The 54979-nt window shown below is 61.6% G+C and carries 64 protein-coding genes and 1 tRNA gene (1 of these 65 cut by a window edge); 9 read left to right on the forward strand and 56 right to left on the reverse strand.

From position 1 onward, the window contains the following. The first annotated feature begins 442 nt into the window (after positions 1-442). The gene (locus Q0602_RS10840) at positions 443-1573 is read left to right on the forward strand and encodes a hypothetical protein (RefSeq protein WP_298842817.1); all 1131 of its coding nucleotides are present in this window, start codon (positions 443-445) and stop codon (positions 1571-1573) included. Here Q0602_RS10840 and Q0602_RS10845 read toward each other — a convergent pair whose 3' ends face one another. From Q0602_RS10845 to Q0602_RS10890, 10 genes are all read right to left on the reverse strand, one after another. Beyond that, positions 1574-6211 (reverse strand): hypothetical protein, encoded by a 4638-nt coding sequence (locus Q0602_RS10845; protein ID WP_298842819.1) that lies wholly within the window; start codon positions 6209-6211, stop codon positions 1574-1576. Positions 6212-6312: 101 nt separating this feature from the next. After that, complete coding sequence (locus Q0602_RS10850; protein WP_298842821.1) at positions 6313-7773, reverse strand: hypothetical protein; 1461 nt, start codon at positions 7771-7773, stop codon at positions 6313-6315. Positions 7774-7821: 48 nt separating this feature from the next. Beyond that, positions 7822-8277 carry a hypothetical protein gene (locus Q0602_RS10855; RefSeq protein ID WP_298842823.1) on the reverse strand — a complete coding sequence of 152 codons (456 nt, stop codon included), beginning with the start codon at positions 8275-8277 and terminating at the stop codon, positions 7822-7824. Continuing rightward, positions 8274-9107 (reverse strand): hypothetical protein, encoded by an 834-nt coding sequence (locus Q0602_RS10860; protein ID WP_298842826.1) that lies wholly within the window; start codon positions 9105-9107, stop codon positions 8274-8276. Before Q0602_RS10860 ends, Q0602_RS10855 begins: the two co-directional genes overlap by 4 nt. Further along, the gene (locus Q0602_RS10865; protein ID WP_298842828.1) at positions 9104-10192 is read right to left on the reverse strand and encodes a hypothetical protein; all 1089 of its coding nucleotides are present in this window, start codon (positions 10190-10192) and stop codon (positions 9104-9106) included. Before Q0602_RS10865 ends, Q0602_RS10860 begins: the two co-directional genes overlap by 4 nt. A gap of 8 nt (positions 10193-10200) precedes the next feature. Then, positions 10201-10815, reverse strand: coding sequence for an isochorismatase family protein (locus Q0602_RS10870; protein ID WP_298842831.1), 615 nt, complete (start codon positions 10813-10815; stop codon positions 10201-10203). 29 nt (positions 10816-10844) lie between these two features. Then, a complete protein-coding gene (locus Q0602_RS10875) occupies positions 10845-11288 on the reverse strand; it encodes a hypothetical protein (RefSeq protein ID WP_298842834.1) in 444 nt (147 codons plus the stop codon). Positions 11289-11297: 9 nt separating this feature from the next. Then, positions 11298-12653 (reverse strand): nicotinate phosphoribosyltransferase, encoded by a 1356-nt coding sequence (locus Q0602_RS10880; RefSeq protein WP_298842837.1) that lies wholly within the window; start codon positions 12651-12653, stop codon positions 11298-11300. A 27-nt stretch (positions 12654-12680) separates the two neighbouring features. After that, positions 12681-13499 (reverse strand): hypothetical protein, encoded by an 819-nt coding sequence (locus Q0602_RS10885; protein ID WP_298842841.1) that lies wholly within the window; start codon positions 13497-13499, stop codon positions 12681-12683. A 119-nt stretch (positions 13500-13618) separates the two neighbouring features. Next, a complete protein-coding gene (locus Q0602_RS10890; RefSeq protein WP_298842844.1) occupies positions 13619-14092 on the reverse strand; it encodes a hypothetical protein in 474 nt (157 codons plus the stop codon). A 179-nt stretch (positions 14093-14271) separates the two neighbouring features. On the opposite strand from Q0602_RS10890, the gene Q0602_RS10895 reads away from it, so the two are divergent. After that, complete coding sequence (locus tag Q0602_RS10895; protein WP_298842848.1) at positions 14272-14451, forward strand: YdcH family protein; 180 nt, start codon at positions 14272-14274, stop codon at positions 14449-14451. On the opposite strand, the gene Q0602_RS10900 is transcribed toward Q0602_RS10895, so the two are convergent. From Q0602_RS10900 to Q0602_RS10915, 4 genes are all read right to left on the reverse strand, one after another. After that, positions 14452-14985 carry a hypothetical protein gene (locus tag Q0602_RS10900; protein WP_298842850.1) on the reverse strand — a complete coding sequence of 178 codons (534 nt, stop codon included), beginning with the start codon at positions 14983-14985 and terminating at the stop codon, positions 14452-14454. It lies immediately after the preceding gene. Between the two features lie 131 nt (positions 14986-15116). Next, positions 15117-15521, reverse strand: coding sequence for a surface-adhesin E family protein (locus Q0602_RS10905; protein ID WP_298842853.1), 405 nt, complete (start codon positions 15519-15521; stop codon positions 15117-15119). 43 nt (positions 15522-15564) lie between these two features. Further along, positions 15565-15960, reverse strand: a complete 396-nt coding sequence (locus tag Q0602_RS10910) for a hypothetical protein (protein WP_298842856.1) — start codon at positions 15958-15960, stop codon at positions 15565-15567. Between the two features lie 96 nt (positions 15961-16056). Continuing rightward, entirely contained in the window at positions 16057-16257 is a 201-nt protein-coding gene (locus Q0602_RS10915; protein ID WP_298842859.1) for a hypothetical protein, read from the reverse strand. A gap of 172 nt (positions 16258-16429) precedes the next feature. On the opposite strand from Q0602_RS10915, the gene Q0602_RS10920 reads away from it, so the two are divergent. Next, on the forward strand, positions 16430-17035 hold the full coding sequence (locus Q0602_RS10920; protein ID WP_298842861.1) for a hypothetical protein: 606 nt from the start codon (positions 16430-16432) through the stop codon (positions 17033-17035). Between the two features lie 20 nt (positions 17036-17055). Continuing rightward, on the forward strand, positions 17056-17826 hold the full coding sequence (locus Q0602_RS10925; protein ID WP_298842864.1) for a hypothetical protein: 771 nt from the start codon (positions 17056-17058) through the stop codon (positions 17824-17826). Between the two features lie 52 nt (positions 17827-17878). On the opposite strand, the gene Q0602_RS10930 is transcribed toward Q0602_RS10925, so the two are convergent. The 12 genes from Q0602_RS10930 to Q0602_RS10985 form a co-directional block, all read right to left on the reverse strand. Then, positions 17879-18478, reverse strand: coding sequence for a hypothetical protein (locus Q0602_RS10930; protein WP_298842867.1), 600 nt, complete (start codon positions 18476-18478; stop codon positions 17879-17881). A 44-nt stretch (positions 18479-18522) separates the two neighbouring features. After that, positions 18523-18894, reverse strand: coding sequence for a hypothetical protein (locus Q0602_RS10935; RefSeq protein WP_298842870.1), 372 nt, complete (start codon positions 18892-18894; stop codon positions 18523-18525). A 50-nt stretch (positions 18895-18944) separates the two neighbouring features. Further along, positions 18945-19595 (reverse strand): hypothetical protein, encoded by a 651-nt coding sequence (locus tag Q0602_RS10940; protein ID WP_298842873.1) that lies wholly within the window; start codon positions 19593-19595, stop codon positions 18945-18947. Between the two features lies 1 nt (position 19596). After that, complete coding sequence (locus tag Q0602_RS10945; protein ID WP_298842876.1) at positions 19597-20898, reverse strand: TROVE domain-containing protein; 1302 nt, start codon at positions 20896-20898, stop codon at positions 19597-19599. Positions 20899-21261: 363 nt separating this feature from the next. Further along, positions 21262-21750: a hypothetical protein gene (locus Q0602_RS10950; RefSeq protein WP_298842879.1), complete on the reverse strand. Its 489-nt coding sequence runs from the start codon at positions 21748-21750 to the stop codon at positions 21262-21264. After that, on the reverse strand, positions 21740-22198 hold the full coding sequence (locus tag Q0602_RS10955; RefSeq protein ID WP_298842882.1) for a hypothetical protein: 459 nt from the start codon (positions 22196-22198) through the stop codon (positions 21740-21742). The genes Q0602_RS10950 and Q0602_RS10955 overlap by 11 nt, the downstream gene beginning before the upstream one ends. Continuing rightward, positions 22195-22713 carry a CYTH domain-containing protein gene (locus Q0602_RS10960; RefSeq protein ID WP_298842884.1) on the reverse strand — a complete coding sequence of 173 codons (519 nt, stop codon included), beginning with the start codon at positions 22711-22713 and terminating at the stop codon, positions 22195-22197. Before Q0602_RS10960 ends, Q0602_RS10955 begins: the two co-directional genes overlap by 4 nt. A gap of 47 nt (positions 22714-22760) precedes the next feature. Next, entirely contained in the window at positions 22761-22964 is a 204-nt protein-coding gene (locus Q0602_RS10965) for a hypothetical protein (RefSeq protein ID WP_298842886.1), read from the reverse strand. After that, the gene (locus Q0602_RS10970; RefSeq protein ID WP_298842889.1) at positions 22957-23511 is read right to left on the reverse strand and encodes a hypothetical protein; all 555 of its coding nucleotides are present in this window, start codon (positions 23509-23511) and stop codon (positions 22957-22959) included. The genes Q0602_RS10965 and Q0602_RS10970 overlap by 8 nt, the downstream gene beginning before the upstream one ends. After that, the gene (locus Q0602_RS10975; RefSeq protein ID WP_298842892.1) at positions 23508-23900 is read right to left on the reverse strand and encodes a hypothetical protein; all 393 of its coding nucleotides are present in this window, start codon (positions 23898-23900) and stop codon (positions 23508-23510) included. Before Q0602_RS10975 ends, Q0602_RS10970 begins: the two co-directional genes overlap by 4 nt. A 4-nt stretch (positions 23901-23904) precedes the next feature. Next, positions 23905-24144 (reverse strand): hypothetical protein, encoded by a 240-nt coding sequence (locus Q0602_RS10980; protein ID WP_298842894.1) that lies wholly within the window; start codon positions 24142-24144, stop codon positions 23905-23907. A 116-nt stretch (positions 24145-24260) separates the two neighbouring features. Next, the gene (locus tag Q0602_RS10985; protein ID WP_298842896.1) at positions 24261-25487 is read right to left on the reverse strand and encodes a transposase; all 1227 of its coding nucleotides are present in this window, start codon (positions 25485-25487) and stop codon (positions 24261-24263) included. 206 nt (positions 25488-25693) lie between these two features. Here Q0602_RS10985 and recA point away from each other — a divergent pair, with 206 nt between their 5' ends. Together recA and Q0602_RS10995 are read left to right on the forward strand one after the other, a co-directional pair. Next, entirely contained in the window at positions 25694-26761 is a 1068-nt protein-coding gene (gene recA, locus Q0602_RS10990) for a recombinase RecA (protein WP_298842899.1), read from the forward strand. Beyond that, a complete protein-coding gene (locus Q0602_RS10995) occupies positions 26748-27131 on the forward strand; it encodes a hypothetical protein (RefSeq protein ID WP_298842901.1) in 384 nt (127 codons plus the stop codon). The genes recA and Q0602_RS10995 overlap by 14 nt, the downstream gene beginning before the upstream one ends. 6 nt (positions 27132-27137) lie before the next feature. On the opposite strand, the gene Q0602_RS11000 is transcribed toward Q0602_RS10995, so the two are convergent. The 10 genes from Q0602_RS11000 to Q0602_RS11045 form a co-directional block, all read right to left on the reverse strand. Next, on the reverse strand, positions 27138-28451 hold the full coding sequence (locus tag Q0602_RS11000) for a hypothetical protein (RefSeq protein WP_298842904.1): 1314 nt from the start codon (positions 28449-28451) through the stop codon (positions 27138-27140). Further along, positions 28448-29401 (reverse strand): hypothetical protein, encoded by a 954-nt coding sequence (locus tag Q0602_RS11005; protein ID WP_298842907.1) that lies wholly within the window; start codon positions 29399-29401, stop codon positions 28448-28450. Before Q0602_RS11005 ends, Q0602_RS11000 begins: the two co-directional genes overlap by 4 nt. Positions 29402-29410: 9 nt before the next feature. Next, on the reverse strand, positions 29411-30109 hold the full coding sequence (ung, locus tag Q0602_RS11010) for a uracil-DNA glycosylase (RefSeq protein ID WP_298842909.1): 699 nt from the start codon (positions 30107-30109) through the stop codon (positions 29411-29413). After that, positions 30106-30666 carry a hypothetical protein gene (locus tag Q0602_RS11015; protein WP_298842912.1) on the reverse strand — a complete coding sequence of 187 codons (561 nt, stop codon included), beginning with the start codon at positions 30664-30666 and terminating at the stop codon, positions 30106-30108. Before Q0602_RS11015 ends, ung begins: the two co-directional genes overlap by 4 nt. Further along, on the reverse strand, positions 30663-31268 hold the full coding sequence (locus tag Q0602_RS11020; protein ID WP_298842915.1) for a hypothetical protein: 606 nt from the start codon (positions 31266-31268) through the stop codon (positions 30663-30665). Before Q0602_RS11020 ends, Q0602_RS11015 begins: the two co-directional genes overlap by 4 nt. 185 nt (positions 31269-31453) lie before the next feature. Continuing rightward, positions 31454-31576 (reverse strand): hypothetical protein, encoded by a 123-nt coding sequence (locus tag Q0602_RS11025; protein WP_298842919.1) that lies wholly within the window; start codon positions 31574-31576, stop codon positions 31454-31456. Positions 31577-31644: 68 nt separating this feature from the next. After that, positions 31645-33630: a DNA topoisomerase gene (locus Q0602_RS11030; protein ID WP_298842922.1), complete on the reverse strand. Its 1986-nt coding sequence runs from the start codon at positions 33628-33630 to the stop codon at positions 31645-31647. A gap of 42 nt (positions 33631-33672) precedes the next feature. Then, positions 33673-34176 carry a hypothetical protein gene (locus tag Q0602_RS11035; RefSeq protein WP_298842925.1) on the reverse strand — a complete coding sequence of 168 codons (504 nt, stop codon included), beginning with the start codon at positions 34174-34176 and terminating at the stop codon, positions 33673-33675. A gap of 45 nt (positions 34177-34221) precedes the next feature. Further along, positions 34222-34665, reverse strand: a complete 444-nt coding sequence (locus Q0602_RS11040; protein WP_298842928.1) for a hypothetical protein — start codon at positions 34663-34665, stop codon at positions 34222-34224. Between the two features lie 5 nt (positions 34666-34670). Beyond that, the gene (locus tag Q0602_RS11045) at positions 34671-35087 is read right to left on the reverse strand and encodes a hypothetical protein (RefSeq protein WP_298842931.1); all 417 of its coding nucleotides are present in this window, start codon (positions 35085-35087) and stop codon (positions 34671-34673) included. Between the two features lie 163 nt (positions 35088-35250). Between Q0602_RS11045 and Q0602_RS11050 the strand changes: the two genes are divergently transcribed. Further along, the gene (locus tag Q0602_RS11050) at positions 35251-36009 is read left to right on the forward strand and encodes a hypothetical protein (protein WP_298842934.1); all 759 of its coding nucleotides are present in this window, start codon (positions 35251-35253) and stop codon (positions 36007-36009) included. Here the strand turns inward: Q0602_RS11050 and Q0602_RS11055 are convergent. The 14 genes from Q0602_RS11055 to Q0602_RS11120 all read right to left on the reverse strand — a co-directional run bounded on the left by Q0602_RS11055 (position 36006) and on the right by Q0602_RS11120 (position 47180). Continuing rightward, positions 36006-36611 carry a hypothetical protein gene (locus Q0602_RS11055; RefSeq protein ID WP_298842937.1) on the reverse strand — a complete coding sequence of 202 codons (606 nt, stop codon included), beginning with the start codon at positions 36609-36611 and terminating at the stop codon, positions 36006-36008. The genes Q0602_RS11050 and Q0602_RS11055 overlap by 4 nt on opposite strands. Before the next feature lie 22 nt (positions 36612-36633). Continuing rightward, positions 36634-37266, reverse strand: a complete 633-nt coding sequence (locus Q0602_RS11060) for a hypothetical protein (protein ID WP_298842940.1) — start codon at positions 37264-37266, stop codon at positions 36634-36636. A 51-nt stretch (positions 37267-37317) separates the two neighbouring features. Beyond that, complete coding sequence (locus tag Q0602_RS11065; protein WP_298842943.1) at positions 37318-37782, reverse strand: hypothetical protein; 465 nt, start codon at positions 37780-37782, stop codon at positions 37318-37320. Further along, positions 37779-38270: a hypothetical protein gene (locus Q0602_RS11070; RefSeq protein WP_298842945.1), complete on the reverse strand. Its 492-nt coding sequence runs from the start codon at positions 38268-38270 to the stop codon at positions 37779-37781. The genes Q0602_RS11065 and Q0602_RS11070 overlap by 4 nt, the downstream gene beginning before the upstream one ends. 13 nt (positions 38271-38283) lie before the next feature. Further along, positions 38284-38769 (reverse strand): DUF2726 domain-containing protein, encoded by a 486-nt coding sequence (locus Q0602_RS11075; protein ID WP_367276964.1) that lies wholly within the window; start codon positions 38767-38769, stop codon positions 38284-38286. A gap of 2 nt (positions 38770-38771) precedes the next feature. Continuing rightward, a complete protein-coding gene (locus tag Q0602_RS11080) occupies positions 38772-39635 on the reverse strand; it encodes a hypothetical protein (protein WP_298842953.1) in 864 nt (287 codons plus the stop codon). After that, complete coding sequence (locus tag Q0602_RS11085) at positions 39632-39916, reverse strand: DUF2312 domain-containing protein (RefSeq protein ID WP_298842956.1); 285 nt, start codon at positions 39914-39916, stop codon at positions 39632-39634. The genes Q0602_RS11080 and Q0602_RS11085 overlap by 4 nt, the downstream gene beginning before the upstream one ends. 71 nt (positions 39917-39987) lie before the next feature. After that, positions 39988-40063 (reverse strand) — tRNA-Thr (locus tag Q0602_RS11090). Between the two features lie 40 nt (positions 40064-40103). Then, the gene (locus tag Q0602_RS11095) at positions 40104-42113 is read right to left on the reverse strand and encodes a transglycosylase domain-containing protein (RefSeq protein WP_298842959.1); all 2010 of its coding nucleotides are present in this window, start codon (positions 42111-42113) and stop codon (positions 40104-40106) included. Positions 42114-42119: 6 nt separating this feature from the next. Next, positions 42120-43907, reverse strand: a complete 1788-nt coding sequence (locus Q0602_RS11100) for a flotillin domain-containing protein (RefSeq protein WP_298842962.1) — start codon at positions 43905-43907, stop codon at positions 42120-42122. Positions 43908-43951: 44 nt separating this feature from the next. After that, on the reverse strand, positions 43952-44602 hold the full coding sequence (locus Q0602_RS11105) for an OB-fold-containig protein (RefSeq protein WP_298842965.1): 651 nt from the start codon (positions 44600-44602) through the stop codon (positions 43952-43954). A gap of 55 nt (positions 44603-44657) precedes the next feature. Then, the gene (locus tag Q0602_RS11110) at positions 44658-44849 is read right to left on the reverse strand and encodes a hypothetical protein (RefSeq protein ID WP_298842968.1); all 192 of its coding nucleotides are present in this window, start codon (positions 44847-44849) and stop codon (positions 44658-44660) included. Continuing rightward, positions 44849-45997, reverse strand: a complete 1149-nt coding sequence (locus Q0602_RS11115) for a hypothetical protein (protein WP_298842973.1) — start codon at positions 45995-45997, stop codon at positions 44849-44851. Before Q0602_RS11115 ends, Q0602_RS11110 begins: the two co-directional genes overlap by 1 nt. 25 nt (positions 45998-46022) lie before the next feature. Next, positions 46023-47180 (reverse strand): DNA cytosine methyltransferase, encoded by a 1158-nt coding sequence (locus Q0602_RS11120; protein ID WP_298842976.1) that lies wholly within the window; start codon positions 47178-47180, stop codon positions 46023-46025. Positions 47181-47236: 56 nt separating this feature from the next. Between Q0602_RS11120 and Q0602_RS11125 the strand changes: the two genes are divergently transcribed. Both Q0602_RS11125 and Q0602_RS11130 read left to right on the forward strand, forming a co-directional pair. Then, positions 47237-48385: a transposase gene (locus Q0602_RS11125; protein WP_298843443.1), complete on the forward strand. Its 1149-nt coding sequence runs from the start codon at positions 47237-47239 to the stop codon at positions 48383-48385. An 85-nt stretch (positions 48386-48470) separates the two neighbouring features. Further along, the gene (locus Q0602_RS11130) at positions 48471-49004 is read left to right on the forward strand and encodes a L,D-transpeptidase (RefSeq protein WP_298842981.1); all 534 of its coding nucleotides are present in this window, start codon (positions 48471-48473) and stop codon (positions 49002-49004) included. 192 nt (positions 49005-49196) lie between these two features. On the opposite strand, the gene Q0602_RS11135 is transcribed toward Q0602_RS11130, so the two are convergent. The 6 genes from Q0602_RS11135 to Q0602_RS11160 form a co-directional block, all read right to left on the reverse strand. Further along, on the reverse strand, positions 49197-49715 hold the full coding sequence (locus Q0602_RS11135) for an HNH endonuclease (RefSeq protein WP_298842984.1): 519 nt from the start codon (positions 49713-49715) through the stop codon (positions 49197-49199). A gap of 84 nt (positions 49716-49799) precedes the next feature. Continuing rightward, positions 49800-50549 (reverse strand): sigma-70 family RNA polymerase sigma factor, encoded by a 750-nt coding sequence (locus tag Q0602_RS11140; RefSeq protein ID WP_298842987.1) that lies wholly within the window; start codon positions 50547-50549, stop codon positions 49800-49802. 2 nt (positions 50550-50551) lie between these two features. After that, complete coding sequence (locus Q0602_RS11145; protein ID WP_298842990.1) at positions 50552-51163, reverse strand: ribonuclease HII; 612 nt, start codon at positions 51161-51163, stop codon at positions 50552-50554. 64 nt (positions 51164-51227) lie between these two features. Further along, complete coding sequence (locus tag Q0602_RS11150) at positions 51228-52244, reverse strand: serine hydrolase (protein ID WP_298842993.1); 1017 nt, start codon at positions 52242-52244, stop codon at positions 51228-51230. 67 nt (positions 52245-52311) lie between these two features. Then, entirely contained in the window at positions 52312-54114 is a 1803-nt protein-coding gene (locus Q0602_RS11155; RefSeq protein WP_298842996.1) for a DEAD/DEAH box helicase, read from the reverse strand. Positions 54115-54329: 215 nt separating this feature from the next. Continuing rightward, positions 54330-54979, reverse strand: the 3' portion of a protein-coding gene (locus Q0602_RS11160) for a hypothetical protein (RefSeq protein ID WP_298842998.1). 292 nt of this gene lie beyond the right edge of the window; only the last 650 of its 942 coding nucleotides appear in the window; its start codon lies beyond the right edge, outside the window; it ends in the stop codon at positions 54330-54332.

The following is a 54979-nucleotide window of genomic DNA, read 5'->3' on the forward strand; positions in this document are numbered from 1 at the left end:
AGAGCTCGAGCGCCGCCTCCATCTGGGCGCCCTCTCCGACGAGGCGGCCGGCCTCCGCTTCGATGCGGCCGTTGCCGAAGGCGTCGCCGCCGTAATACACGACGAACAGAACCGCGGCGGCTGCGAGCAGCACCCCGAGGATGACAAGGAGGATGGTGGTCATTTCAAGGGTTTCTCAGCTCATACTTTCTGCCTTTTTTAGGATGAAAGGATTGCTTGCGAAAGCCGGTTTCGTTGTGTTTCCGGTTTCCTAGGCGGAAATGTTCGCTCATGCTGAGGCATACAATCATCGGAGTAATGCTTGCCTGTCGTATTTTGCGGGAGTGATGGACCAGTCGAGATTCAGTATTGAATTTCGGTCCGTTTTGACCTTAAAAAGAGGCATTACTCGCATACGGTCCGTGGGGACGGAGGCCGTATGAGGGAGGATAGGGGATTCCCGATGTTCGGAATGCTTGATGAGCGGCATGTGGAGAAGGCGGCGCAGGCGATCGCGGGAGCGCGGCGTGGCGGATACGAACCGGGCGACAGGGCCGATCTCGTGGCGGCCGGGGCTGCTCTTGCCTTGGGCAACGGATCCCCCCGGATGATGGCCGAGAGCCACGACACGAAGGCGGACAGGTATCTGGATGCAGGAACCCTGCCATGGAGGAAGCTGCAGATCGGAATGGCGCGCTACATGCAGATGGGTGCGGATCCCGGAGGCGATGCCGTCCGCCTCGTCGTCGCCGATGTCGCGCAGCAGGTATCCGCGATGAAGATCGTGGCGGCGGTCGGTAACAGCGGATTCGAGCAGGGGCTCAACGATGCCCAGAGGTCGCTGGTCGCTCGCGCCAGGGATGACGGAGCCTTCTGCAGGCAGATGGCGTCCATCAAGTCGGGCGATTACCATGAACTCACGGAAGAGATGTCAGGTGCCGTATCCGATGCTCTGATGATGCCACTGTCGCCTTCCCTGGAAAGCTCGGTAATCACCGGCACGAAGGCGGTGGCCTTGATCGTATCGAGGGAAGTGGACCCCGGTCGCAGGATTGCGGAGGAACGCGCGATAATGGAAGCCATACCGACGAAGGAGCATCTCGATGCGGTGCTGTCCTTCCATGGGGAAGGCAGATCGACCGGCTCCGCGAACATGGATGCAGCACTCGGCATCCTGGCAGAACGGGGGGAGGGCATGGATTTGGGTGACATGGATCAGTCGATGCACTTGGCTCAGGCCAGGATGCTCTCGAAGGCGAATTCGCTGCCGGAGGTAGCTCCATCGGATCTCGCTTCGTGGGCTGTCTCTGATGCGAGGATCATGAGCGCCGCGATGGATCAGATGATGTCCTCGTCCCGCCCCTCACCGGAGCTCGAGGCCATATGTTCCGGTCGCTATGTGGATCTGCCCTCGGAGAAGGCGAGAAGCATATCGTCGATGATAGTCGCATCGAGGATGACACCCGCCATGGAGCGTGTTTCCATGGAGATGGCCGCAGCAAGGCATCTACAGGCGGGAATGGAGGCGTCTCGTCAGGCCCGGAAGCAGGACCCGTCCATGATCGCGGCGATGCAGAGCCAGCTGGGACGCTGATCACGAATCGCGCGTGTGCGCATGCCGCGGCATCGATCCGATGAGGACGCGAGCCCTGTCGGCGTCCCAGCTGTAATAGATCCGCAGCAGACGGCTATGGTCGTTGTGCAGTGATTCGTTCCCACGCAGATGACGTTCGACCACCCATGTCTCGCCCTCGTGGGTGAACTGGTAGTCCCCCTCACGGGCTGCGCGGCCCATCCTGGTCTGCTTCTTGTCTTCGAGACGCAGTCTCTGGAGACCCTCCTGCCATTCCTCCCTGGCGCCCTCCTCGCCGGCGCGCATGTCGACATAGGGGCCGTCGAGGAGCTTCAGTGTCTCGCACAGGCGTTCCATGTCGCGATAGTCGACGTTCCTCATGTTGCGCCATGCCTTCGTGGTTATGACGACGTTGGGAAGGGTGTTCTGATCTATCCAGTTGCCCAGGCCGCTCAGATCGGCCGGGTAGTCCGTCTGCTTCTTGCCGTTGGCCGTGCGCCTGCGATCATTGAGTGCCTGACGGAGGGTGTCGACCTCCATCACCGCCGCCCGCCGCTCTGCATCGGCCTCGTCGAGCAGCTGGACCGAACTCTCCCGCTCGATCCGCAGTTCCTCCCGGAGGGAATGGATCAGCTTGTCCTTCTCGTCGTTCGTCTGCGCCGGTGCAGCGGAGGCCATCTCCGAGAGCATCGCCTTGAGGTCCTGCTTAAGGGTGTCCAGACCCAGTGCGGCAAGGCGTTCATCGATTGTCCGTCCGACGATCCCGCTTATGACGGTCTCGTCGATCGCGGGGGTCGGGTCGGAGGAGGCCGGTGATCTCTCGTCGCCGAGGTCGGGCCCGCTTTCGGCTTGTTGACCCCCGTTCGCAGGCGGCTGCCCTTTCTCCTCCGCGGGAGGCGGCGCTTCCTGCGGAGGAAGATCCGGAGGCGGAACATCCTTCTCCTGTTCTGGTTTTTCCGTCTCTTCCTTCGTGTCGTCGGTATGATCTATCTCGATCGGGATTCCACTGGCACCGCGATCCTCGTCCCTCTCCTCTTCCTGGGCATGGGGTTCGGCCGGATCCGTCTGTTGCATCGGCTTCGGGGCCGGGGAATGGTCCTGCTTCTCCGACGGGAGAGTGAGGATGGCAGGAGTCGCCGTCCGTTCCGGTCTTACGGCTTCCGGGATGTCGTATCTGGTGACCGTGCCGCCGGTTGCCCTGCTGATCAGGGCGGCGAGGGTCCTGTCGGCCATCGTGTCGGGCATGATCCGTGGATGCCGCGATGCGGTGTCGCGATCAGGGTCGAATCCCGGCTGGAAGAGTCTCACGGCTCCGCCGAAGGTGCGGTATTCCTGTCCGAGCCTGTCCGTGAGCTCGTAGGTCATGTCGTGAGCGAGGGTCTTTACGGTGAGTGCTCCCAGACCCTGCTGGGATATCTCGACCGGATCGCGCAGATATTCCCCGCGCTCGTCCTGCGTCATGAGCAGGATCGGGAGTGTGCGGTCCTCCGACTGCAACTCCCGTATCAGTTCGAGGACCTCCCCCTTCGTCTTGACGTAGGTGGGTCGCACTCTCAGTAGACCGTCCGGGCCTTCGGTGGGTGTCGCTGCGGCTATTCGTCGCACGATCGTGGGGAGCCGCGGTTTGACCCCTGTGGCGAGCGTCGTCTGGACGATGATGTCGACGCAGTTCGGGTCGGCTTCCGGCGTGAGGACGCTCACGGACCACAGGCTTTCCACTCCACGGTCCTGCGAAGAGTGCTCGATGGTCCAGTCACCCTGTTCACGCAGGTCGGCGATCAGGTTGTCGCCGTGCCTTTCGATCTGTTCCTCGAACCATTCCGATACGGTCCGCAGCGCTATCGCCATGTTCGACGGACGCATCCGGACCTGGGCGATGACACGCTTGGGACCCTGTCGGAATCCCGATGTCTCCCGCATGGTCCGACGTTCCATTGCGGGAAGGAGAGTCGAGATCGGCTCTTTGTCCGACGGGGCGTCCGTCCGGAGCGCCTCCCACAGAGCGCCCCTCAGATACCAGGCGAGTTCGCTCTCGTCGTCGTCTCCCCTGATCTGCCCGCGGACCCAGGTCGCGAAGGAGAGGGAATCGGATCCGTCATCCTGCAGGACGAGCGCCGAGAATCCGTCCAGATGGATGCGGTAGTAGACGCAGAAGGCCCGCCCCTTGGCAGCCTCTCCACCGGGGACGAGATTCTCGTGGGCATTGTCCAGGAATGCCGTATCGCGGAGGATGACCGCGCCTTCCGTGTCGATCAGGGGCTGCAGATCGACATCATCACGGATCCGGGGCGAATCTATCTTGGTGAACGTCGCGTCGTCACAGCGCGATATGGAGCAGGCATATCGCCTCCATGCCTTCATGATCGTCGATGGAGCGGCATCGTCGTGCCTGATGATCCGTGCGAAGTTCGCCGCGACCGCATTGTCCTGGCTCTGGAGCGAGAGGACCCGGATGTCGTCCGGATCGATGTCCGGCCCGTCCTTCTCCAGTGTCAGGTTGTGCCATGAGTGGAATGTGCTCATGACGGGCGTCGTCGCCTTGGCCGAGATCTCCTCGAAGCTCGGCTGCAGATCCTCTATGACGTTACCGGAGCGCGCCCCTTCCTGATCGGCCTCGGTGTCCGCCGATATCCTGTTCCGATACCGTTCGTAATCGATCTCCCATTGCCAGGCATCCATCTCGTCGACGGGGCCGAGAATCACGTCGCACAACGCTGCGTATGCCATGTCGGCATAGTCCTCGGGGTCATCCGTGCTGGACGGGGTATCGGCCTCGCGGACGTGTCCTTCCGACATGTCCAGAACGACCTTGCGGTATCCGATGAGGCACCCTTCGTAGGCGAAGCCTTCTATGTGGAGTTCGTTGTCTTCGCGCAGGAAGCGAAGGAGGACGCGGCACGGACCGGCATGCTCGTGTCCGTTGCCGGGCTCGACACCGGGGAAAGCGATGTGTCTGGCGATCTCGTGGCAGTCCGATATCTCCACGAGCCGGACCTGTCCGTCATCGGGCGCGATGTCGGGGGCGATCACCCGCATGGTGGATATGCGGCTCAGGAGATGAGCCTGGATCCCGCATCTGTTCTGGGCCTGTCGCGCCTTCTCCTGGGCATCGTCGAGGCCGCATATGCGATCAGATATGCCGACAGAAAGACGCTTGCGGAGGGATTCGTCCCCCTCCCGTGGCATGGTGACGACCTTCACCCGTCGCACGATGAGTCCGGCGAAGGCGGATGCCATCGCATTCTTCCAGTTCCGTGTGCCCGGCTCCGGCGCGTCCCTCAGTGAGCGTCGCAGAAGCTCTTCGGCATCTTTCAGGACCTGCGATCCGCTGTTGACGCGCTCGCCGGATCCGGTGTCGGGAAGTATCGTCGAAGGGTCGTCTCTCTCCTTCTGCTTTGCCTCGGGTCGGCCTTCTTCCCGTGCACGATCGGAATCAGAGGCCGAGGTGAGCTGGATTATCGTCCTCGCCTTCCGCTTCTTCTTGCGGGGGTCGACCTTGCGTTGAGGAGGATTCTTCCGCTCGGCGGATTCGTCCGTGGATACGGTCTTCTCGCCGGATGTCTCTACTGTCCGGTCAGCATCCGTCTCGTCGTTTGGGCGTTGCCACTGGCCATCGTCGTCCCGTTCGAAATGACGGATGCTGCGGTATCCCTGCGCGGCGAGCTTCTGCTCGGCCTTCCGGTATCCGGTCTTCTTGGTGAGCGCCTTGGCAACGAGTCCGTCAGCTGCTCCCGAAGCGTATCGCGGCATCGAGACGGCATCCGGGTCGTTGACGGTGGCTAGGATACCCGCGATCAGCTTCGCCCATTCGCCGGCGTGTCCCGTCATGTTCTTCTCGACCTCATCGGACCGCTCGCGCATCTCTTTCAGGACCTGTTCCTGAGCGGCTGTGACGCTGGTCTTGATCTGGTCGAGATCCTGCGGATCGGTGAAACGCTTGTCCTCGCCGTATTCATGTTCCGTCTCATCGGCGCGCCAGCCCTCCTCCATGGAGGTGAACCAACTCTCGTAGGACTTCGCCCAATCGAGCAGGCAGTCCCTCACCGGCCTCTTGGGGTCAGCCAGGGATATCTTGTGCACGGGGTAGATGCCGTAGTCCTCGCCCTGAGGGTAGGTGCGCGACATCGGATAGATCAGAAGCGCCGGGCTCCGATCATCGATCTCCTCGTCGAAATCGGGATCATTCTCATCGGGGGCGGTCGGCACGATGAGGAAGCCGTCGATGGGATGCCCTTCGCTCGTCTTGCCCACTGGTTCCGGTAGGGAGGCGTAGAACGTCTTGTCGTCACCGCGGACCAGATCGCCCACGACCGGATCGGATGCATCGAGGAACCTCCGTTGCTCATCGGGACCGAAAGAGTAGCAGCGGCGACCGTCGACGAGATACGCGAAGAGCCCCATGGCGACCAGCCCTTCGGCTCCGACGCGGCGATAGGTGTCCAGCTTCTCGGTCACCTCCCTTGCCCCGTTGCTCACCCTCTTCGCGTTCTTAACGAGACCCATCGTGACGATCGTCTGCGGCGTTGTCTCGATGCATGCCCATTCGAGTTCGGTGGCGACGGATATGCGCTCGTCCTCGTCGTTAGCGTAATGGACGATGTCCCGGCCCCATTGGCTCTCGAGGAGCCATGCCTCTGGCGGTAGTGGTCCCTTGGTCAAGTCCGTCTCCTTGTGATCATGTGGGATGTATCATTGAAAAAGGGGGCCGCGACCGGAATCGCAGCCCCCTTCCTTTTTCCCTCTCAGGGAATCATTCGTGCTCAGCCCTCGTCGTCGGGGACATCCGGGAATGCATCGGGATCGAGCTCCTTGGCACGCCGGCGCAGCTCGTCGGTGTATTCGCCCACATCGGCGGGTCCTCCGATGGCATGGCGGGTCTCCTCCCTACCGGTGAAGACGCCGATGTGCTTGCGACTCGCAGCCGAGAAGTGCAGTCGTGCGATCGTGCGTCTGTTGTTGTCGTCGAGCAGCACGGCAAGATAGGCCTGTGCGGGTCGGCCGACGATGCGTTCGGCTGCGATCTCCGGACCGCAGATACGGCGGATGTGTTCGAGCGCCTGCTGCTCGGCGGGCGTGATCTGGCGCGTCTTGTCGTCGTCCTCGATTTCGTCCTCCTCGTCTCCGGTGAAGACCTTGGAAGCGAGCAGCGCCATGCGCTCGGACAGCATGGCGGGATCGCCGTGTCCTTCGCCCAGGATCATGCGGCGGACGTCCTCGACGAAGCCGGAGCCCGGCGCCATGATGACACGACGCATCGCTTCGAGGATATGCTCCTGCTGGCCGTGCATCTGGTGCGCCATGCTGGATATCTCTGCGGGGTCGAATGCATCCCGGTGGACATGCGAGAGCGGTGCGACGGATGCGCCGTCCTCGAGATGCACCTCGATGACGGCCTGCCAGCGGGTTCCTTCGCCGTCTTCGTTGGGAATTCGGATGCCCACGGTGACGCGGTCGCGGCGCGTCCGGAGGGAGACCTTGTCCCGGTGGTCGTCGGCGACTTCCGTATCGGCGAGCAGGACGACGAGTTCGCCGTTCGAACTCTTTGCGAGATAGCCGTCGTGCTGGCCGGAATCGTCTTCCAGGGGCTCTACCTGATCCGGGTCGAAGGTGTCATAGCCGAGTGCGTTCAGCAAGGGGAGGACCAGACCGGTCTTGAAGGCTTCGCGGCCCGAGTGACGCTCGGAGAGGTCACTCCAGCGACCGATGGTGCGCGATGCTGCGGCCTCCCATTTCGGATCCAGTTCGACCTTTTCGCGCGCCGCGACCGGAGCGGATTCGTGGTCTTCGGAGCCCGTCGGGTTCGTCACCCTTTCGTATTCCTCGTGCAACTCGTCCCCATCCTTGGCCGAGTGCGTTCCGGTCGGAGCGTCGTCCTGCCGGTGCCCGGCGTCGATCACGGCTTGGGACGCATCGGCTGCGATATCGTTTTCGCCTTTGTCTTCGTCGGTCTCGTCGAGGTCGAAGCGGGCGGGATCGAACCTGTTGGAATCTTCCTCGCTGGCCGTTGAGGCATCCGTCGTCGTGTCCGGAGACGCGATCTGCGGTGCGTCCGTCGTCGGATCGGCGGCAGCAGGTCCCGAAGGCGGTTCCATCATCCAGTCGTCATCCTCATCCTCGGAGGAAGCGCTTTCCCTGGCGCTCCAGTCGGGACGTCCGATGAGGGCATCGTCCTCGCGGGTATCATCGCCGCTGGACTGTCCTTCGTTTTCCTGATCGATCATGTCATTCCTTCCTTGGGGGTTCGACACGATTTTAGGATGGTTGACGACTCAGTCAAAGGGGTGGATCAGAATATCCGCATAGCTCACCATGGTTGCCTTCCGGACACGGCTCATGCCGATCTTCCAGGAGCCGGCGAAGGGTAGCGCAAGGAATGCCGTGAGGGGTCTTCCCTCCAGTCCACGAAGAGCCGTTTCGGGGATGCGCCCCGCATCGATGATCAAGTGGGGATGCGAAAGACTGCTGTGCATGTAGCTGACCGGCAACGAGCCTTCCAGTTTGATGCTGAGACCTCCGTCGTAGTGGGTGGTCCCCTGCGTGAACGTGAAATGAGGCATGCCGACAGGATGATCGGGATCGTTGACGGATTGGTGGCCCACGATCTCGGCGGGCCACTGCCGGCCGTCGTCCTGATAGCAGGCGAGGGAGGCGACCTGGCGGAAGAACCGGTCCTCGAACGGTGATGCGAGGAAACCTTCGGGATCCCTCGATATGATGTCGCTCATGCCTTGGCCATGTCCTTGGCGTACCGCTCCTTGTTCGCCCAGTAGAAGGGGCAGAAGAGTTCGGCTTCCTGGCGGAACGGTATGCCGTCCACGGGATCGCTCTCCGCCTGCTGCCGCAGCCAGCGCTCGAACCTGACCGTGACGGACTTGCGGGCGCCGTGGATGGTGCTCTGCTGCAGGTCCTCCATGTGGCGCTCGACTTCGGCATACCGGTTGGCCCAGACCACGCCGTATGCGGCGTTCTGGTCGGCGAAGCGCCTGATCCATATCTCCGCGATATCCATCTCGTGCTCGGGCTTGGAGAGCATGACATGGCGGCGCATGGTCCTGAATGTCTCGAGGGCCACGTTGCGGTTGCTGTCCCACAGCGTCTTCATCTCGTCGGTGAGGAAGCGGTCGGCATAGATGGCGTGATCGAAGGATGCCTCGCGCAGCCCGGGCATCTCGAAGTAGATGGCGATCTCCGAGAGGACGCTCGCTTCCAGTTCGTTGCGCTGCATCTTCTCCTCGAAGGCGGCGCGGCCGATCCCCTTCAGGTAGGGCATCGTCGCCGCGTGGGTCATCTCGTGGAGATAGTAGAGGTCGCTGACGACATCGTTGTCGTAGAAGGGTCGCAGCATGATGACGTTCCACCATGTGCTGAAGTGCGCGCGTTCGAGCTGCGGGTTGCTTTCCTCCGCGAAGAAGCGGGGCAGCCAGGCGAAGGCGTCGACCTGGTCGTAGATGAATCCCCTCTCGGCGTAGGAACGCCGGAAGGGTTCCGAGCGCCAGAGGCCGGCGACGAAGTCGTGGACGTCGTTGCGTGTCTCGAGGGTGACGAGATCCTTCATGCCGGCTCTCCTTCTCTCTCGGCGCCCCAGCGCGAGCGACGGTTGCTCGCCATGAGCATCTGGCACAGGCGGTTCGTGACGCACAGGCGGGTCCGCCCGGCCCGTTCGAGATATTCCGCCATCGGCCCGGCTTCCCTCCGGTTGCTCGTGGCGAGGAGGATGACGTCGGAAGGACGCAGGTCCATGCCGAGCTCCCGTCCGACTTCCCTGACCGCGGCTTGTTGCAGGTCTCCCATCAGCTTGGGGATGTCGAAGACCCCGTGATGCCGCATGAGGTCGGTTCCGAGGCGCAGCGAGGTCAGGTTCTTGAACCACTGGTTCCCGAACAGTCCTGCGTCCTGCTGACGCGCGAACACCCCGCCGATGCGGTCGTAGTAGCATCCGAAGGGCTTCGAGAGGCTGAAGACGACGTTGCGGATGGAGGCCGCATTGAGATCGAACCTCTCCTTGACTGAATCCCGCGGGACGGCGCCGACATAGGTGACGTCGGCCACCACGGATTCCTCGGGCATGGCTTCGACGAAGTCGTTGAAGCCGTTCCAGATGTTGCCGTCGATCGCGGAAGGCTGACTGACGAAGAACAGATCATCGTCATGGATCTGGACGGCGAGGTCCGCGATGTTCTCCGGGATGGCGTCCATGTCGCGGTCGTGCTCGACGAGTTCCAGTCCGGCGGCCTCGGCCATGGCCTTGTAGCCTTCGTATTCGCCGGAGAACACGTGGATGCGCGCCTTGCCGAGGCTTCGCGCGGCCAGGTCGTAGATCAGGTGACGGATCGGCTCGCTTGCGCCGGCAGTGGGATAGCTGAAGGGCCACGCGTCACGGTCCAGATCGACCACGCGCTTCGACCAGTCGCACCAGACGTCGAAGAATTCACGGTGATAGGCGTCCTGCTTGCCCGTCCATGCCTCGCGGAACTGCTCGAGGTATGCGAGGCGTTCCTCGCTGCCGGAATTCCCGAATACACGCGCTTTGGCGGCCTCTGTCCACGGCGTGACGAGAGCGTAGACGGTCTTGGATGCTCCGACCTTGGCGAGCGCGGCGTTCAGATCGTGATCCGGATTGTACTGGGTCGTGGTTGTCATGTCGTTCCTCACAGGATCTGGACCTGGCCGGGGAATTCCTCCTGGCAGGTCTGGTCGATATCCCGCACGATGCCCGCGGTGAGATCGCGGATGACCTCGACCTTGAAGCCGCGTTCGAGCAGGCCGGCGATGGCATCCTTGACGCAGAAGTCGGCGGCGACGCCGATCACGGTCACCGTGTCGACGCCCTTGGACTTGAGCTCACTGAAGAATTCATCGCGGTCGCGCGAGATAAGCAGGCGGGGGATGTTCCGGGGGTGCGCTGGATTCTCGTGGCTGACGACACGCAGGCCATCCTCCTTCCACATGTCGAAGACGCCCTTCTCCATCACGTAGGACGGGATCCGGGGAGGGACCAGGTTGGGCCCGACGACGAGCTCCCAGCCCGGTGTGCCCTTCTCGCAGTGCAGATTGAACTGCTCCGCCTCTTCGCTCTTCTCGAAGATTTCACGTACGTGGGTGTCGTAGGTGAACAGGGCTCCGGCGTATTCATCGGGATCGAGCGTGGTCATCATGTGGATCATCGGAGCGATGATGCGTTCAGCTCCGTCCACGGGCAGGAGGCCGTTGCGCATGATGAAGTCGACCTGCAGGTCGACGGGCAGCAGGAACTTGTTGGGCATGAGGATTCCTTTCGGTTCGGATGACTTGCTCAAAGGCCGAGGCGGCACAGGTCGGTGGTCGTGACGCCGAGGCGCAGGTACATCTTGGCGGCGACAATGTCCCTCTGGGCCTCGAGTGACTGGTCGGATGTGCGCAGCACGCCCTCGTGGACGAGCTGCCTGAAACGCTCGGAATCCGTGGTCACGGACTTCTCGTCCCATAGCGCTCGGTTGGCTGCGTGAAGGGCGCGTAGGCGTTCGATCTCCTCGGAGAGGCCGACGCTGTCGAAGATCCGGTTGATGCGCTCGCGCGCGAGGCTGTCGGTCCTGACGTGCCGTTGCTGGATGTAGGCCGAGTGCTTGCCGTGATTGAGCTTCACTCCGATGCTCCAGTCGTCGGGATGCCGTGTGAAGCTGGCGAGTTCCAGATCGCTGTCATCCGTGACGACATGGTGGCCCGCGTCGTCGGAGGTTATCCGTATCCTGTTTTCCATGTCGCCTCCCTAGACCCTCGTCCTCCGTTCGTCACCGATTCCCTCGGCGCCGAATGCGCGCAGATAGCGCTCGATCTCCTGCTTGGAGGGAGACGCGGCCTTGGCCGGGTTGTCGGAGAGCTTAACCGCCGGATGACCGTTCACGGAATGGACCTTGCACACGAGGCTGATGGGCTTCAGGGCGTCGGGGAGCCCTGGTATGCAGCCGATGAAGTCGTTGGTCGCCATGGTGCCCCAACCATACGTGTCGGTCACCCGGTCCTTCACCGCCTCGTGGATGGCGATCATGCTCTCGCCGTTGAGTTCGTAGCCGGGCACCGGGACGTCCAGTCCGTCCGAATAGAGCACGATCTTCTTCTTGGGATCCTGTGCGTGACGCTTCCAGTAGGCCACCAGTTCGTCGGTCGCCTCGTAGGGGTCCTTGGAGTCCGGGCGGAAGCCCTTCCAGATCATGGCGATCTCGGGAGGCGCGTTTTCGAGGAACTGGGTCGTTCCGTAGGTATCGGGAAGTGCCATGAGAAGATTACCGTCATAGTCATGCCGCCAATCGGATAGGACGTCGTACTGGCTATGACGCAAGGCTCCATCGGTGATGGGGTGCCTTGCTGCCGCGAGGGCGGCATAGACCATCGGGAGCTCGTGGGCGTTCGTTCCCTTAGCTTCGATCCCGAGTTCGCGGGCGAAGAAGGAGTTCGAGGTGCCGACCATCTGGTCGCCCAGCATTTCCATCATGGCCTCGATCACCCAGCGCTGCCAGGGGTGCGAATGGCGCCGGCGCGTACCGAATTCGGAGACGCGGATGCCGGGATGCCTCCGGATTTCTTCCAGCTTGGCGACGAACTTGGATTTCGCGCGGGCGTACATCACGTCGATCTCGAGCGGGCTGAGGCCGCGCATCACCTCACGGTTGCGCATCTCGTTGACGGTCGCGAGGACGTAGTCCTCCCAGTCCATGGTGTCGGGCCAGTCGCCTTCGGTCTCGAAGATGAACTGGTCCCCGCTCTTGTCGATGCTGAGTTCGTAGTCGGGCAGACGCGAGATCTTCAGGTGATTGAGGAAGTCCCGGTCGAACATGCCGGTCTTGCCGTAGAAAGTGTTGCCGCCGATCCAGTGGATGTCCTGTGGCTCGTAGCGCAGCTGCTTCACATGGTCGAGCTGCTCGCGCAGGGCCTCGATCGGGATGATTCGGGCGAGCGGTATGTCGGAGGTACGGTTCTTGAGAGCGAAGCGGACCTGGGCCTTGGGATGACGATTGAGGATCATCTTCCGCATCAGCAGCTTGTAGAAATCGTTGTCCAGGCGGTTGCGGATGATCGGGTCGATGTCGTAGTGCAGATGGTCGACAGCGCGCTTTGCGAAATCCATCGGCGTTCTCCTCTTGGTGTTTTCAGTTCAGGCTGCAATTGGCAGGGCAGCGGACGTGATGGGAACTATCTCCTGCGTCATCGTCATGCTGACGTGTGATTTTCCGCTCCTCCAGGCCCTTACGACGGTCTGATCTTCCCCGAAGAGGCCTCCTGACACGATGTCGTTCATCCTCCGTCCGCGCAGCGAGTTCAGTGTGGCATCGGGAATCGACAGACGCGCAGTGAAGGTCGGCTGTCGGCTCGAGACGTAGCGCGCCTCGCCGAGCAGGAAATCGAAGGCGAGCGGTTTCCTTCCGAGGCAGGATCCCTGGAAGTGCGGCATTCGTGGAAATGCCGAGCAGTAGGCGTCGAACATGTTCGGATAGAGCCTGAAGCCATGAGCACGCAGGCAATCGCGGTCCCAGTTGGTGACGCCGACCTTCAGATTGGTCATGATGTCGCCATGGAAGGCCCCGCGGACAACGGCCCGTCTGAGGCCGACGAGGAAATCGTCGATGCTGACGTTCGACCTCTCGAGCAGGAGGACGAAGGGCTTGTCGAGGCCGATCTGCACATGTTGATGCCCGTTGACTGTCAGCGCGATCAGCGCATCCACCGTCATCGCCTCCTTCCACTGCCGGTCCCATAGGCGGATCCTGCTTGCGATCCGTCTGATCTCCGGATCCTCCAGTCTTCTGGGGAGGAGATCGATGCACCCGGCGCACTGCCGGTATGCCTGGGACTGCGGAGTGAAGAGCGTCATCTGCATTGTGTCCCTGGTCTGAGGCACGAAGCGGAGGACCGCATCATCGGGAAGATCGATGGAGAGACGCTGCGCCCTGATCCTGAATTCTTCGGGTGTCACTGGCGTCGTCCTTCCAGAAAATTAACAGGGGAGAGGTCGCCCTCTCCCCGTTTTCCCCTCACCGGGGGAATTTCCAGAAAATGATCGCCTCTCTCAGGAGGAGGCGGGCATCCGCCGCATCAGAGTTCCGACGAAGGCATCACGCAGCAGGGATCGACACCGGAAAGCGAGGCGTCATCGCAGCTCTTGGGATCACCCTCGAAGCCCGCCCGCTTGCGTGCCGCGGAGCAGACCAGCTGCGCCCGCTCGTCACCGGCGCTGCCGAGGGTGGTCCTTGCGATCCCCTTCTCGTAGTCGATCTTCCACTCGGCGTCGTATTCGCTGCCGAACGGACGCTTGGGAATGGAATCCAGATAGTCGGCCTCGACGAGTTCGGCGAGAGCTCCGGTTCCGTCGGCCTGACCGGGGTTGCGCCCCTTTTCGACACGGAAGATCGTGTGCGCGGCATTGATCTGGGTCGCCTGGGAGACGATGGTGTTCGCCTCGGCCTCTGCCGTGGAGCCGTCGAACGCATCTCCACCATAGAAGACGATGAACAGCGCCGCGACGGCCGCGATCAGAACGCCTACGATTACGAGGATGATGGTTGTCACGTTACGTCTTCCCGAATGATGATTCGGGAGGGTTTTTAGAATGGACTTGGGGGTTCTGGCAAGGCCTGATCTGAGGAAGGGCGATTTACCGTCATTTCCGTGCATCCGGTCGGATTGTTCTGGACGGCCTCCGTGGTTCACTGCACACCAGACCGATCAGCCAAGGAGAAGGAACGGATATGGAAGCCAGCCCCCGCCACAGAGCGATGTCCGAGCGCCATGCGAGACTCGATCACGAGATCGCCAAGGACGGTGCCTCGCCCTTCTCGGACGACCTCGAGGTCGCACGGAAGAAGAAGATCAAGCTCTCGTTGAAGGACGGCATCGAAGGGATGAACCGGTCCGGAGGGGCGACCTGATCAGCGTGACGAGAGCGGAATCCTGACGATCTCGTAGAGGATGCCGGCGGACCTGACGAGGCCCTCGCCAGCGAGACCGGCGAGGGCTCTTGTCATCGCGACGTGATCCCTGATCTGCGTGCGCGTCTGGATCTCGTCGAAATAGAGGGATCCCGTCGAACTCGTGATGAGGGCGTGCATCACGGCCCTCTCGTCGGGGCTTTGCCTCGTGTGGACGATGCCCTCGTCGTTGGTGATGAACCTGCCGTCCTCCATGTCGTCCATGAGTCCGATCATCAGCATCTCGTCGGCGATGAACCTGACGACCTCGATGTGCAGTCCGTGCATCATCGACATGTCCCTCGGGGTCGCAGGATGCCTCCAGGCCTCGAGAAGGCGCATCTCGAGAGGACGGATGTGGCATCCGCCCACCCGGTGTGCCATGGGATGGGCGAGCGACCTGAATGTCCTGTCCTGACAGGCCTGACCCTGCTGGACACTGAAGCGCGACCATATCGCATCCATCTCGCACTGATCCAGGTCGGTCCTTTCCACGACGCCGTATCCGACGGGAGGATTCGTCGATCGGGAACGCAGGACTTGAGGACCGGGCTTCGTCATGGATGTCTTATAGGACATCGTTGCGATCATCCCTAAGGGATGTTTACCCTCGTCCTACGCGGTCATTATCGCCTTAGGTAGAGGGCGCAGACGATTCCCATCGTGATATGCTCGGTGCTGCCGAGTTCGGGAGTGAACGGCTTCAGATCGTCGAAGGGCACGATGGATACGCCCGTCCTGCGGCCGTTCCGATCGTATCTCTCCGATCTCAGGAGGGTGATCGTCCGTCCCTCGCAGTCGTAGATCGCCTTCTGCGCCATGACCCTCGTCTCGGAGGGATCCGTGGGGGCGGCGTCCACCCTGGTCCACGCGCTGACGGCCGGAGACGTCCGCCGCACGGTTCCGGGAAGGATGTAGACATTGGCCCCGGCCTCGCTCTTGAACAGCAGAAGACGCTCCTGCTGTGCGTTGGCCGGAGTCGAAACGGTGAGGATCATGGCGGCGATCAGGATGGAGGCGATGTCCTTCATTTTTCCGTCCTTACATATGGCTGCCTTACGCGTCCATGTCGGGTCAGGCGACCACCGCATGAACGTGCGATCCCGTTTCGTCGTTATTGGCTTCCGGGATCTCGATCTCCGCCGAGGGGAGGATGACGTGCGACATGTCTACCGGGGATACGCGCCTTCTCCTGATCCTGTCCTCGGCCATCTTGAACACTATGGTCCCGTTCACCGTGCCGAGAGAGCAGCATCCGGCGAATGCAGCCATGATGAATTTCGCATCCCCGTTGATCGTCATGGCATAGGACAGATTGACGATCGATATGACGAACCATCCACCCCAGGCGGCGAGACTGTGGCCTCGCCAGGCGTCATCCTGCGTCGCGAGTCGATGGAGGAGGGGCAGATACAGGATGGCGGACAGGATGCCGCAGGCGCCATAGAGGAGGACGAGTATGTTTTCCATGTCTTCGATTTTTCCGGCCCGACCGTCGGGATGCGGACTTATAGGATGAAAATCGTCGCCTCTGTCATGTTTGTGAGGGGGCGGGCGTGAATATGCTCAGCGTGAGAGCCGGTCGATCGCATCCCTCATGATGCCGGCGAGGGCCCCTCCGATCTCGACACCCGCGATCGAACCGGCGATGGGTCCCAGGTGTCTTGCCGATTCTATGCCGATGGTCAGTGCGAAGACCGTGGCGGCGCAGAAGAAGATCCCGAAGCTCAGGACCCTGGCTCGCTCCTTGTCACGGATGTCCAGCATCCGATAGCGCGCGTCTATCCGCGAGATCATATTGGAGCGCGAGGTCATGTTTTGCGTTATAGGATGGGCATGGCGGCTGGCGAAGTGATTCGTTGTCGGACGGACGCAATCCCGTAGTCGAGGGTTAAGAGGACGTCGTATAGACGGTCCTCCTGTTGCATTGGAGTGATGATTGAAATCGAGACTGAAACCGACTCATCTGGCGATCGGCGTGGCCGCGATAGTGGTGGCCGTTCCTCTGGTGGCGTTGTCGATCCTCGATCTGTCTCCCGAACGGGGACCGGTGGTGCGAATAAGACTGGCGGATCCGAAGCCCTATGTCAGTCCTTCGACGCAGGTCCTGACGGCGCCGGAAATAGCAGACGAGGACGAGACACCGGAGCCTGTCGAGATGGTCTATCCGGTTGGGACAACTCGGGGCCCCTCGCGACCCGAGGGCCGGGACCGGGAGAGGTCATCAGCTGAGAGGTCTCCATCCGGAAGGAGCACGGGGAGCGGAAGCGTCTCTTCAGGCTCGCCGGTGGGACAGGCGGACCTGCCCCGTCCGGATCCCGAGCGGACCGCGATCTCGATCACGCCGCGACCGGCTGGTCCCGTTCGCGTGCCGGTGCCGGTGGAGCAGGAGGCAACCCGGGCGGTCCGCCCCGCGAATCCTTCCGTTGTGGCTCGTGCGACACAGTCTTCTTCCGAATCGGCGACGCCGGAACAGGAGGAGAAGGACTCTGTTTCTGATATCGAAGCTGCACGGGAGGCGCTACGCGACATCCGCCCACGCTGATTGTTCGAAGAGGAAAATTGATGAAGGAAATGCTGAGGAATTCACTGCTCGTCGGATCGGCCTTGCTGGCCGCTCTTCCTGTGGCTGCGCAGGCGCAGGACATCACACCGTCGATCTCGGGATCGGTGTCTCGAGGAGACTTCGGGTCGGACAGGGACACCAGGATGGGTAATGTGTCGATCGGGGCACGATGGTCGTCCGACGATACGACCGTCCAGGTCAATCTCCCCTATGTGGTGATCGATTCTCCCGGTGTGGTCTTCGCGGGCTTCGACGGGACGCCGCTGGTCATGATCCCGGATGCGGGTGGAGACAGCTTCTCGAGGGACGGATTCGGTGATCCGACAGTGTCCGTATCGCACAGGCTGGACGCAGGCTCCTTCGACTTCACGGGAACGGCGAGGATGAAGGTGCCGGTCCAGGACTACAACGACATCTCGACCGGTGAATTCGACTGGTCTATCTCCGGTGAGGTATCGAAGGAGGTGGGCGGCGTCGTTCCGTTCGTTTCCGTCGGATACCGGTGGTTCGGTGATCCGGAGCTCTGGGAGATCGAGGACGGTTTCTCGGCTTCGGCCGGTGTGGGTGCCCCCGTCGGCGGAGGAGCGGCGGCGATCTCCTATGAGTTCGCCGAGAGCACCAGCCCGTTCATGGATGATGCCCACGAGATCGTTGCGGTCTACGATGCCCCGATCTCGGATCGCTTCCGTCTCGCATCGTTCGGGACGCTGGGGCTGAGTGATGGCGCGCCGGACTTCGGTGTCGGCATCAGGCTCGCGGCTTCCTTCTGATCGGGAAACCCGCGAATGCGGCGAGAAAAAAGGGGGGCGTCAGCCCCCCTTTTCATTCGTAGGTGAAGGCCAGGGTCACGGTGTTGCCCATGACCGCATCGGGTGCCACGATGATGTTGACCAGCTTGAGATCGCCTCCGTCCGTGGGGATGTAGCTGGCGGCATATGTCGCATTGTTGGCCGGCGTGATCTGCTTCTCGAGTTCGATGTCCGTGGCCAGCATCTTCTCGATCTCCTTGGCCCTTGCCTGAGCTTCGTCCACGTCGCCGACGTTGTCGATCATGTAGAGGCCCGTGCTGTCCGGCATGCGGACGAAAGCCGAGCTGTTGAAACCGTCGGGAGCACTCAGGACGGTGATGCTCGTTCCGTCCTGGATCACGGGAGGAGAGAGCGCGTATCGCGAGACATCGGCATCCGAGGGTCGATTGCGGAACGTTCCCCAGTCATCGATCACACCTCGCTTCTCGGGCGCGGCGACATCATCGATCGAGATGACGTCCGACTGCTCGGGTCGCGTCATCGGGACCATCCGCTCATCTTGTGATGCCACGGGCTGTTCCGTGTCGCTCCCGGTGTTGGCCTGCGCGCAGGCCGCTGTCGCCAGCCCCAGGGGGATTGCCATGATGATGGCCGAGATGAGGGTTCTACGCATCTGGTGTTCGTTCCTTTGTCTGCTGTGGTCTTCTTATAGGATGATTATCCGCAAGACCATCGTTCTTCCCGTCGGTATCGCTCGAAGGCGAGCAATGTGTCGGCTATGGCGTGGAAGGCGTAGACCGAGGACGTCCTCGTCCCGATGTGCACCGCCTTCTCTTCGCCGAACATGTGCTGGATGGTCAGATAGACGGCATTGTCCTGCGGTCTTCCGGGTATCAGATCACGATCATGAGCGAGTGGCATGTTCCACACGAGGAATCTGCCGTGCCGTCCTTCGTGGATATGACCGGGACCGTTCAGGATCGTCCTGATGTCGCCTTCGGTGCTGCTGACGAAGGAAGGGGAGGAAAGGAGGCTGCCAAGCATTCCGGAGGCGAGGGCGGGGCAGTTCTCGATGGTCGCTGGATACACGTCCGTGTGGTCATATCCTTTCGTGGTGGATCGTTCGCCCCGAGCTTCCATCAGTTCCCCTCTCCCTGTCTGCTTCCGGGTATCTCGATGATCGTATTGTCGAGGATCCCGCCGTCCTCCATCCGGCTGCTGTTCACCCGCATGGATCCGGAATGCGTGCTGAGGATCTGCGTCATGACGGGTGTTCCCGTCGATGCTCTTGCCATCGCCGTGTAGTGATGATGCTTTCCCCTAGCAAGGGCGGGCTCGATGCCGGCCTTTTCCATCTCCGCGAGATATCCTCTGAGGTGATGACTGTCGGGATGTCTCACCATGACTACGTCATGATTCCTGATCGTCGATGTTTCCGCCTCGTCCATGACCAGCTCACCGTCGTGGATGTGGAAGGACGGGAGTGGTTTGGGTCGGTCGACACCGAGGAAGGAGACCTTTCGCTTCATGGCGATGAGTGTCTTCTGGCTTCGTCGGCCCTTCATCGATCCTTCCATCGAGGGGAAGAACAGCGCGACATAGGCTCCACGGGCCGTCTGCCTGCTTGCCATCATCCTCAGGAACGCGGCGGCGCTGGGCGGCACGGGGACCGCCCCTGACACCCAGCGCCTGACTGTGCTTCCGTCCATTCCCAGGGCGCGGGCGAGACGGCTCTGCCATCCGTAGCCGTAGAGATCCTCGCCGATCTCCTTGAAATGGTCGGTCTTCATGTCATCCGTTTTCCTTCTGCTGTATCCACGTCAGGACGTTTTCCGAGAACCCGGAGATCCTGGTCCATGCTCCATGTCCGACGGCACGCTCCGAGGAGGCGACGTTGATCATGTACGCCCTGTCGACCGCGGCCGAGCCCACGGTGTCGTGGGACTGTTCGTCCGTGATCACGATGATGCGGTCGTGCCGGTGTCGCGATACCTCCTGCACGGCCCTCCCCAGCCACGTTCCGTGATGCGGCTGTGAACGGCGGATCGCGTCGACCCCGGACATTCCACGGCGGGGCGGAACCTCGACCACGGAATCGGAGAAGCTGAACACACGCACCCTCCCGTGGATGACGCTCGCCAGTGTGGCTGCCGCATCCAGACGTGTGAGATCGGACCTCTGCGACAGGGGCTGGTCCATCGAAGCCGACACGTCCACGAGGACGATGGTCTCCCCTCCGAGGACAGGCATCGCCTCCACTGCAGCGGAGAGAGCCTCGTCGAGGACCGGTTCGTAGCGCGGAACCGCACGGGCGGCGGCCACATACCGGAAGGGCAGGACACGCGATGCTCCCCTTCGTGCCAGGATGGCATCTCGGATCTTGTCCGGGTCGACCCCGGCCTCGTCCATGCCACGCAGGTTGCGCAGCAGGGCCATGTATCCCAGACCTCCTTCATCCAGAAGACGTTCGAACGTGGCACGCTTGTCACTTCCGGTCGAGAGCGCGACCTCCCAGGTGTCCGGAGCCTCGAGCGTCCCTCGCACGACGCCCGCATAGCGCGAGTCCATCTCGTCGTTGGCCGGCTTCGGGTGCGTCAGCCGCAGGACGTCCGCCAGCTTCACCTCGGTCTTGCGATCGTACTTGGCGAGCTGGTATGCGTCGAACTTGGCCATCGCACGGGCGAGGCCGCGCTTCATCGCAGCCGGGATCGGACGGCGTCCGTCCTTCCAGTACAGCGCGAGCAGTTCGCCCGGCTCATCGGCGCGCTGGCAGATGCGCTCGATCAGCGCTGCGGTGTCGAAGTCCCGACCGAGACGCTTGTCCACGACCGCGATCACGAGAAGCAGCGGGACGTGACGCAGGTTCATGCGCTCGCGTGCCTCGATGGCGAGAGAGGCGACATCCGATGCGGAGACCCTCGATGCGAGATCCATGATCCTGGATGCGATGGACTGACCGTCCTCGTAGAACTCGCGCTCGAAGAGCATGCACGACATCGTCGAGCGACGCAGCTTCTGCAGGTCGTCCCGCGGAACGGTGGTTGCCCCTTCGTGGGTCCTGACCCTGTTGATCGCTCTGGTGTTCGTACGCATGGTCTTCTCCTTCCTGTCTGGTCGGAGGTGCTCATGGGCACGCAGGACGGAAGGAACGGCCCGACCCGCTCGAGTGCGGGAATGGGCGGCGACGGATATGTAAGCGCTCTACCGCTGAGCTACGGTAAGGTCGCCCTTACCGGCGGGATTCGAACCCGCGACCTCTCGCTCCCAATGCGAAGTAGCCGTAGCCTTCACCTCGCACGCATGGGATCGTGCCGTTCTCTTGTCTCGTGCCCGGGAATGAGCGGGAGCGGTGTTGTTTCCTAAAGCGAAGTAACCGCGCCCTGCACCTCGGACAGGAAGGCAGATAGTGCACGAAGCACTATTAGGTCAACATAAAATAGCGCATATTGCACTAAATCATGATTTACCGGTGATGTCCTCGGCCTTGATGACGTAGGCGGATGAGGAATCGGGGTCCGTCTTCACCAGGTATTCCGCACTCTCGAGGAGGATCTCGGAGATCCTGCCGCGGCCGCCCTTGTCGTCGAGGACACGCGGGACGAGGACGTCGTCCCCCACTTGGTAGAGAGGCTCGAAGCCTACCAGCTTCACCCAGTCCTTCACCGCCTTCCGATGGACACTGCTGACCTCGGATTCGAAGCCGTCGAGTTCGGAGACCATCTCTGCATCGGGGTCGAAGCCGTCCCTTTCGAGATCCTTGGCCAGTTCGTAGCCGTCCTTGAAGGGGGAGTGGTGCTCGATCAGGGCCTCGGCCCATTCTTCGACGCTCCAGTCGCTCCACCGGCCGTGCATGCGTTCGGCATATGCCTCGGCCGCGATCTTCACGATCTCCTTGGCTCTGGAGGTGGGCCTGGCGATTCGTTCGGGATAGAGTTCAGTCTGCATGTCGTGTCCTTGTGTCGGAGAGGATCGCGGTCAGGCCGGCGCCGGGTTCGTCACCGAGACGGATATCGGCGACGCCATGGATGAGAGCGTCATTGTCATCGGGCATCGCTTCCCATCTGTATCCGGAGAAGATCCGGTGACCGAGGATGGAATCGCAGGGTGATTTGATCAGGGATTCCGGGATGGGTTTTCCGTCCCTGAGACGGAATCGCAGATCCCCGAGACGCGAGCCGTCGCGAAAAGTCACCGAGTGTATGACCCTCTTGCCTGTCCATGCCTTGATCTCGATGGCGGATATGGTCCCGTCCTCGTATTCGATCGATCCGAGGTCATCCATGAACTCGGTGGATGCGTCGAGGCTCTCCTCGACCTGCGCGGCCACTTCGGGAACCATGCGCAGCAGTGCGAGCGTGATGGCGTCTATGGTCCACACCGAAGAATCCGTCATCGTCTTTCCCTCTGGAGCAGCAGGAGGAACAGGGCGTGATTGGACGTTCCCTTATCTCCGGTGATCTCCCGTCCGAGCCATTTCGGAAGATCGACCTCGGCACCGATGGAAGGGAGCTCCACCTCCGCCACGGCATGGCCCGGGAGGATGTCGAGGTCCTCGTAGATGTCGAGTTCCAGCACGTTTCCGCAGGGGAGCTCGTGGTGGGTTCTTCTCTTCGCGATGGCGCCGGACGAAGCACGGATCTGTCCATGCGTCTCGGCGTCGCCCGGAAGTTCGATCTCGTGGCTCTCACCGTGCCCGATGCTCCTCTTCATGGTCAGGACATAGTTCTCCTCGCCGTCCTCCTGGATCCTGCGCGATCGGACCTGCCATGCCCCCGTGTCCTGGAGGTAGCACTGTTCTATGTGCCTGGTCGTCCTGCCCGACGCCTGTCTCTCCGCTTCCTCCAGTGGAACGAGGAAGCGGCGCTCGATCTCCTTCGAGATTGGCGTCGGTTCTATGCTCATTTCCATTTTTTCCCTCTTACCGTGAGTTCCACCTGTTCACGATGACGGTCGGGTCAGCGAAAGACGCCGAAGACGAGGCTCTGGACCAGGTCCCCTCCTCCGAACACGGTGATGATGACCGCGACGAGAAGATCCAGGCCGATCAGGGCGAGCGCGGCCTTCTTCCAGTTCCTCCTCAGGAACCTGCTCTTCCGGGGGGTCTCCTGGATGCCCGTGGAATCGTTCACAGTGGGGTGGGCATCGATGGTCTCATGCATGGTATTCTGTCCGTTCGCAGTGGATGTATATCTTGGTCATGTCGGGGCGCCCCTTGCCGAAATGGCTCGGAGGAGACCCGGGCCAGTCGATGATCTCGTGTATGATGCACTGATCATCGAACAGATCCGAATCGACGATCCTCCGGACCCTCTCCCCCTTTCCCGATATCCGCAATGCCTCGGGAATGGTCCCCGGGATGAGAAGGGCTCCGCCACAGACGGATTGCGCGATCTGTTCTTGCCATGTCACCCCTTCCACGAGAAGGGCCTCTGTGACGTCGAGTTGCCATCGTCTGTCCTTCCGGCGCCAGGTCACGTCACCCTTCAATGAAGGAAGGCGTTCGGGCAATGCGGTCTCCCGACCGTTCCAGTGGCGATCCCGGGGATCCGAATTGAACTTGTGGGTGCGACCGGCGGAATCGAGCCTGCCGGCCAGCAGGTCCCCGAGGTAGGCGTCGACGCCGTAGTGCCTCTCTATGAATGTCGCGACAGGGGAGGTCAGGGCGATCCTGCAGGATCCAGCTTCGGGGTGTTCGGTTCTCGTCATTCCCGCCTCCCGTATTCCGCTTCGATCTCGTCGATCCTCGCCAGTGTCTCGTCCTTCGTCATGGACCTGTTCCAGTGATAGGCCATGAAGCCGTCATCGAAGTCGTGGAAGGACGGAAGTATCTCTCCGTCATGGCCCAGCTCGATCCGCCCCACGGGTCGGGTGAGTCCTCCTGCATCGACGGGAGGGAGGGCCAGGTAGATCATGGGCCCGGAGGTCGAGACATACGACGATTCGACGCTGAGACCGGGATTCGCATCGGCGATATCCTCCGCGAGTTCGTCGGTGAGGTCCTGTCGTGTGGGCTGTCCACGCCACTCCGTGTATCCTATGCCGAGGAGGAATCCCGTCAGCACCAGGACTGCGGATATGGCCAGATCGCGGACCAAGGGGTCAGCCCGCTGTTCCGTCGACGACCTCGTCGAGCACCATGTCCTCGTCAGAAGGGGCCGGCACCTCGGGGAGATCCACTCTCGTCGGAACGGCTACCGGAGCCGGCTCCGTGGTCGGACCCTGTGCGGATGTCTGGCGGGGCGGGGCCTCTCCGATCTGGTCGTTGTCGGGGCCGTCGGAGCAGGCGGAAAGGCCCAGGGAAAGCATGGCGATCGCGGCGAGTGCGGTATTCATCTTCATGGTCGTATTCCTTCTGTCGTGGGTCTTCCTAGCAGGATGGCAGGAAGTTTGGGCTATTCGGATTTTCGTGTGGAACATAGTTCCATCACGAACCATCCTGGTTCGGTCGCTTGCGGCTAGGCCGCAAGCGGATCCGCCTTTCCGGGAGCACGCACGCCGCAGCCGGCCACGTTGGGCTCCCCGGGGCGCCTAGCCACCCCGTGCGCGGCCAGGCCGCGCTCTCTTATGTTGATCGCCGCGTTGTGATCCCGGTGCAGGTCGGCCCCGCAGGGGCAGACATGCCTGCGGACGGACAGCGCCTTCGGCGCGACCACTCCGCAAGAGGAGCACGTCTTAGACGTGTTCCTGGGATCGATCTTGATCATCCGTCCACCGGCACTTTCAGCCTTGTAGGCGATCATCGAGATCAGACGGCCGGGCGCTGCATCAGCGAGCGCACGATTCAGTCCGGCCTTCTGCCGGACATTCATGCCCGGTTCGGCCACGCTACCGCGTGCCGATCGGGTCATATTCTTGATCCGCAGATCCTCGACGAAGATCGTCGAAGCGGATCGCACAATCGCGTTCGCTACGTCGTGCAGATGTGTTGTGCGTGCGTTACGCAGGCCGCGCTGCTCTCGCGCCAGTCGCGTGCGGACCTTGCGCCGCCGCTTCGAACCGCGGCGACAGCGCGTTAGGGCGCGTTGCGCCCGGCGGACGCGCTTCGCGCGTGCGCCGCCGGGGCGCAGATTCGCATAGTGGCGTCCGATCGAGTCCGTCGCCAGATGCTCGATGCCGACGTCGATGCCGATTGCGGTTGCGTCATCGTTTGCGGCGGCCAGTGGCACCTCGCAGGACAGGGCGACGCGCCAAATACCGGCTTCCTTTGTGAAGACGGCGCTCTTGATCACGGCGCCGTCTGGCAGCGGACGGTGCATCTTCAATCGCAGCGCACCAATGATACCGCCGCTGAAGAGCAAGCGATCGCCCTTGAGGCGCAAACCGTCTTTCTGGTGGAAGCCGAAGCTCCGCCAACGACTTGCGCTACGGAATCTAGGAAATCCGGCCTTCCCAGCCTTTTTCGCCCTACGGAAGAAGGCCTTGAACGCGTCATCAATACGCTTCAGCGTCCATTTCGAGAGATTATATGGCGCATCGCCGTAGGTTTCGTCGAACTTGCGAATCTCGGTCAACGACCTGGTCTGGTCGTTCATCGAGATCGAGGTCTTGCCCTTCGACCAGGCATCTCGCCGCTCTTGTAGTGCAGCATTGTAAAGATTTCGCTGGTCATCCAGAATCTGCCGGAGACTGGCATGCTGGGCACGCGTTGGCAGCAAACGAAAAACGAAGGTGCGAACCGGCATGGATTACTCACTAGAGTTCCGTAAATGTTCTGTCCACACGGAAATCCGAATAGCCGAAGTTTGGAGGGACTATTTTCGGATGGGGGTAATCGTTCTTCCACGCCTTGACGGAGCGGACCGGAGGAGCGGCACAAAACAAGAACGTTCCGCTTGTGTTCTCATGGGTTTCATCCTAGAACGGGCAGACCAGTCAAGGAGAATGTATCGTGGTGAAATCAACTGAGAACGTGGTCCCCTTCAACGATCGGCAGAAGGCTCTGGACGCCGCGCTCTCGCAGATCGACAAGGCCTTCGGAAAGGGCTCAGCGATGAAGCTGGGCCAGAAGGAGGCCATCGAGATCGAATCCATTCCGACGGGTTCGCTGGGCCTCGACGTGGCGCTCGGGATCGGCGGCCTTCCCCGTGGCAGGATCGTGGAGATCTACGGCCCCGAGAGCTCGGGAAAGACGACCCTCACCCTGCATGCGATCGCAGAAGCGCAGAAGCTCGGCGGAACGGCCGCCTTCATCGATGCGGAGCATGCGCTCGATCCGGTCTACGCGAAGAAGCTCGGCGTGGATGTCGACAATCTGATCGTGTCGCAGCCGGACACCGGCGAGCAGGCGCTCGAGATCGTGGACACGCTCGTTCGGTCCAATGCGATCGACATCCTGGTCGTCGATTCGGTCGCGGCGTTGGTTCCGCGCGCCGAGATCGAGGGTGAGATGGGCGACAGTCATGTGGGCCTTCAGGCCCGCCTGATGAGCCAGTCGCTGCGCAAGCTGACGGGTTCGATCAACCGCTCGAAATGCCTCGTGATCTTCATCAACCAGCTGCGCATGAAGATCGGCGTGATGTACGGCAACCCGGAGACGACCACCGGTGGTAACGCATTGAAGTTCTACGCTTCCGTCCGTCTTGATATCCGCAGGACCGGAGCGATCAAGGACCGCGACGAGGTCACCGGCAACTCGACCAGGGTGAAGGTCGTGAAGAACAAGGTGGCTCCGCCGTTCAAGCAGGTCGAATTCGACATCATGTATGGCGAAGGCATCTCGAGGCTCGGCGAGATCATCGACATCGGGGTCAAGGCCGGTGTCATCGAGAAGTCGGGCGCATGGTATAGCTACGACAGTGTCCGCATCGGTCAGGGCAAGGAGAACTCCAAGACCTTCCTCAAGGAGAATCCGGACATGGTCGACCGCATCGAGGCGGAGATCCTGGGAAAGAAGGACGACGTCGCCGAAGAGATGATGTCGGGCGGACCGGAGCCGCTGGACGATGGCGCGGAATGAAGACCGAGAGGGACGGGCCTCGCCCGTCCCTCTCACCCCCATGCAATACCGTTTCATGCTCGCGCTGCAGGCGCGGCTCGAGGCGAACCCGGACATAGGCCCGACCTATGCCGATCTGATGCATGACCTCGGACTGAGGTCCAAGTCGGGTGTGGCCCGGCTGGTTTCCGAATGCGTGGAGCGCGGTCGTATCCGGAAGCTCTCCAACAGGGACAGATCCCTTGTCGTGCTTCATCCCGTATCGGGATCGGAGGAGCCGGGGCAGGATCTGATACGCAGCTTCTCCGATCGCGAGCTCATCATGGAGGTCCAGAGGCGGGGCCTCATGATCTTCAAGGGAGTGCTGACGGAGAATCAGGCCATCCGGTGACATCTGTCAGCCGATGGCCTTTTCCCTTCCTTCGCATGATCTGCATTCCTCCTCGCTCACGAGAGGAGCATCGAGATAGAGTGCGACGTGGTCCTTCAGACGCCGTGCCTTCCTCACGACGCACCCGTCGAGGATCGGGTGATCGACGATCTCGCGCACATCTTTCGACCTCATCGCCTGGAGGGACGTCTCGGGCAGGTCGTATCCTTTCAGACGGAGGATCCCTTCCTCGTATCTGACCCGACCCTCGGTATCGAGAGAGGCGTTCATGTCGATCATTCCGTCATGAAGCGCGTAGGAATGCTCAGGGGAGTTGTATTCCCGTCTGTCTACGAAATGCTCGAGGAAGATATCGATGTCCGCCCTGTGTCGCGCCATCAGGAGCGAGGGCCGCGATGCGACGATGTGTTCCCGGTGATGACGTCTCTTCTGGACGGCCACGATCTTGCGTAGCGATTCGAAGGCGTCACCGTTGCCGCCACTCTTGAATATCAGGTCGGTCCTCAACTGGTGCGATCTCAGGAATTCGTCCTTGGCGGGGAACTCGATCTGATACGTGACGACTCTGCTGTCCCACAGGGGAGCGCCGTGGCCGCCCTGGAAGTCCTTGACGATGATGGAGGTCAGGGGAATGTCACCGAGGATCGCCTCCACCCGCCCGTGCAGATCCTCTTTCTGCCTTTGGAACTTGGCCTCGTGGATATGGAGGCAGCTGGTTGTCAGCATGATCTTCTCGACAGCGACCGCGATCGCACTCTCGTTGGCATGGGGCCAGATCATCTCGCCCATGTCGAAGGTGCCGCCTTTCGGATCCGTGATCGTGATGCCATACCAGCCATGGGGCCTCTTGGCGGGACCCGATAGCATGCCCAGCCTCTCGTAGCTCGGCATGGATGGCTCGTCTCCCTCGGGGATGCGTTCCAGTTCGGCCCTGACGCGTTCATGGAGCTGATCCAGGGTTGCCTCTCCGCAGCCCATATCCTCACGACTCTCGTGGATGCCCTTGCGGAAACCGCTGAGCCAGAAGACCCCGTTCATCGAATAGGATCCGAAGCTCTCCGTCCGCAATTTCATCGCCGGACCGTTTATAGGTATGTCGACTCCGAGCCGGGGCGCGTTACCCAGATCGTGCATGAAGTGCGAGATGCGATCGGTCTTGATGATCGCGTCCTCGTCCTTGTCTTTCCATGCCTGCATGGTCCTCAGGTCCGTGCAGGCCTTGTCGATCAGGTATTCGGCGATCTCTGCGACCGTGTTCGCGGTTCCGTCGAACGGCCGGCCGGCATAGTGATGATCGCGGATGATGTCGCGATAGTTCATGCGGATGCCTCCTTCCTGAGGTCGTCTATGATTCGTGAGACCTGAGCGGCATCGGGGCGGGATGCCATTATGGTCCCCAGGTCTCTCGTGCCTTCTCCGGACTTCAGGTGGATGATGGACTGATCGGTCCGCTTCTCGATCCTGCCTACGAGGCTGGTCTCGAACACAGGATGATCGATGAGGCTTCGGGCGCTTCTCCCGACGAGCCCCGTCCTCATGGCGTCGGGCATTGTCCCTTCGAGGACGACCTTGCCCCTATGGACGATCGTCCTTCCGGAAGGTGCCTCCACGGAGATGAATCTGGTCTTGGCAGGAATGGTTATACGGCCCAGTTCATGGAATGTGGTATCCGGGAGGACGCAGGACCCGGCCGGGTGACGCATTCTCTTCCTGAGATAGTCTCGCAGTCCTTCCAGGGGGACGCTGGAAAGAACACTCGCGGAGAGACTGGAATGACGTTCGGCATGGATGCCATCGAGACGCTTGATTTGCATTCTGCTGGTCCAGGCACGCGATGTCGGCCGATCGGGTCCGCCCCAAGGCGTATCATCCTCATCGCACGAGAAGTGGATGTCCGCCTTCCTGATGCGAGTTATGGTGCACTTCTCCGCTCCCGGAAGATCGACCAGGATCGAGAGAGGCTGGCCCATGAGGAGAGACGGCACCTTTCCCGGGAGGGAATTATCGAGGTGATGGACGTTCCTGGTGAAACTGATCGGGCCGCCCTTGCCCATGCTTACGCGCTTGAGCCAGACACGCCCGCGATCGTCGGATTCGATCGTCAGGGAAAGCGCCGGATGTCTCGTATGGATGCTGACGCTCCCCGTTCTGCCGATTCCGTCGATCTTGCTCCAGTCGTCCGGCCCGAGATCCTCGAGATGCGGAACGACGAGAGGGTGGAAGCCGGCCATGCCTCCCGATGCGATTGGGAGGACACGGGTGCTGGTCATATTTTTCCTCTACTCTACCTTCCAGTCGATGGGCTCGCGACCGTGTCGGGAAAGCCATTCGTTCGCCTGACTGAACGGCCTGCTTCCGAAGAATCCGCGGGTTGCGGACAGCGGGGAAGGATGGACGCTCTCTATCACGTGGTGCCGCCTGGCATCTATCAGCGTCTTCTTCTTGCGGGCAGGGTTGCCCCAGAGCATGAAGACACAGGGAGGAGAGTGGTCGCTGACGTGGCTTATCACCGCGTCGGTGAAGAACTCCCAGCCCTTCCCCTTGTGCGCGAGAGGCCTGGACTTCTCGACCGTGAGGAGCGTGTTCAGCAGGAGTACCCCCTGATCGGCCCAGCTCTGGAGGTATCCGTGCCGAGGTGGCTCGTGCCCGAGATCGGACTGCAGCTCGGCATACATGTTGCGCAGTGACGGAGGAATGTCGCATCCCTTCTGGACGGAGAAGGCCAGTCCGTGCGCCTGACCCGGTCCATGATAGGGGTCCTGCCCCAGGATGACGACGCGCACCTCCATGGGATCGACCGACTTCAGCGCCGCGAAGATGTTGTGCGGCTCGGGGTATATCTCGGCGCCTTCCGACGCCCGCCAGTTCAGATAGGTGGCGAGATCCACGAATCGCCCGGTGTCTACGACATGACCGAGAGCATCCGACCATTCGCCGAGTCTGGGCTTCGGGAGACCGGACGAGGTTGGAATGATCATTGCGGGACTCCTGCGAAGAGGCGGTCTATGTCGATGGGATGGACGCCTGGCCCGAGAACGAGAGAGGCGACGTGCTGACGCTCGCTCACCGGATCCCTTCTCTCGATCCAGCTGGTGTCCAGATGGAGGGTCGGCGCCGATCCGTCATCTTCTCCCTGGGGGATGATGGCCAGGCGATAGAGCATGCCACGGCGTGAGATCACGCTCATCTGGTTGGAATGCTGGAGCCCCAGACCGCTATGCTCGTAGAGGAAATCATGACGATGCAGTGCCTCCTCGATGGAGGGCAGCAGCCTCAGCACCATGTGACGATGACGTGCCAGTTCCAGTTTCATGCGGTGTATCTGGCCGAGAACGTCCTCCGTGAAGGAGCGATAGGCCATGACGCAGAAACCGCTGTGCAGGATTCTGGTCATGGTCTCGTCATTGTCATGGCGTGAGCACGTCTCGTCGAATCCGTCGGGCACGGACAGTACCGACCTCAGCCCCTTCGGCTTGCCGAATCCGGAGCTCGTCCTTCTCTTGTCCGAGGCGCCCTTCCTCTCGAGGCTCATCATGTTGACTTCCCTTCTATCCTCGTCACGGGCTCATCGGGTGCTCCGATGACGAGGACCGTTATCTGGTCGTTGTGGACGGATCTGGGCCTGTAGCTCACTGCGATGCCGTCCTTGCCGAAGTCGTGACCGTTCCAGTCCGAGCCGGCGAGAGCGACTATGGAGTATTGTCCGTTCGCCAGGGGGAACCGGACCCGCCCACCGGGCTCGAGGAAGACGGTGGCATCGGGTATTGCGACGCGTTCGGAATGTCCTTTCCCCAGATCGGAGAGCGTCACGATCTTGCGCGTCGAGGAATCCGATATGTCCCATATTTCGAACTGTCCGGAATCTTCCGGAAGAGGTCTTCCTTCTTCTCCCCAGTACACCATGTTGGCAGGGTACTCGGAGACAGCTGTCGGGATGGGGTCAGTCGACACGGACCCGGAGGAAGCGATCGCTTCGGACGGTCGGGACCCCTGCGATTGTGGTATTTCCGGGCTGTCAGCGGAGACCTGCCCACCGGGATTGAGGTTCAGCCCGGTCATTATCGAGCAGAACAGGACGAACTGCACATAGGCATGTGCCTGACCGGTTCTTGCTCCCTCCTTCTTTCGCGTTGTCATCGGAGGGCGCTCAGTCGGCGAGATGCCGGGGAATGGAACTCTCTGAAGCATGTCTTCCCGCGGACGTTCCGGTCGCAGGGTCTTGCACGCAGTTGGACAGGGCCAAGGCCGATCCGATGACGAAGCCGAATCCCAGGCTGCCCAGGAGACTGGGATTGCCATCTCGCTTGTTCCGCGGTGTCATGTCAGAACGTCAGGACGGCCACTGACAGTGCGATCACCAGCAATGCCGCCATGAAGACGTCATCGTTCCTCTTCATGGCGCGCCATGCATATCGGCCGCAGGTCTTGAGGCGCGTCGCGCTCATGATGACTTCTCCGTGTGATTCGCCTTCTTTTAGGATGGCGACGCGGTTAAGGGAAGCATCAAGGTTGATCATGCCTTCTTGCGTCGGGATCCGGCCTTCCGGCCACCCGAGGGATATTTCCTTCCTCCGGACTTGGAGGCGCCCGAGGACTTTCCCCCGTATTTCCTACCCCCCTTGGGAGCGGAGCGGCCGCCCGTATTGCGTTTGGGAGAACCTCCGCGTCCACCCGGGCTCGCGGGCAGCTTGCGCTTGACCGGAGTGCGCCGGAGGACATCGATTTCCTGCCTGAGGCCGCTGACGTATTCCCTCCAGATGTCGGGCATCTTGGAGGGGTCCTTTTCCACCTCCCTGAGACGTCTTTCCAGATCCGCAGTGGCGACGACGTCCACCAGCCTGGAGGACTCGCTGCGCAGGATGTCCACGAAATCGCGTGCGCGCTGGGTGGATATGATCTTCTTGCCCTCGATCCTGGCGAAGTCCCGGTATTTCAGCTTCTCGATGATCTCCTGACGGGTGGCCTGGGTGCCCAGCCCCCCGTTCGATAGGAGGTCCCTTATCTCGGAATCCTCGTCCTTCGATCCGGCATTGAGCATCGCCTTGAGAAGCGTTCCCTCCGTGTAATGCGGCGGCGGCTTCGTCGTCTTGGTCTGGGCCTCGACATCGAGGGATCGAGCCCGCTCCTTGTCGCTGACCGGAGGCAGGATGGCCTGATCCTCGTCCTTCTTGGAGGACTCGGTAGGGTCCTCCTGACCGCTCCAGACGGCCTTCCATCCCATGACGTCGATGATCGTGCCGCCGGTCTTGAAGACGAGACCTGCAAGCGTGGTGGACACTGTCGTCCTGCGGCCCTTCGCATCGGGCATGAGCGAGGCGAGGAAGCGCCTTGCGATGAGGTCGAAGAGATCGCGGGACGAGGCGGCGAGCCTGGATGGATCGCATGCCTGGTCCGTCGGGATTATGCCGTGGTGGTCCTCGACCTTCTTGTCGTTGAAGACCGTATTGCGATATTCGGGCGTGATGTCCGCCAGGCTCTTGAAGTCCGGATGGCGACGCAGGGCCGAGAGGTGCTTCGGCATGTCCTTCTTGAGATCGCTGGTGAGGCAGCCGGTGTCGGTCCTCGGGTAGGTTACGAGACCGGCCTCGTAGAGCTTCTGCACCTCGTCCAGGGTTCTCTTGGCTCCCCATCCCCACTTGCGTGATGCCGCCATCTGCAGCTCCGGGAGGCTGAAGGGAGGACTCGGCCGCATGGTGACCGGTTTCGTCTCGACCTTCAGGAGGCAGTCCTGCTGGCTTGCGTCGCGCGCCATCCGCTGTGCTTCCTTGGGATCCAGGATGCGGCGACTCTCGGAGGGTCGGTGGAAGAGGTCGAACTCGCCGCCGGCGGCCCGTATCGGTGCTCGCAGCTCGTAGTAGTCGCTGGGCCTGAAATTGGCGATCTCGTTGTCGCGATCGACCAGGATCGCGAGAGTCGCGGTCTGGACGCGCCCGAGAGACAGGACCTTGTCCCCGTATTCGACCAGCCTGATGTTGTAGAGGCGCGAGAGGTTGATGCCGTCCGACCAGTCCATCGCACCGCGCAGCTTGGCGGCGGTGTAGAGCGACTTCTTCTGGCTGTCGTCGATCAGTTGGCGTACCGCCTTCTTGAGGTGATCCTCACCGAGTGAGGATGTCCAGAGACGCTGCGCCCCCTTCTTCCACCCTGCATGATCGAGCAGATGCCAGGCGATGGCCTCGCCTTCGCGTCCCGCGTCGGTCGCGATGACGATCTCGCTGGCCTTCTTTATCAGGCCCACTACGACCTTCAGCTGGGCCGTCTTTCCGTCCTGTGGCTTGCGCTTGAACTGCTTCGGGATGATCGGGAGATCCTCGAGCTTCCACTTCTTGTAGCGCTCGTCGTATTCATGGGGCATCAGATCCTCGAGGAGGTGACCGATCGCCCATGTGACGACCTCGTCCTTCCCGATCTTGATGGAGCCTCCGCTCTCCTGGCCGCCTCCGAGTGCCTTGGCGACCTTCCGGCCCATGTCCGGCTTCTCTGCGATCCATACTCTCATTGACCCATTATAGGATGCAGGACAGTGGAACGAAAGCGGTACTCAGCCCTCAGAGTCCTCCACGGACATCTCCGGTGTCCATGGGTGCAACGCCCAGTGCAGGAGTGCCTGTCGGGTCCCGTCACCGGGGGACATGTTCTCCAGCGCCTGGCGGTCGTTGGGCGACCAGCGGTTCCGGAAATCCTTCCATCGACCGATCTGGTCTTCATCCTCATCGAAGCGTTCGCCCGCGTCGAACCGGATATACCATTCATACCAGCCGCGGGGATTGTCGTTGGTGAGCCAGCCTCGCTGCTGCCATTTCTCGCGGCTCATACCGGAGTGGACGCCGAAGGCGTTGTTCGACTTGTCCTTGTCGCCGGTGGAGTGCTTCAGGACCTCCTCGGGGATCCCCTTGTTGTCGTCCAGATCGTCGGCGAAGTAGGCGCCGCCGAACACACCCAGCCGGGCCATCGTCTCAGGAGAGAGATCGGGCGTGAATTCCGGATGATCATCGTAGCGACGTCCATCGCATGTGATATCGGATCTCTGCGGCTTGTTCGGCATGTCCTTTTCCTTTCCTTTACCGGAATCGGGGACATGTCGATGTGCTCAGGAGTCGACGGTCCTGACCGTCCAGTCCCTTTCCAGTGTGATGGCGCCGTCTGCGATCGCGCGCTGCATTCCCAGCTCGGCACGGGAGACACGCCATCCTTCGTCGAGAAGACGCATCTTCAGGCGCATTGTGGAGGATATCCCGCCGATGAGTTCGAGTCGCTCGGCGATCTCATCGTGGGTGGGAATGGAATCGACGTCCCGCGGCGGGGCCAGGAGGAGGCTCGCGGACCGCAGGGCTTCGACCCCGTCGATTCTCGCCTCATGGCCTTTTTCGGTGAGTGTCTCGGCACTGCGACGCGATTCCACCATGCCCTCGAGAGCGGCTCTCTCGGTCCGGGAGAGCGACTGGTAGCGATCGCGATTGCCGTTGCTCCGGTCGGCGCCGAAGACATGGAGGAGCAGGGACCCCCGCAGGCGGATGGCACGCTGCTCCTCCATCTGGGTCAGCCCTTCTTGACCAGATCACGGGCCAGACGGACGCCGGACCAGGTGTCGATGCGATCGGCGGTCTCCTTGTCGTCGACGAGCGTGATGCCGAACTGCGGCGAATACTGCCAGTTGAAGATCATCGGATCCTTGTCCTTCTCGATGATCACGCCGATGTCGGAGGGCTCGCTGTCGGTCGTGCTGAAGGTGAGCGCGACGGTGTCGTAGTCGTTCTGCGACATCATGCGGGCCACCTCGGCCTCGATCTGAGGGAGTTGCTCGTCGTTCATGATCTCCAGCCTGATCGCCGAAACGCTGCGATCCTTGTGGACGTAGATTCCGACATGGCGCCCGCCCGAGGCGAGTTTTGCCCTCTCGGGGGTGACCTGCGCGAGATAGTAGACGAGCGCGAAGGGCAGAGTGGGGTAGTTCATAATGTGCTTTCTCCTTTTGCTGGCTTCTAGGATGCGGTTCCGTTTTCTCCAAACGGAGGTTGCCTGACGGACGTCGCCGGGCGATACTGGGAGCATGCTGTCCTCATGCCTCGAAATCGATCTATCGAGACCACGCGGTATCCGAGGCGGAAGGCTACCCTACTTGGCGAGAGGCCCCTCGTTCTCCGGGGGCGTGAACCTGGTCGGCCCGGAAGAGCGGATAGTCGCCGCTGCAGGTGACCGTGTAAGAAGATCCCGGACCGGGACATGGACGATCGACTTCTCGGACGTCGCCCTCCGGAAGGAACTCGACGATCTCCTCCCGCGGGTGGCTCGTGAGCTCGTGGTTCCGGAGGTCGTCGACCTCATACCCGCAGGCTCCTGGTTCGCCAGCCTCGCCAATCTGCTGGTGGCATCGTCCTGGAACGCCCTGAAGAACCCCTTCATAGAGTCGAGCGGGGTCTGCGGCGAGTGCGGTGATCCGGGAAATCTCGAGGGTCACGAGAAGTGGCACTATGATCCGGCATCTGCGGTGCAGAGCCTGGAAGGAATCCGCTGCCTCTGCTCCAGATGCCATGCGACGCAGCATCTCGGACGTGCGAACGTCGTCGGGAACTTCGGTGGCGTTTTCAATCGTCTGTGCGCCCTGAACAGGATCGAACCGTGGGAGGAGCAGGAGTATCGTGACGCGATCTTCTCCTTGTTCGAGCAGCGCTCCAGGATCGAGTGGGCCATCGATGTCTCCGATGCAGTGGCGACCCTCGGTCATCTATCCCTCAAGGCGGACGTGCTCTTCGCCGGCGACGGCTGGATCCACAGGCCCGCCAAGGACATGAGGGACGATACCGCGGTCAGGCTGGTGGGCTGCGACATAGGGTTCGACGGCAAGCGTCTCGTCCTTGTCCCCGAGGGGGATCTCTAGGTCGCCGCGAGAGCCTTCTCTATCTCTTCATGCAGGAAGGATATGCCCTTGCTGTGAGGCGCGATGATCTCGCGGGTGACCGGCCAGTCCTGTCTCTCGGAAGGGTGGGTGTCACCGTCCTCCGGGGCCTCCGGATTGATGATGCGCCACATCTCTCCACCGCTCGCGGTGATGATCCCCCCTTCGAAGGGGTAGCGCACGCTCTGGTTCGAGAGGAACTCCACGCCCTCGTTGTCCTTCATCCAGAGTTCGTAGAAGAGGCCGGAATCCGTCCCGTGCGCATTCCCTTCGGGAGGTTCGTCGCTGGGCCTGCTGAGTGCGTCGCGCAGGTCCTTGCCGATCGCCTGGAGAATCTTGCGACCGCTGAGGTGATCGAAGCCGGGAATCGGCTCCTCCTTGCGTTTTCCCCAGGGCTGCAGCCGGTCATCGATCTCGGACTGTCCTGTGATTCCCATTCTGCGAAGCAATGGCTCCGCCATCTCGATCATGGGATCGGTGATCGGGGTCCCTCTGTAGCCGTGCCGCTGTTCGAGATACTTGGCGGCCTCGGTCTTTCCTGCATACTTGCGACCGGTCAGACCGATGATCTTCGGCTTGTTCATCTTCTTCTCCTTGATTCTCGTCCTATCTCGCCCTGCCGGAGGACAGGATAGCGAGCTTGGAAGCATTGAGGGCGCGCTTCAGACGCTGACCGATGATGACGTCGGGGTGGCCGTTGTCGGTCATGTACCCCATCCATGCGACGATGTAGTCCGTCATCCGGTCGGGATCACCGCTGGACATGACCATCCGTGTGGATTCGAATATGGGGGACCTCTCGTCCGAGGCCTCGTCGAGCATAGCGATGCAGACGGACCGTCCGGCCATAAGGGATATCAGGGTCTTTGCCTCCCTGTGGGCGAGCCGGTCGTCGTCGGTGCGGGGAGGATAGTTCGTGTCGATCGTCTCACGGGCGATAGGATCGAGACCCCGCAGGCCCCTGGACCGTGCCCGCCGCGTCAGCATCCTGTATTCGCGCACGTAACGGCCGATGAAGATGTCCGCCTTCTCCTGCCCTTCGGGCCAGCCGCCGGCGTCTATCACGTCGATCGCCATCGCGATGGCGTTCACGTTCGACGGCAGCGATCTCCCGATGGCGTGTCCCACGGCATCGGCCACGTCGTTGCTGTCTGATTCCGGATATTGCGAGAGGCAGACCCGAGCCAGCAGATCGATGGCCTCTCCGTATCTTCTCGTCTTGGTACTGTCGTTGGACATCCGGCAACCATAGCCTCCCGGTCCTGATCTAGGAAGGATTTTCAGGATGGTCTAGGCGACCGGTCTCGAGCGCATGTCGAAGAACCGCTGAGAGGGGACGAACGACCCGTCCTCCATCCAGAACCCCCACTCCCTCGTCCGCTCTCCCATGATCCACAGCGTTATCACCGGTTCCTCTATGAGAAGGCGGTGTCTTTCCTCGGCCTTGCGCAGGACGACCGAACCGGGGACGAGAATGCGGCTGCCGCTTTCGAGTTGCTCGCTGATCGCCCCGTGCAGGAGGATGCTCATGTTGTCACCGGGATGGTCGTGGAGTTCCGGATCGTAGTCGGATCGCAGGATGTGGTGGATGTAGACGCTTCCCCGGGTGCGATCCTTCTCGAGGAACCAGCGGTGCATATACGCCTCCCCGTATTCCTCCAGGACCTGGTTCGGGGCGTTCGCGGCCATGTGGCTGCGCGCCATCGAGAGAAGCGCCGTGGTCACGAACGAGGGCAGTATCGTGTTCTCCTTCATCGTCCTATCTCTCGTTGTTCGTCCCCGGTGCAGCGAATTCGCAGCTTGTTGCCGTTGGCGGATTGATCGTGGATTGCGTTTCGGATGAGGAAGTCGGGAAAGGGTGCTCCTTCGACGACGTCTCCGATCCTTCTGCCCTTGATGCTCAGCATGAGGGCCTTGGGAAGAGTGACGCCCGGTATCCGCAGTGAGCCCCGTCTCCACAGGATTCCTCCCGAGAATGCGACCGTCGCGACGATCCTTCCCGATGTGATGGTCTTATCGTCAATCTCGAGGGTTATCCTCTCGGCGGTTCCGGATCCCGCGGTGATCGGTCCGTCTATGACCCCGCTCCTGCTGCCTCCGAGCATTCCCTTGAGATGCCTGTCGAAATCGGCGAGTATCTGATGCAGTCTCGCTTCTCCGTCATGGTCCAGCGAAGCCAGGACCGAATGCGTTCCGGCATCGATCGTGTAGACGCGCTTACGCGCCGATGGACTTGCCTGCATGCGGTCCTCCTTCTCAATTCTGCGCTCTTATGATCTCCGCCATGTCCCGACGCAGTGACCGCACGTCGAGCGTTCCGGCCTTCCTGTAGCGGAGGGTCCGGTATCCCGCGGACGTGGTGAGCGAATCCCTCTCCCGGTCGCGTGACGAAACGTGGCTGGAGTCGTCCAGCTCGACGAGTAGGCGTGCATGGCCTTCCTCGTCGGCGATGACGAAGTCGATGATCTTGCGATCGAACCGGTTCCTCAGTCCGAGACGCTGTTTCCCGTCCACTCCCGACTTGATGTCCATGACCGCCCCCATGCTCACCTGGGGGCAGACGATGTAGGGCGTGTCGGAGAGCGCTCTGACGAGCTTGTGGTACATGACCATCTCGTGCCGTGTCATGAGCCGCTTGCGCCTGTAGGGTGAGAAGGCGTTCCCTCCCCCTGCGTGCTTCAGCAGGAGCAGGGCCAGTATCACTCCCGCGACGCATAGGAATATGATGAGGCCGTCCGGCATGCTCAGCCGAACATGACCGTGACGATCCAACCGATCGCCAGCCCGAGCAGGATGGCGATAAGGACCTTCTTCCAGGACAGGGGCTGCTTCGTCGCCATCTTGGTGACGGCCTCCATTGCGACAGCTTGGTTCTCGCGCCGACGCCTTTCCTCCGCCTCCGTCCTCTTCGATCCTATCGCGGCCAGTCTCTCCTCGAGAGTCCGGTCATCGCTGGGAGCGGTGGCCCGCGGAGCCGCACGTCGCTCCCTGTCATCCACCTGACGCCGGGCTCTCGTCGGCGGAATGCCGTGCTGGTCCGCCGCGATGACCGCCTGTGCCCATTTCGAGCCGGGGGCGATCTGTTTCATGCCCTCTTCTCCGAGGACGCTACGGGACCGTGTCGGGACGGCATTTTCCATTCCACCCTCATCGAGCCATGCGAGGTAGCGGACATGCAGCTCCTTCTGGCGTTCTTCGATGGGGATCGGCCGTCCGGGCTGGTACAGGTAACCCAGTGGATCGTCGTTCTTCCGGTTGCGCATCACGATCGGAATGTGCTGCATCACGCTCGTCTCGCGATTCGGAGAGGAGCGGAGACGCTCGTCGAGCCAAGGGTCGACGATCAGGCCGTTCTCGTCCTCGAGCCAGGTTCCGCTGAACGAGCCGCCCCCGATCCATCCGGCGTTCCATCTCTCTTCGTCCTCATGCGGGAAGACGATGAAGACATCGACCTCCCCTTTGCGCAGGGAAAGCGCGGGATGCTGGAGCGCAAGGATCGCGTTTCCGTCGCGGGCGTGTTCCGCATCGATCGAGTCGAGGAAGAGCGTTATGCCCTGGATGTCCGTGAGGACGTCCGAGACGGATACGGGGGCGGTCGTCTGGTTCATGCCATTCCCAGTGCTGCTTTGTAGGTGTCGAGGATCATGTCCTGCTCGGTCCGGTCCTCGGGCTTCATCTTCCGGAGACGGACGATCTGCCGCATGATCTTGGGATCGTAGCCGACGGCCTTCGCCTCGGCGTAGACGTCCTTGATGTCGTCGGCGATTCCCTTCTTCTCCTCCTCGAGACGCTCGATGCGCTCGATGAGGAGGCGCAGGCGGTCATCGCTCGCACTGGCTCCGTCGTTCTTCTTGTCGGCGAAGGGGTTGTCGTTCTCTTGTTCGGCCACGGTGGTTCCTTTCCTGTTCGGCACGATGCCGTTTTAGGATGAAGGAGCTTCCGGACCAAATGCGGAATAGGTGGTGCTGGAAGCAGGAATCGAACCCGCGGCCTCATCATTACGAGTGATGTGCTCTACCAACTGAGCTATTCCAGCGTATCGCCCCTCTAGCCGTCGGGGCATCGGTGTCAATGCGTCATTGATCGGGTCTTATCGCCCTGCTTCGTCCGGCTCTATCGGCCGGAGGGGGAGTTGGCGCCGTCACCACGGGGGCAGGCGGTCCGGCGTCGGGCGTGACGGAAGGAGGCGGTTCGCTTCCCGCCGGCGTGGCGATCTGTAGGCTCTCCGACGGTGTCATGCGCATGTCCGGTGCGCTGACCCGCGGTGTTGCGACGGTCTCGAACCCAGCAGGGCGACCCTTCACGGCTTCGGTCATGTATTGCGAGAATATGCGGGCCGGAGCACGTCCTCCCTGCAGCCCGGGGACCGGTTTGGCGTCATCCCTCCCGACCCAGACGCCGGTCGTGAGACCGGATGAGAAGCCGAGGAACCAGCCGTCCTTGTTGGAATTGGTCGTTCCCGTCTTGCCCGCGACAGGTCTTCCTATCGCGGCTGCACGCGATGTGCCGCTCTCGACGGAACCGCGCATCATGGAAGCCATGTTGGCCGCGACCTGCTCGGTGACCACGATCTGCGGTTGCGGCGTCTCGTGTCGATAGACGACCCGTCCCGACTGTTCGATCCTGTCGATCCCGTATGGAAGCACGGACTTCCCTCCTGCGCCCACTATCGCATAGGCCCGGGTCATATCGATCACGCGGGCCTCGGAGGTTCCCAGAACCATGCTGGGAGAGGTGTTGACGGGGGTGGAGACGCCCATCCGGTGTGCCATCTGGGATATCCTTTCGGTGCCCAGCTTCTGTCCCATTCTGGCGGCGACTGTATTGAGCGAGAAGGCGAAGGCGCTCTGCATGCGCATGTTTCCGGAATAGCGGCCCGAGCTGTTACGAGGCGACCAGTCACCGATCGTTATGGGACCATCGAAGACGCGGCTGTTCGGACCGTAGCCGGATTCCAGAGCAGTGAGATAGACGAACAGCTTGAAGGAGGACCCTGGCTGCCTCTTCGCCTGTGTCGCCCTGTTGTAGGTGGAGGTGGCGTAGTCGAGTCCCCCGACCATGGCCCTGATGGCGCCGTTGTCGTCCATCGACACGAGGGCGGGCTGTGTTCCATCTGGCGCGCCCTCCTCGACAGCGGATTGTGCGAGATCCTGCAGACGACTGTCCAGGGTGGTGTAGACGTCTATCCGGCCGACCATGTCAGGCTGTATCTCCTCGATCTGAGGCTCGATCCAGTCGATGAAGTGACGACTCCCGGTGCGATCCTTCTTTTCACGTTGGAGATCGAGTTCGGGCATGGCTGACGAGGGATCGGCCTCACGGTCCTGGCCGGTCTCCCGCATGACGGCGAGCACCACCCGCATCCTTCCCTCCGAGGCCTCCACATCGGCCGTCGGAGCGTAGTCCGAGGGCGCCTTGACGAGACCGGCCAGAAGAGCCGCTTCAGGGGTTGTGAGCTCGCTGGCGGGATGACCGTAGAAGGTCCTCGATGCGGCATCGACGCCATAGGCGCCTCCGCCGAAATAGACCTTGTTGAGATAGAGCTCGAGAATCTGCTCCTTCGTGAACTTGCGCTCGAGAGCGAGCGCGACGATCATCTCGTCCAGTTTCCTGCGAACGTCATACTGACGATCGAGGAAGAGTGTCCTTGCGACCTGCTGTGTGATCGTGGAGGCGCCCTGCAGGCGCCGTCCCGTGTTCCTGTTGTCCCATGCGAATTTGACGGCGCGAGCGAGCGCTATGGGATCGACGCCCTTGTGATCGCGGAAGCGCCTGTCCTCGATCGCGACCATGGCCCTGCGCATCGATACGGGAATGTCGGTATATTCCATCCACTCGCCGTATTGGGGCCCCTGTGAATGCAGCAGGACCTTGTCGGCGGAGAAGTATCTGACCGTCGTCCCTGTGGGACGGGATCGTATCTCGTCATAGGACGGCAATCGTCCCGTTGCGTCATGGACGACCCAGCTCACACCCGAGGCGACGCCGGCTGCGAGCATGGTTGCTATGAGCGCCGCCCAGAAGGAGAGGCGCAGCGTCAACCGCATGTATCGGCGTAATCTGCCGGGTTGACGCTGCGCCTCCATCTGTCCTTACTCCTCGTTGCCGCGGCGCGGGCGACGGCTCGGACGGAAGTCGTCATCCGACTCGTATCCGCGGTCGAGGCCGACCGGGGACGCGATGGAGCTCGCCTCGTCGGTCTTCACGGTCGCGTCGCGATCGGAGACGCGCGTGGTGACCATGCTGTCGGCATCGGGGGCATCGCCATCGGCAGCCGCGACGTGCTTGCTGGCGTCGACCGAGAAGGGCGAGGAGGCCATGTTGCCGAGCGAGCTTCCGTCGATGCCTACAGAGGCCAGCAGGCCCTTCACGATGGGGCTGGCGGTCTGGTAGCGCAGAGCGGCGCTGGTCAGCTCGTCTCCGAGACCGGTCGCTCCGCCCGTGGTCACACCGTCGCGGATCAGGCCGTTGCCGCCATTGCCACCGAGACCGGAGATCTCAGCGATGCTGATGCCGTCGATCTTCTCGATCGGCTTGCCGGCAGCCTCGATGATCGCAGGCAGCTTGTCCATGAGGATCGTGCGCTCCTGGGACAGCAGGTGCTCGTTCCCGAGCAGGTTGATGGCCTCGTTCTTGGCGCGGATGCCTTCGGCCTCGGCGAGTGCGACGGCCTCGATGCCCGACGCACGGAGCTTTTCCGCTTCCGCATCGGCTTCCGCCTCGATCCGCTTCGCCTTCGCGCGGGCCTCGGCCGCATCACGCTCGGCGTCCGCCTGGACGGTCACCTTGATCGCGTCCTGCTCGGCGTTCTTGCGGGCCTCCACGAGTGCGATGCTCTTTTCGCGTTCGGCAGCGGCCGTTTCCTGAGCGGTCTTCACGCCTTCCTCGGCCGTGATTGCCTTGGCGCGTGCCTCGTCTGCTTCGGCGCGTGCCGCGCTTTCCTCGCGAGACTTGTTCGAGACAGCGATCTTGCGATCCTGCTCGGATACCTCGAGGTCACGCTTGGATTCGATCTCCTTGCGCTGGGTGTCGAGTTCGGTCGCGATACGGACCTCCTCCGATTCACGCTTCTGCTCGGACCGCCGCTTGGCGATGTCCGCCTCCTGGCTCGCACGCTGGGTCTCGATCTCGCGCTGCTGTGCGAGCTCCGCGAACTCGACTTCCTGACCGATGCGCAGCTCCTGCTCCTTCGCTTCGCGGTTGGTCTGCGCGATCTTGACGCGGTTGTTCGCCTCGATCTCGTTGGTCTCGAACTTCTTCTCCTCGACGATCCCGACGATCTTCGCACGTCCGACGGCGTCGAAAGCGTTCGAGTCGTTGAAGAACCTGAGGTCGGTCTGATCGAGGTCGGTGAGGGAGACGGATTCGAGCTCGAGTCCGTTGGTCGTGAGATCGTTGGCGACCGTCTGCTGCACCGCCTGGACGAATTCGGCCCGTTTCTCGTGCATGTCGTTCATGGACATGCTGGCGGCCACGGAGCGAAGTCCGTCGACGAGCTTGCCCTCGATGAGATCCTTCAGACCATCGGGATTGAGCGTCCGCGAGCCCAGCGTCTGCGCCGCCGTCGCGACGGAATCCGCATCGGGCTTGACCCGCAGGTAGAACTCGGCCGTGGCATTCACGCGGAGCTTGTCGAAGGAGATCATCGCGCTCTCGTCACGTCGTTCCACCTTGAGCTTGAGGGTGTTCAGATTGACGTCGAGAACCTCATGGAAGATGGGCATGACGATGGCGCCGCCGTTGAGGACGACCTTCTGGCCGCCCAGACCCGTCCGGACGAATGCGCGTTCCTTTGTGGCGCGCCTGTAGAGGCGTGCGATGACGACGCCCACCACGATGAGGCCGAGCAGGATGATGCCGGCGTAGATGAGTGTATTCATTAGTCTTATTCCCCCTTTGATTGGGCTTGGTGGTAAGGATGTCTTCAGATTGAGAGCAGCGAGCGGGGCTCTGCCGGGTGAGCTATCGAAGGCTCGCCCTCCTGCCCGATCTCGAGCAGGTAGACCTCGTCGCCTGCATGCGCTTCTTGGCCGGGAAGCCCCATGACGACCATCAGGCTGTGCCTGGTGCCATGGATGTCCCGCACGAGCGCCCGGGCCGGACTGGTATGGGTGGCAACTCCGATCTCGATCGTGCCTCGGCGACCCTGCAGGCTCCTGATGCTGACGGCTTCCGTATGGTCACGCGGCATCACGCGACCTGCCAGTCTGGAGACCGGCTGCCATGCGATCCATGCGACCGGAAGGGTCGCGATACCGGCAAGCCATGCGGGAAGCATCCCGGTGCTCTCCTCGAGAAACTGCTGGCCTGCCAGACCGATGAGCGAATAGATCATCAGGAAGAGCGCGAGCGCCGCGAGGAAGGGAAGGCGCCCGGGATTGACCCAGTCGATGATACTGATGCCATTGATGCCTGCATCGGCGTCTATGTCCATGTCGATGGAAGGCGCGTCGACACCCACCTCGAAATCGAGTCCGAGGAGGCTGACTGCCCCGATGAGGGCCATGAGGACGAGCGATATCGAGAACGGCATGGTCTCGGGCTGCGAGAGGAATATGAGGGCTTCTGTCATCATGTGATTTCCAAGTGCATTATAGGACGCAATTCCGGCTTGCGGAAACGCGACCGGGTCAGTCGGAGACGAGGCTTACCGGTGCCTCGGCGATCTGGACCGGGCATCGATCCTCGTCGTGATGACCCTCGTACCAGGTCTCACCGTCATGATAGGCCACATAGTCCGTCCCGCTCTTGGAACGGACCTTGACCGTCTGGTTCTTGGCGACACCGAAGGTGGGCTCGCCGCTGCTGGTCTTGTCGATCATCAGTATTTTCCTTCCTTCTCGAGTTCCGCGATCAGCCAGTGCCATGCGTCGGGCCGATTGTCCTTCAGCCATTCTAGTGCGCGGTCACCGTCGATGGTGCATTCGAATCCACCATCAGAGCGGCTCACGTGTTCGAATACCTCTCTGACGTTGGAATCGTATTTCTCCGCCATGAGGGCGACATCGTCCGCTGGCTGCTCTCCTCCCCAGTCGCATCGCGCGAGATCGAGAAGCCAGCCGTGGTCCATCTGCAGGAGGATGGGACGGGCATCGAATTCGGTCCGGGCCCGGTGATCGTCGCTATGGACCTCGGCCCGGATCGCCCCGTCTCCGACGGGGGTCCCGTCCGCCTTGCGGATCTGCCGTATGTCGACCCGCCAGTCGCCGAGCTCCGCCCCTCCGAAGGTGATGCCTTCCGTCTCGAAGGAGACATGGGTGTTGTGCCCCGCATAGGTGATCAGCGCGAGTCCGATGACGCCTTGCATGGCGCCGACGGTCATGGGCTCGCTGTCTCCGGGGGAAATTCCGTCCGTCTTGTCCATGCGTTCGCGGACGCGCTCCATGTTGAGGAATACCCAGCGCGCCCATGCGGCCAGGGAAGCGTCATCGAGGTCCTGGACCCGGGTGGCCCTGTCTGCATCGGACATGATCAGCACGGTATTTCCGTCTTCGATTGCCGCGAACTTGCTCCGCAGGCGGTTGATTTCGCCGAGAACGAGGTCTACCTCCTCTCCGCCGAGGGAACGCAGGGACTCGATGGACCGCTCGACGGCCTCCATGTCCTCGGTGTCGAAGGGAGAAGTGGACCTGCTCCTCTTTTCCCGTCCTTCTACGTCGGTACCGTCTAGCCATTCGAGCAGGATGGCCACGTCGTCGGCGAGAGGTCCGTCCTCCTTGAGCCCGCGCATCCCGGCGAGTGCGATCGAAAGCTCTTCATCCGAAGGCCTTTCGGTCTCGTCCTCGTCTGCCGCTTCGGCATCGAGGCGCCATTCGACCTCAGCCAGCGCAGTCTCGACGTAGCTGTCGAGGCTGATGAGAGAGCCTCCGCGGTCGGCATGGCTCTTCCCGGCCGAGAGCCAGCCTCTGAGGCCGGTCATGGCTCCATTGACCTGGTCGTGGCTCGGAAGGGTGGTCTTTTCCTTTTCCATGGATGCGTTCCTTCGCTGGTTGGGGTCAGGCGGCCAATGCGGTCGCTATGCTGTTTCCGACGGCCTGCCCGAGGCGGCACGGCACGGCATTGCCGACCTGCCGCAGTCCATCGCCCCAAGACCCCGAGAAACGATACCCGTGATCGAAGTCGGACAGAGCCGCGGCTTCTCGCACGCTGTAGTGACGATGGTATTCATGGCCGGGGACCGAGGATACGACCCCGAGCTCACCGCCACTGACCCCGTGATCACCTGCACGGTGCGTCTTGGAAGGCCTGTCGGCATCTGATCCGGTGTGCCCCTTGTAGGTCTTGAACTCGCGTGGTGCCGGCTCGTTGTTAGGCGCGTCTGACGGGATGTCCGCCAGCACGTCCCGCACGGTGCGCCACGGTAGGAGCCGAGGAGCGAACATGTCGCGCGGCTGGCGGTTGTGACGCTTCATCCATGCCAGGCCCTCCTTGTCGGGAGTCTGACGTTCGATGCCGTGGCGGTCCCAGTATTCCCCTGTGAGCCATTTCTGCTCCATCAGTTCGTATTCCCCATGGGTCGCCTCGGGAGTGGTGTAGTCACCGGTGACATCGTCACGGATCCCGATGATGAAGAGCCTCTTCCGCCGCTGACCGGTTCCGTAGTCGGATGCGACCAGCGTGTCGACATGGACACGATAGCTGGGATCGAAGCTCTGACCGGTCATGAGGATGTCGCCCAGCCGCCTGGAGTCCTCTTGCCATTCGCCCGGTCGTGCGATGGTGGGAAGCGAGAGAGCACGCGTGAGGTAGGTGAGGTAATCGGCGTGGGCGCTGGCCAGGTTCGGCACGTTCTCGAAGGCGAAGGCGCGAGGCTTGAGCTGCGACACCGTCTCGATGGCCCACGGCCACAGATTGCGTTCGTCCTTGGCACCGCGGTGGAGGCCGCCGACGCTGAATCCCTGACAGGGAGGTCCGCCGGCGACGAGATCGATCTCTCCGCTGACGTCGGAAAGGTCGCAGGTCTCGATGTCGGCTTCGCGGATGTCCCAGCCCTGGACCAGTCGATGGCCTTCCTGCTGGTTGAGACGAATAGTCTCACAGGCGTCACTGTTGTTCTCGACGACGACCTCGTGCTTGAATCCGGCTTCGGCCAGTCCGAGACCGAGGCCGGCCGCTCCCGCGAAGATCTCTACGCTGCGCAATGTACTGTTCATAGGATACACCTTTCTTCTTGGGTTTCCTGCAGGCGCATCGCGTGCTAGGGGGATTTATGATACGCTCCTATCGCTTCAGAATATGCATGTCCGAGAGGATAGGCTGTGCATTTGAGGCGGCGATTTCTTGCTCGAATCAGCTTTACAATGCTGCACTGGAGGAGCGGATTGGCAGTTGGAGCAAGGCCAGAAATTCTATCACGAAATTCGATCAGTTCAGATCGCTAACTCAGGTGCGTTCCGATGATCGTAAGATAGCTGGCTATGCTGTTTCAATGCTACGCACACCACTGACTCAAGTAGACGAAGCATTTAAGGGATTTTTTAGGCGCCTAAAGCGTAATGGAGCTAAGGCGGGATTTCCACGGTTTCGCAGTGTCGAGCGTCTGCGCAGTTTTGGGTTTTCTGAAACCGGAGGATGGAAGCTGAAAGGCAACACTCTCAGAATGAAGGGTCTGCCGTCGGTTCGCTTGAAGATGCATCGAGAGTTGGCCGGGAAGCCAGTGACCCTGACGATCAGAAAGGATGGTCGTGGTCGCTGGTTCGCGGTGATTGTTACTCGCCTGCCATCGGTCTTTGGCCCAACAGCTCAAGGCTCTGTCGGATTGGATCTGGGGGTAGAGAATGTGGCGATCGACAGCAACGGCCTTTCTTATGGCAGGATCTGTCCTGATCGTAGCGCAGATCGAAGGCACGTCGAAGACGCCCTTTCCCGTCAGAAACGCGGTTCACGACGTTGGAGACAGACCCAAAAAAGGCTTGCGCGACAGCGTTCAAGAGAGGCATCCGCACGTCGAACAAAGCATTTTCAACTGGCCAGCCGAATTGTCGAGTCAGGACCGCAAGTCATCTGTATTGAGAAGCTGGAGCTACGCAATATGACGCGCTCTGCGAAAGGTACGATTGCAGAACCAGGAACGAACGTGAAGGCCAAATCAGGACTGAACCGTTCGATTCTTGACACCGGCTTGGCACAATTCATCCAGATTCTTACCGATAAGGCTGAGAGTGCCGGTCGGTTGGTGGTGACCGTCGACCCCAAGGGAACCTCGCAGGAGTGTTCCGACTGCGGGGCGACTGTCACCAAGACATTGGGACAGCGATGGCATTCCTGCCCCTGTGGCGCAGAGTACCATCGCGATCACAACGCGGCACGCAATGTGCTGCAGCGGGGCGTAGTGGTCCCGTTACGGCAGGCCGCTTAGCGGCCTCGTTCCGTAGACAAGCTCAGGTATTGATTATCTGAGACACTACCTTCTCTGCAGGCGCATCTTATCCTAAAAGGAAATTATGCGTAGACATCTCATAGCTCTAGCAGCTGCATGCCTGACCCTGTTCATGTCGGCATTCATTGCCGCCCCTGTGTCCGCACAGGGGTATTTCGAGCCTTACGAGGCGGAGAACAGCATGGGCCTGGAAGCCGGCGACATCCTCATCGACAGCGCGAAGAGAAAACTCTACTTCGCCTACGATGACGATATCCTCCTGGTGTATCCGGTCGCAGTCGGTCGTGAGGGTGCCGGCTGGAAGGGGAGCGCCACGATCGAACGGATGGTGGATGGACCCTCATGGTATCCGACGGCAGATCAGAAGAGGAAGCGGAAGCTTCCTGACGTCGTAGGACCGGGACCTGGGAATCCGCTCGGGGAATACGCCCTGTATCTCTATCAGGACGGACGGGACACACTGATCAGGATTCATGGCACCAACAATCCCGCGTCGATCGGGAAGGCCGTTTCGGACGGCTGCTTCCGCATGCGGAACGAGCATGTCGGAGAGCTCTTCGGATATGTCTACGAAGGGTCCAGAGTGACTGTCAGGTGACAGAAAAACCCGCGAGGACGGAAGGATCCTCGCGGGTTCTGTTGTTTTTCGCTTTATGGAAGAATCGTCAGATCTTGGACTTGGCGTCCATGAAGGCGGTCCCGGAGTCGATCTCGCTCGAGTCCTTGATGCCTCTGGCGAGGGAGAGGCCTCCCCACATGTCCTTCTTCATGGATTTTCCTTTCTTGCTTCTCATGCCACGAGGGCGGTGACGGGGCCGGGATCGTTCGACGCCCGGGTCTGGATGAGATCTATGCCTCGGTGGTATGCTCTGGCCTCTCGTTCTCGACGGGCCATCTCCTGCGCTATGGCCTCGGCCTCGATGAAGGCCCGCTGGATGGCAGGTGTGAGTCTGCTGAAGTCCTTGGGCTTCATGCGACGCGCACGCTTCCACGATCCGAGGATCGCGAGGACGCCCTCCGAGTGAGGCATGATCTTGTCGGCCGCGAGGAAGAAGGCGTCCGATCCGTATTTCAGCCCGATGTCCGAGAGGACCAGCTTGGCCTGCACCGGAAGATTCGCGACCTGGACGTTGCACTTGTTGTGCGCGATCCGCAGATTGCGATGCCTCGAGCAGCCTCCATGGGACTGCGGAACGAGGTGTTCCCAGGTGACGTCGTCATCCAGTCTGAGCGAGCAGTAGAAGCACTTGTTGTTCTGCTTCCGCGCCATCTCTTTCTTCTTCGCGAACGATCTGCCGTGAGCGTCCATTTTCCAACCTCCTTCCAGGTTTCATTCTGGAAGATTTCCGGATGGAAAGCTATAACTTTCAACCGCTCGTCGGATAACCTCTCGTCAGGCGGCCTTGAGGTCCGTGCGAGGTATGCCCAGGATGGCCAACTGCCGCTGCACCTTCTCCAGTGCCTTCATCTCGATCTGCCGGATGCGCTCGCGCGTCACTCCGTATATCACGCCCAGGTCCTCTAGGGTCTTGGCATCATGCGGCGCCGCCGTTCGGTTCTCGAAGATGTATCGCTCCCTGTCGGTGAGCGAGCCCTTCGCCTTCTCGAGTATGGAACGACGCTGCATCATCTCGATGTGATGATCGGGATGGGGGCTATCGTCCTCCAGATTGAGCGCGTCGCTGATGGAGCGGTAGACGCCCGATTGCGTATGGGAATGCTTCTCGATGAGGCTGTGTGCGAGATCATTGGCATAGCCGGTCTTCGCTGACAACGTCTCCGCGGTCACGGTCTCGCCCTTTCGGATCATGTCGGCGATGGCGCGGAATGCGGAGGGGGCCTCCTTGTTCCGTGTAAGCCGGACCATCGGTGCGTTGTGGTTCGCGCTCCGTATGCCTTCCGAGACGTAGTGGCGGACGAAGGTATTCAGGCGGTTTCCGGTCTCGAGATCGTAGCGTGGAAGCCCCTCGAGGAAGCCGATCACGCCGTGCGAGACCGCATCCTCCTCATCGAGGTAGCGCCCCAGACGCCGTGCCAGGGAGCGAATGAGCGGCATGTGCGCCTCGATCAGGTTCCTGGAGGCGTCGGCGTCGCCGGCCTGCGCCGCCCTGACGAGCTTGGCCTCGGTTTCCCTGTCGATCATCTTCATCTCCTCTTGAGCATTCCCCTGACGGGCTGGAAGCTCCTCCTGTGGTACGGGCTGGGTCCGTATTCCTCGATGGCACGGAAGTGATCCTTCGTGCCGTAGCCCTTGTTCTTGTCCCAGGAATACCGACTGTCGGCGTGATGCAGCCCCGTCACGGCATTGTCGCGGTGGACCTTTGCGACGATGCTGGCCGCCGAAACGGTCGGGCAGAGCTGGTCCGCCCGTGGCATGATCTCCATATCGGCCCGGATGTCGGGCTCCTTGTCGCCATCGATGATGACGAGGGCTTCGCGCCGTATGGCCTCGTCGATGCCCATCCACGCTCTTCTCATCGCGAGCAGCGTGGCCGCGAGGATGCCGATGTCGTCGATCTCCTCGATGCTGGCCCGCCCGATGGACCACATGCCGACGGCACGGATCTGTTCATCGAGAACGATACGCTTCTTGGCGCTGACCTTCTTGGAGTCGCGGAGGCCTACGGGGACCTGATCGAGGAAGCACACCGCGCTGGTGACCACGTCGCCTATGAGGGATCCTCGTCCGACTTCGTCGATGCCTATGACGGGTCGTCCCGCCGTCCTGCAGCAGGGGTGTGTGGGGAGTTCTTCCATCCCGTAATTGTAGGATGGTTTCCCCCGTCAGCGCAAACGCCTTGGCATCTTCCGTCTCTTTTCCCTACATGCTCCTCACGCAGCATTCCTGTGTTCTTTCATGATAGTCGACGACCGCACCGGCGATCCCGGCGATCGCCTCCTGCATTAGCCTGTCTCCCGAATCGCTATCCCCGATCATTACCGCCACCGCGTATGTTCGCCCCTCCGGCGATCTCAGAAGTCCGACGTCATTGAAGCCGGCACGGCGCCTGCCCCATGTCTGACCGGTCCCCGTCTTGTGCATCAGGGTCCAACCGGCCGGCGTCCCGGCCTTCAGTCGCGATCTGCCCGTGACGGTATTCGACATGAGCGAGACGACATCGGTGGATCCCGGGTATTCACCCGTATACATCGCGTCGAGTGCTCTGACCATCTCCACCACGCCCGCGCCGTCTACCGGGTTGGCGGCGTAGAGGGAGAAGCGTTCGTTCCTTATGCCGGAAGGGACGGAATTGCGGGCGGCCTCGAATGCCTGTCTGTCTGCGTATCTCGGATCCCAGGCGAGTCCGCTTATCGCTGTCTGCATGACGCGATCCCCGGGCCCGAATGCCACGTCGACGTCATGGCGGGATAACCACGACTGGACGGCTCCCGGTCCTCCGGCCAGATCCATGAGGACCTGATTGGCCATGTTGTCGGACTTGGTGATCGCCATGCTCATCAGTTCGCCGACGGTGGTGTTGACGCTCCCGTTCGCAGTCCGCCGGGCAAGGGGCTGATGGAAGACGGCTCTGTCCGAGTTCGTCACGACCACCGGATCCTGATAGGTCATCGGGCCTCGTGCGACCATCTCGGCGATGGTGAGGTTCACCCATAGCTTGCTGACGGACTGCTGGGCCATGGGCTCGGGCGAACCGGCGAGGACGAGAAGATCTCTTCCGACCTCCTTCACCGCGGCACCGCGCCGGCCCTGGACCGGTCGCAGGGAGAGTTCCATGTCGCTGAGGAGCTGGACACGAGCGGACTCCATGTCCTCGATTCTCTTCTGTTCTGCGGGATCGAGAGGGATCTCGGCCCTCTCCACGATTGCTTCTTCCACCTGGTCGACCTCGTTCCCGTCTGCGCAGGAACAGAGAGCTAGGGAAAGGAGGATCGCGAAGCGGTTCCTATGCCTCATAGATCATGTTCTCCAATTCCCTGCGCGTCAGGCCGCCATAACCTGACGCCGGACGCAGTATCGAATGCGATATCTGTGACTTCCTGTCCTGTATCTCCATCAACCGCATCTCGATGGAATCCGCCATGAGGGGGATGAGGACATCGATTGTCTTCGTCTGCCCTCGGCGGACCGCGCGATATGCGGCTTGACGCATGACCGACGGGTTCCACCAGGGAACTCCGAGGATGACCGTGTCGGCTTCGGGGAGATTGAGGGCCCTGCCTCCGGCCCTCATGGTCATTTCCAGTATATGGACCCGGCCTTCCTTGAAGTCCTCCTCGGCCCACCGCTTTTCCCTTCTCGTCTTGTCCCCGTCTATCCTGGATATGATGGATGGATCCACACCGCGCGTCACCATCGCCCTGTTGAGTACATCGAGATGGGTGGTCCAGGTGGAGAAGAGTAGCACCTTCCTCCCTTCTGCTATCTCCGATGCGACCCTGTCGGCGATCCATGCGGTCTTCGTCGACTCTCTTCCCTCCATGTTAGGGTCCAGCAGTCTGTAGTCGGCCGCGGTCTGTCTCAGCATTGTGATGAGCTGGAATATCGAACCGCTCCGATCCTTCAGCATGGCCTGCGCGCGGTCGCGCACGGCCTGGTACACATCGGCATCCGCCGCGAACGGCATGTCGATGCGCATGACGTTCGGCGCGGGTATGGACAGGCCCGCGCTCTGCTGGGTCCTGTGCTTCATGAAGGGTGCGACGACGCGGTGCAGACCGGCCAGGATCATCTCGGCCTCCTCGTCGTCCTTGCGGACCTTGTCCGAGATCTCTCGCTTGAAGTGTGCGAGACGACCGAGAAGACCTGGGGCTGCTATCGTGATCAGCGTATGGAGATCGACGAGACTGTTCTCCACCGGAGTTCCCGTGACGGGGATCTTCTGGTCCGCCGGCATGAGGGCGCTTGCCAGTGCGAGCTCGGATTCGGGATTCTTTCCGTCCTGCGCCTCGTCGACGGCGAGCACGGTCCAGTCCAGTTTCCGGAATGTCTCGTGGTCGATCGTCATTATCTTGTGAGTGGTGACCACGACATCCATGGTGTCGAGGATGGGGGCCATCTTAGCGCGCTGTGTTCCCTCCCAGGCGAGGACCTCTAGATCCGGGGCGAACTGGGCGAATTCCCTCATCCAGTGATCCACGGCTCCCGACGGCACTCCGATCATGGCCCGCTTCAGTTTCCCCTCCTCCTTGAGATTCTGCAGATGGGCGATGATCTGCATCGTCTTGCCGAGGCCCATCTCGTCCGCGAGGATGCCCGATATCCCTTGATCATGGAGATCCGCCAACCAGGAGAAGCCCTCTATCTGGGCCTCGTCGAGAGTGGCCTTCAGGCCCTTGGGCTGAAGGCGCGCGACCCTCTCGGAATTAGCGAAGGAAAGATACTTTCCGAGCTGGCGATCGGCCGTTACGGCGCCGCCGCTCTTCGATAGTTCGAGGACATCGGGCATCGCCGTTTCAGGCACCCATATCTTTCCGGCCTGTCTATGGGTCGATCGACGGGCTATCGATCCCAGCGCCGAGGCCACGGAGACAGGGGTGCGTATCCATTCTCCGCTTCGTCCGAGGCAGTGATAGTCATCGCCTATGCAGAATCCGCCGGCCCCGACATCGGTCGGCTGGTGTTCTCCGAGGGATGCGGCGACGTCGGAAGCCATCTCATCGAGATCTAGAGCCAGTCCCGTCCTCGTCCTGAGGATCTCGACGGATGCCATGGAGTGGGCCTTCTCCGATGCCTCGTTGCAGGCCATGGCGAGGATTCCGTGCCTGCAGGGCATCGCTTCCGAGTTGCTTCCGCAGGTGCAGAGGAGACCGTTGTCCGAATCGAGCCATGTTATGTGATCCGACCTGATGACCTGTCCGCCCTCGACGGGGTCTCCGCTCGTATCATTGCGAAGGTCCTCGGGCCGCACCGAGGCTAGCCAGCCGCTGCGTGGCCAGACATACAGTCCGTATTCCTCCTGCATTACGGACGGAGGATTTTGGAGGCGAGCTCGTCGCGGAACGCGGGATCGTTGACACGGACCCGCCTGGAGCTGGACGCACATGCGGACAGCTGACCGGGATGCGCGCGATCGGTCCGGACGAGATAGCAATCGAAGGGCAGTGCGCGGTCCGATCCGTCGATCTGCAATCTGGGCCTCCGGCTCGAGGAGACCGGTTGTATGGCGATGTAGGCGTCGCTGCGTCCTTGACGGTCTATGACGATGACCGCGAAATCCATCGCATCCCTCTTGTAGATGCGTGCTCCGCGTGGGTCCGGTGGCATCCGGAAGACCTCATCCAGTGTCATCAGCCTTCCATCGACCAGGGTCACCGGACCGTCGACGAAGGATACGCTCATGCGATGATCGACTGGTTCCACCAGGAACTCCTGCTGGACGGCATCGACAGACAGGAAGAGTCCAGGGATGCCCTTGTTCTTGCAATGCGTGATGCGTGTTATGACCCGCGGATCGGGCATCCCCTTGATCACGTCACTCACCCTCTGCCCCGTCATTCCGGTCATCGTGGCCTGAGGCAGGACGGGGGACCGCACGAAATAGTTGGCCCTGCTTCCGGTGGATTCGTATTCGACCTGGTAGTTGGACCCGGGAAGCGTCCTGTCGACGATTA

Source organism: uncultured Salinicola sp., from assembly GCF_937921195.1.
GTDB lineage: Bacteria > Pseudomonadota > Gammaproteobacteria > Pseudomonadales > Halomonadaceae > Salinicola.

What these genes read in the sequence shown, in the direction of transcription:
- Q0602_RS10840 (WP_298842817.1), top strand. Translation starts at nt 443, where the DNA reads ATGTTCGGAATGCTTGATGAGCGGCATGTGGAGAAGGCGGCGCAGGCG.
- Q0602_RS10850 (WP_298842821.1), bottom strand. Translation starts at nt 7,773, where the DNA reads ATGATCGATCAGGAAAACGAAGGACAGTCCAGCGGCGATGATACCCGC.
- Q0602_RS10855 (WP_298842823.1), bottom strand. Translation starts at nt 8,277, where the DNA reads ATGAGCGACATCATATCGAGGGATCCCGAAGGTTTCCTCGCATCACCG.
- Q0602_RS10860 (WP_298842826.1), bottom strand. Translation starts at nt 9,107, where the DNA reads ATGAAGGATCTCGTCACCCTCGAGACACGCAACGACGTCCACGACTTC.
- Q0602_RS10865 (WP_298842828.1), bottom strand. Translation starts at nt 10,192, where the DNA reads ATGACAACCACGACCCAGTACAATCCGGATCACGATCTGAACGCCGCG.
- Q0602_RS10870 (WP_298842831.1), bottom strand. Translation starts at nt 10,815, where the DNA reads ATGCCCAACAAGTTCCTGCTGCCCGTCGACCTGCAGGTCGACTTCATC.
- Q0602_RS10875 (WP_298842834.1), bottom strand. Translation starts at nt 11,288, where the DNA reads ATGGAAAACAGGATACGGATAACCTCCGACGACGCGGGCCACCATGTC.
- Q0602_RS10880 (WP_298842837.1), bottom strand. Translation starts at nt 12,653, where the DNA reads ATGGATTTCGCAAAGCGCGCTGTCGACCATCTGCACTACGACATCGAC.
- Q0602_RS10895 (WP_298842848.1), top strand. Translation starts at nt 14,272, where the DNA reads ATGGAAGCCAGCCCCCGCCACAGAGCGATGTCCGAGCGCCATGCGAGA.
- Q0602_RS10905 (WP_298842853.1), bottom strand. Translation starts at nt 15,521, where the DNA reads ATGAAGGACATCGCCTCCATCCTGATCGCCGCCATGATCCTCACCGTT.
- Q0602_RS10910 (WP_298842856.1), bottom strand. Translation starts at nt 15,960, where the DNA reads ATGGAAAACATACTCGTCCTCCTCTATGGCGCCTGCGGCATCCTGTCC.
- Q0602_RS10915 (WP_298842859.1), bottom strand. Translation starts at nt 16,257, where the DNA reads ATGCTGGACATCCGTGACAAGGAGCGAGCCAGGGTCCTGAGCTTCGGG.
- Q0602_RS10925 (WP_298842864.1), top strand. Translation starts at nt 17,056, where the DNA reads ATGAAGGAAATGCTGAGGAATTCACTGCTCGTCGGATCGGCCTTGCTG.
- Q0602_RS10930 (WP_298842867.1), bottom strand. Translation starts at nt 18,478, where the DNA reads ATGCGTAGAACCCTCATCTCGGCCATCATCATGGCAATCCCCCTGGGG.
- Q0602_RS10940 (WP_298842873.1), bottom strand. Translation starts at nt 19,595, where the DNA reads ATGAAGACCGACCATTTCAAGGAGATCGGCGAGGATCTCTACGGCTAC.
- Q0602_RS10945 (WP_298842876.1), bottom strand. Translation starts at nt 20,898, where the DNA reads ATGCGTACGAACACCAGAGCGATCAACAGGGTCAGGACCCACGAAGGG.
- Q0602_RS10950 (WP_298842879.1), bottom strand. Translation starts at nt 21,750, where the DNA reads ATGCAGACTGAACTCTATCCCGAACGAATCGCCAGGCCCACCTCCAGA.
- Q0602_RS10955 (WP_298842882.1), bottom strand. Translation starts at nt 22,198, where the DNA reads ATGACGGATTCTTCGGTGTGGACCATAGACGCCATCACGCTCGCACTG.
- Q0602_RS10960 (WP_298842884.1), bottom strand. Translation starts at nt 22,713, where the DNA reads ATGGAAATGAGCATAGAACCGACGCCAATCTCGAAGGAGATCGAGCGC.
- Q0602_RS10965 (WP_298842886.1), bottom strand. Translation starts at nt 22,964, where the DNA reads ATGCATGAGACCATCGATGCCCACCCCACTGTGAACGATTCCACGGGC.
- Q0602_RS10970 (WP_298842889.1), bottom strand. Translation starts at nt 23,511, where the DNA reads ATGACGAGAACCGAACACCCCGAAGCTGGATCCTGCAGGATCGCCCTG.
- Q0602_RS10980 (WP_298842894.1), bottom strand. Translation starts at nt 24,144, where the DNA reads ATGAAGATGAATACCGCACTCGCCGCGATCGCCATGCTTTCCCTGGGC.
- Q0602_RS10985 (WP_298842896.1), bottom strand. Translation starts at nt 25,487, where the DNA reads ATGCCGGTTCGCACCTTCGTTTTTCGTTTGCTGCCAACGCGTGCCCAG.
- Q0602_RS10995 (WP_298842901.1), top strand. Translation starts at nt 26,748, where the DNA reads ATGGCGCGGAATGAAGACCGAGAGGGACGGGCCTCGCCCGTCCCTCTC.
- Q0602_RS11000 (WP_298842904.1), bottom strand. Translation starts at nt 28,451, where the DNA reads ATGAACTATCGCGACATCATCCGCGATCATCACTATGCCGGCCGGCCG.
- Q0602_RS11005 (WP_298842907.1), bottom strand. Translation starts at nt 29,401, where the DNA reads ATGACCAGCACCCGTGTCCTCCCAATCGCATCGGGAGGCATGGCCGGC.
- ung (WP_298842909.1), bottom strand. Translation starts at nt 30,109, where the DNA reads ATGATCATTCCAACCTCGTCCGGTCTCCCGAAGCCCAGACTCGGCGAA.
- Q0602_RS11015 (WP_298842912.1), bottom strand. Translation starts at nt 30,666, where the DNA reads ATGATGAGCCTCGAGAGGAAGGGCGCCTCGGACAAGAGAAGGACGAGC.
- Q0602_RS11020 (WP_298842915.1), bottom strand. Translation starts at nt 31,268, where the DNA reads ATGACAACGCGAAAGAAGGAGGGAGCAAGAACCGGTCAGGCACATGCC.
- Q0602_RS11025 (WP_298842919.1), bottom strand. Translation starts at nt 31,576, where the DNA reads ATGAGCGCGACGCGCCTCAAGACCTGCGGCCGATATGCATGGCGCGCC.
- Q0602_RS11030 (WP_298842922.1), bottom strand. Translation starts at nt 33,630, where the DNA reads ATGAGAGTATGGATCGCAGAGAAGCCGGACATGGGCCGGAAGGTCGCC.
- Q0602_RS11035 (WP_298842925.1), bottom strand. Translation starts at nt 34,176, where the DNA reads ATGCCGAACAAGCCGCAGAGATCCGATATCACATGCGATGGACGTCGC.
- Q0602_RS11040 (WP_298842928.1), bottom strand. Translation starts at nt 34,665, where the DNA reads ATGGAGGAGCAGCGTGCCATCCGCCTGCGGGGGTCCCTGCTCCTCCAT.
- Q0602_RS11045 (WP_298842931.1), bottom strand. Translation starts at nt 35,087, where the DNA reads ATGAACTACCCCACTCTGCCCTTCGCGCTCGTCTACTATCTCGCGCAG.
- Q0602_RS11055 (WP_298842937.1), bottom strand. Translation starts at nt 36,611, where the DNA reads ATGAACAAGCCGAAGATCATCGGTCTGACCGGTCGCAAGTATGCAGGA.
- Q0602_RS11060 (WP_298842940.1), bottom strand. Translation starts at nt 37,266, where the DNA reads ATGTCCAACGACAGTACCAAGACGAGAAGATACGGAGAGGCCATCGAT.
- Q0602_RS11065 (WP_298842943.1), bottom strand. Translation starts at nt 37,782, where the DNA reads ATGAAGGAGAACACGATACTGCCCTCGTTCGTGACCACGGCGCTTCTC.
- Q0602_RS11070 (WP_298842945.1), bottom strand. Translation starts at nt 38,270, where the DNA reads ATGCAGGCAAGTCCATCGGCGCGTAAGCGCGTCTACACGATCGATGCC.
- Q0602_RS11075 (WP_367276964.1), bottom strand. Translation starts at nt 38,769, where the DNA reads ATGCCGGACGGCCTCATCATATTCCTATGCGTCGCGGGAGTGATACTG.
- Q0602_RS11080 (WP_298842953.1), bottom strand. Translation starts at nt 39,635, where the DNA reads ATGAACCAGACGACCGCCCCCGTATCCGTCTCGGACGTCCTCACGGAC.
- Q0602_RS11095 (WP_298842959.1), bottom strand. Translation starts at nt 42,113, where the DNA reads ATGGAGGCGCAGCGTCAACCCGGCAGATTACGCCGATACATGCGGTTG.
- Q0602_RS11100 (WP_298842962.1), bottom strand. Translation starts at nt 43,907, where the DNA reads ATGAATACACTCATCTACGCCGGCATCATCCTGCTCGGCCTCATCGTG.
- Q0602_RS11105 (WP_298842965.1), bottom strand. Translation starts at nt 44,602, where the DNA reads ATGATGACAGAAGCCCTCATATTCCTCTCGCAGCCCGAGACCATGCCG.
- Q0602_RS11110 (WP_298842968.1), bottom strand. Translation starts at nt 44,849, where the DNA reads ATGATCGACAAGACCAGCAGCGGCGAGCCCACCTTCGGTGTCGCCAAG.
- Q0602_RS11115 (WP_298842973.1), bottom strand. Translation starts at nt 45,997, where the DNA reads ATGGAAAAGGAAAAGACCACCCTTCCGAGCCACGACCAGGTCAATGGA.
- Q0602_RS11120 (WP_298842976.1), bottom strand. Translation starts at nt 47,180, where the DNA reads ATGAACAGTACATTGCGCAGCGTAGAGATCTTCGCGGGAGCGGCCGGC.
- Q0602_RS11125 (WP_298843443.1), top strand. Translation starts at nt 47,237, where the DNA reads ATGATACGCTCCTATCGCTTCAGAATATGCATGTCCGAGAGGATAGGC.
- Q0602_RS11130 (WP_298842981.1), top strand. Translation starts at nt 48,471, where the DNA reads ATGCGTAGACATCTCATAGCTCTAGCAGCTGCATGCCTGACCCTGTTC.
- Q0602_RS11135 (WP_298842984.1), bottom strand. Translation starts at nt 49,715, where the DNA reads ATGGACGCTCACGGCAGATCGTTCGCGAAGAAGAAAGAGATGGCGCGG.
- Q0602_RS11140 (WP_298842987.1), bottom strand. Translation starts at nt 50,549, where the DNA reads ATGATCGACAGGGAAACCGAGGCCAAGCTCGTCAGGGCGGCGCAGGCC.
- Q0602_RS11145 (WP_298842990.1), bottom strand. Translation starts at nt 51,163, where the DNA reads ATGGAAGAACTCCCCACACACCCCTGCTGCAGGACGGCGGGACGACCC.
- Q0602_RS11155 (WP_298842996.1), bottom strand. Translation starts at nt 54,114, where the DNA reads ATGGCCTGCAACGAGGCATCGGAGAAGGCCCACTCCATGGCATCCGTC.